48 protein-coding genes and 3 pseudogenes are annotated in these 56189 nt (G+C 71.9%); 25 read left to right on the top strand and 26 right to left on the bottom strand.

Annotated elements, in window-relative coordinates:
* Window positions 1-72 precede the first annotated feature (72 nt).
* Window positions 73-1059 (bottom strand): LacI family DNA-binding transcriptional regulator, encoded by a 987-nt coding sequence (locus ACFWRO_RS31665; RefSeq protein WP_384516351.1) that lies wholly within the window; start codon window positions 1057-1059, stop codon window positions 73-75.
* A gap of 180 nt (window positions 1060-1239) precedes the next feature.
* Between ACFWRO_RS31665 and ACFWRO_RS31660 the strand changes: the two genes are divergently transcribed.
* Window positions 1240-2169 carry an ROK family protein gene (locus ACFWRO_RS31660; protein WP_384516332.1) on the top strand — a complete coding sequence of 310 codons (930 nt, stop codon included), beginning with the start codon at window positions 1240-1242 and terminating at the stop codon, window positions 2167-2169.
* 69 nt (window positions 2170-2238) lie between these two features.
* On the opposite strand, the gene ACFWRO_RS31655 is transcribed toward ACFWRO_RS31660, so the two are convergent.
* Window positions 2239-2457, bottom strand: a complete 219-nt coding sequence (locus ACFWRO_RS31655; RefSeq protein ID WP_384516325.1) for a hypothetical protein — start codon at window positions 2455-2457, stop codon at window positions 2239-2241.
* A gap of 166 nt (window positions 2458-2623) precedes the next feature.
* Here ACFWRO_RS31655 and ACFWRO_RS31650 point away from each other — a divergent pair, with 166 nt between their 5' ends.
* Complete coding sequence (locus ACFWRO_RS31650; RefSeq protein WP_384516323.1) at window positions 2624-3661, top strand: NUDIX domain-containing protein; 1038 nt, start codon at window positions 2624-2626, stop codon at window positions 3659-3661.
* A 20-nt stretch (window positions 3662-3681) separates the two neighbouring features.
* On the opposite strand, the gene ACFWRO_RS31645 is transcribed toward ACFWRO_RS31650, so the two are convergent.
* The gene (locus tag ACFWRO_RS31645) at window positions 3682-4362 is read right to left on the bottom strand and encodes an MBL fold metallo-hydrolase (protein WP_384516348.1); all 681 of its coding nucleotides are present in this window, start codon (window positions 4360-4362) and stop codon (window positions 3682-3684) included.
* Between the two features lie 92 nt (window positions 4363-4454).
* Window positions 4455-5819 carry a dipeptidase gene (locus tag ACFWRO_RS31640; protein ID WP_384516320.1) on the bottom strand — a complete coding sequence of 455 codons (1365 nt, stop codon included), beginning with the start codon at window positions 5817-5819 and terminating at the stop codon, window positions 4455-4457.
* 157 nt (window positions 5820-5976) lie between these two features.
* Between ACFWRO_RS31640 and ACFWRO_RS31635 the strand changes: the two are divergent.
* Window positions 5977-7215: pseudogene (locus ACFWRO_RS31635) on the top strand (geranylgeranyl reductase family protein); the annotation flags it as partial.
* Window positions 7216-7540: 325 nt separating this feature from the next.
* Here the strand turns inward: ACFWRO_RS31635 and ACFWRO_RS31630 are convergent.
* Window positions 7541-8017 (bottom strand): nitroreductase family deazaflavin-dependent oxidoreductase, encoded by a 477-nt coding sequence (locus ACFWRO_RS31630; protein ID WP_384516317.1) that lies wholly within the window; start codon window positions 8015-8017, stop codon window positions 7541-7543.
* Window positions 8018-8178: 161 nt separating this feature from the next.
* On the opposite strand from ACFWRO_RS31630, the gene ACFWRO_RS31625 reads away from it, so the two are divergent.
* From ACFWRO_RS31625 to ACFWRO_RS31605, 5 genes are all read left to right on the top strand, one after another.
* A complete protein-coding gene (locus tag ACFWRO_RS31625; RefSeq protein WP_384516314.1) occupies window positions 8179-8898 on the top strand; it encodes a TetR/AcrR family transcriptional regulator in 720 nt (239 codons plus the stop codon).
* 201 nt (window positions 8899-9099) lie between these two features.
* The gene (locus ACFWRO_RS31620; protein WP_384516311.1) at window positions 9100-9576 is read left to right on the top strand and encodes an SAV_915 family protein; all 477 of its coding nucleotides are present in this window, start codon (window positions 9100-9102) and stop codon (window positions 9574-9576) included.
* A gap of 9 nt (window positions 9577-9585) precedes the next feature.
* On the top strand, window positions 9586-10926 hold the full coding sequence (gene lysA / locus ACFWRO_RS31615; protein ID WP_384516308.1) for a diaminopimelate decarboxylase: 1341 nt from the start codon (window positions 9586-9588) through the stop codon (window positions 10924-10926).
* Between the two features lie 338 nt (window positions 10927-11264).
* Window positions 11265-12503, top strand: coding sequence for a sensor histidine kinase (locus tag ACFWRO_RS31610; protein ID WP_384516305.1), 1239 nt, complete (start codon window positions 11265-11267; stop codon window positions 12501-12503).
* Between the two features lie 41 nt (window positions 12504-12544).
* A complete protein-coding gene (locus ACFWRO_RS31605) occupies window positions 12545-13210 on the top strand; it encodes a response regulator (protein WP_384516345.1) in 666 nt (221 codons plus the stop codon).
* 21 nt (window positions 13211-13231) lie between these two features.
* Here the strand turns inward: ACFWRO_RS31605 and ACFWRO_RS31600 are convergent, their stop codons facing one another.
* Both ACFWRO_RS31600 and ACFWRO_RS31595 read right to left on the bottom strand, forming a co-directional pair.
* Window positions 13232-14002, bottom strand: coding sequence for a maleylpyruvate isomerase family mycothiol-dependent enzyme (locus ACFWRO_RS31600; RefSeq protein ID WP_384516342.1), 771 nt, complete (start codon window positions 14000-14002; stop codon window positions 13232-13234).
* A gap of 61 nt (window positions 14003-14063) precedes the next feature.
* Window positions 14064-15305: an MFS transporter gene (locus ACFWRO_RS31595; protein ID WP_384516302.1), complete on the bottom strand. Its 1242-nt coding sequence runs from the start codon at window positions 15303-15305 to the stop codon at window positions 14064-14066.
* Between the two features lie 279 nt (window positions 15306-15584).
* On the opposite strand from ACFWRO_RS31595, the gene ACFWRO_RS31590 reads away from it, so the two are divergent.
* On the top strand, window positions 15585-16811 hold the full coding sequence (locus tag ACFWRO_RS31590; RefSeq protein WP_384516299.1) for an ROK family protein: 1227 nt from the start codon (window positions 15585-15587) through the stop codon (window positions 16809-16811).
* Between the two features lie 43 nt (window positions 16812-16854).
* Here the strand turns inward: ACFWRO_RS31590 and ACFWRO_RS31585 are convergent, their stop codons facing one another.
* Both ACFWRO_RS31585 and ACFWRO_RS31580 read right to left on the bottom strand, forming a co-directional pair.
* Window positions 16855-17430: a DUF4865 family protein gene (locus ACFWRO_RS31585; RefSeq protein WP_384516296.1), complete on the bottom strand. Its 576-nt coding sequence runs from the start codon at window positions 17428-17430 to the stop codon at window positions 16855-16857.
* A gap of 73 nt (window positions 17431-17503) precedes the next feature.
* Window positions 17504-18091, bottom strand: a complete 588-nt coding sequence (locus ACFWRO_RS31580; RefSeq protein ID WP_384516293.1) for a TetR/AcrR family transcriptional regulator — start codon at window positions 18089-18091, stop codon at window positions 17504-17506.
* A 169-nt stretch (window positions 18092-18260) separates the two neighbouring features.
* Between ACFWRO_RS31580 and ACFWRO_RS31575 the strand changes: the two genes are divergently transcribed.
* The 3 genes from ACFWRO_RS31575 to ACFWRO_RS31565 are packed head-to-tail and all read left to right on the top strand — an operon-like array spanning window position 18261 to window position 21894.
* Window positions 18261-18542: an SHOCT domain-containing protein gene (locus ACFWRO_RS31575; RefSeq protein ID WP_384516290.1), complete on the top strand. Its 282-nt coding sequence runs from the start codon at window positions 18261-18263 to the stop codon at window positions 18540-18542.
* A complete protein-coding gene (locus ACFWRO_RS31570; RefSeq protein ID WP_384516287.1) occupies window positions 18539-19345 on the top strand; it encodes an ABC transporter ATP-binding protein in 807 nt (268 codons plus the stop codon). Before ACFWRO_RS31575 ends, ACFWRO_RS31570 begins: the two co-directional genes overlap by 4 nt.
* Window positions 19342-21894, top strand: a complete 2553-nt coding sequence (locus ACFWRO_RS31565; protein ID WP_384516284.1) for an ABC transporter permease — start codon at window positions 19342-19344, stop codon at window positions 21892-21894. The genes ACFWRO_RS31570 and ACFWRO_RS31565 overlap by 4 nt, the downstream gene beginning before the upstream one ends.
* 130 nt (window positions 21895-22024) lie before the next feature.
* Here ACFWRO_RS31565 and ACFWRO_RS31560 read toward each other — a convergent pair whose 3' ends face one another.
* From ACFWRO_RS31560 to ACFWRO_RS31550, 3 genes are all read right to left on the bottom strand, one after another.
* On the bottom strand, window positions 22025-22624 hold the full coding sequence (locus ACFWRO_RS31560) for an ATP-binding protein (protein ID WP_384516281.1): 600 nt from the start codon (window positions 22622-22624) through the stop codon (window positions 22025-22027).
* A 172-nt stretch (window positions 22625-22796) separates the two neighbouring features.
* Window positions 22797-23114: a hypothetical protein gene (locus tag ACFWRO_RS31555; protein WP_384516279.1), complete on the bottom strand. Its 318-nt coding sequence runs from the start codon at window positions 23112-23114 to the stop codon at window positions 22797-22799.
* A gap of 71 nt (window positions 23115-23185) precedes the next feature.
* Entirely contained in the window at window positions 23186-24295 is a 1110-nt protein-coding gene (locus tag ACFWRO_RS31550; protein ID WP_384516276.1) for a PP2C family protein-serine/threonine phosphatase, read from the bottom strand.
* Between the two features lie 192 nt (window positions 24296-24487).
* On the opposite strand from ACFWRO_RS31550, the gene ACFWRO_RS31545 reads away from it, so the two are divergent.
* The gene (locus tag ACFWRO_RS31545; protein WP_384516273.1) at window positions 24488-25618 is read left to right on the top strand and encodes a PLP-dependent cysteine synthase family protein; all 1131 of its coding nucleotides are present in this window, start codon (window positions 24488-24490) and stop codon (window positions 25616-25618) included.
* On the opposite strand, the gene ACFWRO_RS31540 is transcribed toward ACFWRO_RS31545, so the two are convergent.
* The 3 genes from ACFWRO_RS31540 to ACFWRO_RS31530 form a co-directional block, all read right to left on the bottom strand.
* Window positions 25578-26078, bottom strand: coding sequence for an SRPBCC family protein (locus ACFWRO_RS31540; protein ID WP_384516270.1), 501 nt, complete (start codon window positions 26076-26078; stop codon window positions 25578-25580). The genes ACFWRO_RS31545 and ACFWRO_RS31540 overlap by 41 nt on opposite strands.
* 103 nt (window positions 26079-26181) lie before the next feature.
* Window positions 26182-26613: an SRPBCC family protein gene (locus tag ACFWRO_RS31535; protein WP_384516267.1), complete on the bottom strand. Its 432-nt coding sequence runs from the start codon at window positions 26611-26613 to the stop codon at window positions 26182-26184.
* A complete protein-coding gene (locus ACFWRO_RS31530; RefSeq protein ID WP_384516264.1) occupies window positions 26610-27434 on the bottom strand; it encodes a DeoR/GlpR family DNA-binding transcription regulator in 825 nt (274 codons plus the stop codon). Before ACFWRO_RS31530 ends, ACFWRO_RS31535 begins: the two co-directional genes overlap by 4 nt.
* 183 nt (window positions 27435-27617) lie before the next feature.
* Between ACFWRO_RS31530 and ACFWRO_RS31525 the strand changes: the two genes are divergently transcribed.
* Window positions 27618-30077: a hypothetical protein gene (locus ACFWRO_RS31525; protein ID WP_384516262.1), complete on the top strand. Its 2460-nt coding sequence runs from the start codon at window positions 27618-27620 to the stop codon at window positions 30075-30077.
* On the opposite strand, the gene ACFWRO_RS31520 is transcribed toward ACFWRO_RS31525, so the two are convergent.
* The 6 genes from ACFWRO_RS31520 to ACFWRO_RS31495 all read right to left on the bottom strand — a co-directional run bounded on the left by ACFWRO_RS31520 (window position 30047) and on the right by ACFWRO_RS31495 (window position 36184).
* On the bottom strand, window positions 30047-32479 hold the full coding sequence (locus ACFWRO_RS31520) for a right-handed parallel beta-helix repeat-containing protein (protein WP_384516259.1): 2433 nt from the start codon (window positions 32477-32479) through the stop codon (window positions 30047-30049). The genes ACFWRO_RS31525 and ACFWRO_RS31520 overlap by 31 nt on opposite strands.
* A gap of 82 nt (window positions 32480-32561) precedes the next feature.
* The gene (locus ACFWRO_RS31515) at window positions 32562-33170 is read right to left on the bottom strand and encodes a hypothetical protein (RefSeq protein ID WP_384516257.1); all 609 of its coding nucleotides are present in this window, start codon (window positions 33168-33170) and stop codon (window positions 32562-32564) included.
* Window positions 33171-33256: 86 nt separating this feature from the next.
* Window positions 33257-34081 (bottom strand): MOSC domain-containing protein, encoded by an 825-nt coding sequence (locus ACFWRO_RS31510; protein WP_384516254.1) that lies wholly within the window; start codon window positions 34079-34081, stop codon window positions 33257-33259.
* Between the two features lie 36 nt (window positions 34082-34117).
* A complete protein-coding gene (locus ACFWRO_RS31505; RefSeq protein WP_384516251.1) occupies window positions 34118-34582 on the bottom strand; it encodes a DUF6643 family protein in 465 nt (154 codons plus the stop codon).
* A gap of 252 nt (window positions 34583-34834) precedes the next feature.
* Window positions 34835-35533, bottom strand: a complete 699-nt coding sequence (locus ACFWRO_RS31500; protein ID WP_384516248.1) for an alpha/beta fold hydrolase — start codon at window positions 35531-35533, stop codon at window positions 34835-34837.
* 84 nt (window positions 35534-35617) lie between these two features.
* Window positions 35618-36184, bottom strand: a complete 567-nt coding sequence (locus ACFWRO_RS31495; protein ID WP_384516245.1) for a TetR/AcrR family transcriptional regulator — start codon at window positions 36182-36184, stop codon at window positions 35618-35620.
* Between ACFWRO_RS31495 and ACFWRO_RS31490 the strand changes: the two genes are divergently transcribed.
* The 3 genes from ACFWRO_RS31490 (at window position 36177) to ACFWRO_RS31480 (ending at window position 39156) form a co-directional block, all read left to right on the top strand.
* Complete coding sequence (locus ACFWRO_RS31490; protein ID WP_384516243.1) at window positions 36177-37478, top strand: serine hydrolase domain-containing protein; 1302 nt, start codon at window positions 36177-36179, stop codon at window positions 37476-37478. The two genes, ACFWRO_RS31495 and ACFWRO_RS31490, sit on opposite strands and share 8 nt — an antisense overlap.
* The gene (locus ACFWRO_RS31485) at window positions 37475-37777 is read left to right on the top strand and encodes a hypothetical protein (protein WP_384516241.1); all 303 of its coding nucleotides are present in this window, start codon (window positions 37475-37477) and stop codon (window positions 37775-37777) included. The genes ACFWRO_RS31490 and ACFWRO_RS31485 overlap by 4 nt, the downstream gene beginning before the upstream one ends.
* Before the next feature lie 89 nt (window positions 37778-37866).
* On the top strand, window positions 37867-39156 hold the full coding sequence (locus ACFWRO_RS31480; protein WP_384516338.1) for a TerD family protein: 1290 nt from the start codon (window positions 37867-37869) through the stop codon (window positions 39154-39156).
* A gap of 42 nt (window positions 39157-39198) precedes the next feature.
* On the opposite strand, the gene ACFWRO_RS31475 is transcribed toward ACFWRO_RS31480, so the two are convergent.
* On the bottom strand, window positions 39199-40422 hold the full coding sequence (locus ACFWRO_RS31475; protein WP_384516238.1) for a glycosyltransferase: 1224 nt from the start codon (window positions 40420-40422) through the stop codon (window positions 39199-39201).
* Between the two features lie 58 nt (window positions 40423-40480).
* Here ACFWRO_RS31475 and ACFWRO_RS31470 point away from each other — a divergent pair, with 58 nt between their 5' ends.
* Both ACFWRO_RS31470 and ACFWRO_RS31465 read left to right on the top strand, forming a co-directional pair.
* Window positions 40481-41266, top strand: a complete 786-nt coding sequence (locus ACFWRO_RS31470; protein ID WP_384516235.1) for a glutamate racemase — start codon at window positions 40481-40483, stop codon at window positions 41264-41266.
* 72 nt (window positions 41267-41338) lie between these two features.
* Entirely contained in the window at window positions 41339-41914 is a 576-nt protein-coding gene (locus ACFWRO_RS31465; RefSeq protein WP_384516233.1) for a hypothetical protein, read from the top strand.
* Window positions 41915-41919: 5 nt separating this feature from the next.
* Here ACFWRO_RS31465 and ACFWRO_RS31460 read toward each other — a convergent pair whose 3' ends face one another.
* Window positions 41920-42993, bottom strand: coding sequence for an O-antigen ligase family protein (locus ACFWRO_RS31460; protein ID WP_384516230.1), 1074 nt, complete (start codon window positions 42991-42993; stop codon window positions 41920-41922).
* Between the two features lie 223 nt (window positions 42994-43216).
* Here ACFWRO_RS31460 and lnt point away from each other — a divergent pair, with 223 nt between their 5' ends.
* The 4 genes from lnt to ACFWRO_RS31440 all read left to right on the top strand — a co-directional run bounded on the left by lnt (window position 43217) and on the right by ACFWRO_RS31440 (window position 48330).
* Window positions 43217-44818 (top strand): apolipoprotein N-acyltransferase, encoded by a 1602-nt coding sequence (gene lnt, locus ACFWRO_RS31455; protein ID WP_384516227.1) that lies wholly within the window; start codon window positions 43217-43219, stop codon window positions 44816-44818.
* Between the two features lie 94 nt (window positions 44819-44912).
* Complete coding sequence (locus ACFWRO_RS31450; protein WP_384516225.1) at window positions 44913-45395, top strand: NUDIX domain-containing protein; 483 nt, start codon at window positions 44913-44915, stop codon at window positions 45393-45395.
* Window positions 45396-45450: 55 nt separating this feature from the next.
* Complete coding sequence (locus tag ACFWRO_RS31445) at window positions 45451-46356, top strand: 3-hydroxybutyrate dehydrogenase (protein WP_384516222.1); 906 nt, start codon at window positions 45451-45453, stop codon at window positions 46354-46356.
* 78 nt (window positions 46357-46434) lie between these two features.
* On the top strand, window positions 46435-48330 hold the full coding sequence (locus ACFWRO_RS31440) for a helix-turn-helix domain-containing protein (protein WP_384516220.1): 1896 nt from the start codon (window positions 46435-46437) through the stop codon (window positions 48328-48330).
* Between the two features lie 58 nt (window positions 48331-48388).
* Here ACFWRO_RS31440 and ACFWRO_RS31435 read toward each other — a convergent pair whose 3' ends face one another.
* Entirely contained in the window at window positions 48389-49771 is a 1383-nt protein-coding gene (locus tag ACFWRO_RS31435) for an MFS transporter (RefSeq protein ID WP_384516217.1), read from the bottom strand.
* Window positions 49772-50208: 437 nt separating this feature from the next.
* Here ACFWRO_RS31435 and ACFWRO_RS31430 point away from each other — a divergent pair.
* Both ACFWRO_RS31430 and ACFWRO_RS31425 read left to right on the top strand, forming a co-directional pair.
* Window positions 50209-50657: pseudogene (locus tag ACFWRO_RS31430) on the top strand (IS5 family transposase); the annotation flags it as partial.
* 1871 nt (window positions 50658-52528) lie between these two features.
* A pseudogene (locus tag ACFWRO_RS31425) lies at window positions 52529-52833 on the top strand (transporter); the annotation flags it as partial.
* Window positions 52834-52939: 106 nt separating this feature from the next.
* Here the strand turns inward: ACFWRO_RS31425 and ACFWRO_RS31420 are convergent.
* Together ACFWRO_RS31420 and ACFWRO_RS31415 are read right to left on the bottom strand one after the other, a co-directional pair.
* Entirely contained in the window at window positions 52940-53020 is an 81-nt protein-coding gene (locus tag ACFWRO_RS31420) for an ACT domain-containing protein (RefSeq protein WP_384516335.1), read from the bottom strand.
* A 77-nt stretch (window positions 53021-53097) separates the two neighbouring features.
* Window positions 53098-55959 (bottom strand): hypothetical protein, encoded by a 2862-nt coding sequence (locus ACFWRO_RS31415; protein WP_384516214.1) that lies wholly within the window; start codon window positions 55957-55959, stop codon window positions 53098-53100.
* Between the last annotated feature and the right edge of the window lie 230 nt (window positions 55960-56189).

Here is a 56189-nt window from a genome sequence, read left to right as displayed (position 1 = left end):
GTCCGGTGTTCGGACCGATCGGCGGGGCCCCTGGGCTTTCACGGCTCGCGGCCGACGGGCCCGGCGTTCCGGTTACGCGGTCGCCGGCGGGGCGGTCTCGCCCGAGCCGCGCGGGATCAGCCGGGTGTCCAGGACCACGCGGGCCGGCGGCTCCTCGAAGCCGTCCAGGCGGCGGAAGAGCCGCTCGGCGGCCGTGCGGCCGAGGGCGGCCGCGTCCTGCGCGATCACGGTGATGCCGAGCAGGTCGGCCAGTTCGATGTCGTCGAAGCCCACGAGGGCCACCGGGTGCGCGCGGCCCGCCAGGGCGCGCACCGCCGTGACGGTGACGCGGTTGTTGCCCGCGAAGAGCGCCGTGACCGGCTCCGGGCCCGCGAGCATCGCCGCCAGCGCCTCCCGTACCCGGTCGGGAGCCGTCGTCCCGAGCGACTCCCACGACGGGTCCACCGCGAGCCCGGCGTCCTCCATGGCCGCCCGGTAGCCCCGCAGGCGCTCCGTCGCCGTGTGGATGCGGGGCTGGTCACCGATGAACCCGATCCGGCGGTGCCCGTGGGCGATCAGATGGGCCACCCCGGCCCGCGCGCCCCCGAAGCTGTCCGACATGACCACGTCCGCGTCGATCCCGCCAGCCGGGCGGTCCACGAAGACCGTGGCGACACCGGCCTTGATCTCCGGTTCGAGGTAACGGTGGTCGGAACCGGCCGGGATGACGATCAGTCCGTCGACCCGCCGCGCGCAGAGCGCGAGCGCCAACTCCTGCTCCCGGTCCGGGTCCTCCGCGCTGGAGCCGTTGATGAGCAGCGCCCCGTGGGCTCGGGCGACCTCCTCCACGGCACGGCTGAGCGGACCGTAGAACGGGTCGGCGAGGTCCTCGAGGACCAGACCCACGGAAGCCGTACGGCCCTTGCGCAGCACGCGGGCGCTGTCGTTGCGCCGGAAGCCGAGCGAGTCGATGGCCTCCTGCACGCGGCGCTCGGTGTCCGGGGTGACCCCCGGTTCGCCGTTGACGACGCGGGAGACCGTCTTGAGCCCGACGCCGGCCAGGGCGGCGACGTCCTTCATCGTGGGCCGATTGCCGTAACGGTGCTCGGGGCGGCGGGCGGTGTCGGCCACAGTCTGCGAATCTCCTCGGTCTCGGCTCTGTCTCGTCCGAGCATAGGCCCTGGACAACGTTGTCAGGGCGGGGGAGACTGTACGTCACAGCGATCTACCGCTCTCGTCCTCACTGGAGACACCGCGCACATGCAGACTGACCTCGTTGCCGCCCTCGACTTCGGCGGCACCAAGATCGCCGGTGCGCTGGTCGACGGCGCCGGCGACATTCTCGTACGGGCCCAGCGGCCCACTCCGGCGCAGGAGGACGGCGAGACGGTGATGCGCGCGGTCGAGGCGGTCCTCGCGGACCTGGAGGCCTCGCCCCTGTGGCCTTCCGTGCGCGCGGTCGGCATCGGCAGCGCGGGTCCCGTGGATGCCTCGGCGGGTACGGTCAGCCCGGTCAACGTCCCCGGCTGGCGCGGGTTCCCGCTGGTCGAGCGGGTCGGGAAGGCGACCGGCGGACGGCCCGTCACGCTCGTCGGCGACGGCGTCGCCATGACGGCCGCCGAGCACTGGCGGGGCGCCGCCCGGGGCCACGACAACGCGCTCTGTCTCGTCGTCTCGACGGGCGTCGGCGGCGGTCTGGTGCTCGACGGGCGGGTCCACCCCGGCCCCACCGGCAACGCCGGCCACATCGGTCACATCAGCGTGGACCTGGACGGCGACCTGTGCGCCTGTGGCGGCCGCGGCTGCGTCGAACGGATCGCCAGCGGCCCGCAGATCGCCCGCCGCGCCTTGGAGGGCGGCTGGCGGCCGGGCCCCGACGGCGACACGTCGGCGGCGGCGGTCGCGGCGGCGGCACGGGCCGGCGACCCGGTCGCCGTGGCCTCCTACGAGCGCGCCGCGCGGGCGCTCGCGGCCGGGATCGCGGCGACCGCGACCCTGGTCGAGGTCTCGATAGCTGTCGTGGGCGGGGGCGTCGCGGGCGCCGGGGACGTCCTCTTCGAGCCGCTCCGGCGCAGCCTGCGGGAGTACGCCACGCTCTCGTTCGTCCGTGACCTCACCGTCGCCCCTGCGCTCACCGGAACGGACGCGGGCCTCCTCGGCGCGGCGGCGGCGGCCCGCGCGGACATGTGACGGCGCAGCGCCCCGACGCGCCGTCGGACGCCAGCGGTCAGACGCCAGACCACCGTCAGACCCCGGCCGTCAGACGCCCACCGGCGTCACCGCGTCGCGTCTCCCGGTGTACCGGCCGACCGCCTCCGGCGTCCGCTGTCGTACGACCACCAGGAACGTGTCGGACTCCAGGTCCATCACGACCTCCGCGGGGAGTCCCTCGTCCCGGCGCTCGCTCGCGAACTCCTCGGCGGGCCAACTGCCCCGCGGGCCGCCCGCGGGAAACCTCTGCAATACCGTACGGGTCATCTCCGCACCCCCTTGCCTCGCCGGTCCAACGAGGCCCCGTACCGAAGTGTTACGCATCGGCCCGCACGGACGTTCGCGGGGTGGCCGCGCACCCCGGGTCGTGCCCGGGGTTTCCATGGCAGGGTGTTGCGGGCAAGCCACTTGGGGCTACCGAAGAGGGGGAATCGTGATCGTCTGGATCAACGGTGCGTTCGGCGCGGGCAAGACCAGCACCGCGCGTGAGCTGGTCGATCTGATCCCGAACAGCACGCTGTACGACCCCGAGCTCACCGGCGGCTTCCTGGACCAGCTGCTGCCGCAGAAGCGGCGGGACGAGGTGGGCGACTTCCAGGACCTGCCGATGTGGCGCCGGATGGTGGTCGACACCGCCGCCGCGCTGCTCGCCGAGGTGGGCGGCGTGCTCGTCGTCCCGATGACGCTGATCCGGCAGGAGTACCGGGACGAGATCTTCGGCGGTCTCGCGGCCCGCCGGATCGAGGTGCGGCACGTGGTGCTCGCCCCCGATGAAACGATCCTGCGGGCCCGCGTCGACAGCCGTGCCGCGGGCGAGGACGATCCGGAGGGCGCCGAGCGCGCCCGCCAGTGGTGCCACGCCCGGATCGAGCCCTTCCGCGACGCGCTCGGCTGGCTCACCGCCGATGCCTACACCGTCGACAACTCGCTCCTCACGCCCGCCGAGACCGCCAAGGCCGTCGCCGAGGCCATCCACGCCGGCCTCGCTGCGCCCTGCGGCATCGTCCAGACACCCGAACCCACCGGGGAGACGCTGGCCGCCGGGGTCCTGCTCTTCGACGAGCAGGATCGTTTCCTTCTCGTCGATCCCACCTACAAGCCGGGCTGGGAGTTCCCCGGCGGCGTCGTCGAACCCGGCGAGCCGCCCGCCCGCGCGGGCATGCGCGAGGTGGCCGAGGAGATAGGGATAGAACTCGACGCCGTTCCCCGCCTTTTGCTCGTCGACTGGGAACGCCCCCAGCCCCCCGGCTACGGCGGCCTTCGCCTCCTCTTCGACGGAGGCCGCCTCGCCTCGACGGAGGCGGACCGGCTCCTGCTGCCCGGCGCCGAACTGCGCGGCTGGCGCTTCGTCACCGAGGACGAGGCCGCCGAACTCCTCCCCCCGGTCCGCTACCGACGCCTCCGCTGGGCCCTCCGCGCCCGCGAACGCGGCACGGTCCTCAACCTGGAGGCGGGCGTACCCGTCGGCTGACCATTCGGCCTCCGTGCGAACTAGCCCGCCGCTTCCGCCAGTTGGCGTGCCGTGTCCTGTGTCACCGGGGCGCCGTGGCCGCAGCACAGGAGCGAGGGCTTCAGGTCGGCGAGGCGGCGCATCGACTCCCTCGCCCGGTCGCGGTCCACGTGGAACACGCCGAAGGTCACCCCCTGCACCGAGGCGACCGTGTCACCGGTGAACAGGACGCCGTGTTCCGGCAGATGGACCGCGATCGAACCGGGCGTGTGGCCCGGCGTGTGCACCACGATCGCGCCGTCGCCGAAGTCCAGCTCCTCGCCGTCCTCCAACTCCCGGTCGACCCGGGTGGGCGGCGCCTCCGGGACGGTCAAGCCGTGTTCGTACAGCGGGAGTTCCCAGTCGAGCAGGTCCGGTTCGGGGACCGGGGCCTCGCCCCGGATCACCGGGGCGTCCAGGCGGTGGGCCAGGATCCACGCGCCGAAGCGGTCGGCCAACTCCTGCGCGGAGCCCACGTGGTCGCGGTGGCAGTGGGTGAGCACGATCCGGCGGATACGGGCGGGGTCCAGGCCCACGCCCCGTACCGCCGTCTCGATCTCGTCCGCCGAGCCCACCCAGCCGGCGTCGATCAGGGTCAACTCCTCCCCGTCCCGCCACAGATAGGCCTGGCCGATCGAGAAGTGCAGCATGTGCAGTCGGGGCGTGATCTCGCTCAGTGTCATCGGTTCCATACGGCGAACCTACGGAGCCCCGCGGGTCCGCCGCATCGAACTACGCTTTGGGCGAGCTTCGCCCAACGCTTAACCCGGGCCGCTCAACCCTGCTTCGAGCGGGCGTAGTTCTGCAGGAAGTGCGCCTCCGCCACCGCGAGCCGCTCCAGCTCCTCAGGCGACACCGACTCGTTCACCGCGTGGATCCGCGCCTCCGGCTCGCTCAGGCCGATGAGCAGGATCTCCGCCTCCGGGTAGAGCGAGGCCAGCGTGTTGCAGAGCGGGATCGAGCCGCCCATGCCGGAGGTCTGCATCTCCTGACCGGGGTACGCGACCTTCATCGCCTCCGCCATCGACACGTACGCCGGGCTCGTCACGTCCGCCCGGAACGCCTGGCCCTGACCGACCTGCTCGAACGACACCCGCGCGTTCCACGGCACACGCTTCTCGATGTGCGCGTACAGCAGCTTCGTCGCCTCGGCGGCGTCCTGGCCCGGCGGCACCCGCAGGCTGATCTGCGCCCGCGCCGTCGACGGGATCGACGGCGTCGCACCGGCCACCGGGTGGCAGTCGATACCGATGACGGTGACGGCCGGACGGGCCCACAGACGGTCCGCGACCGTGCCGTCGCCGGGGAGGCCGACGCCCGCCAGGACCTTCGCGTCCGCGCGGAAGTCGTCCTCCGGGTACTGCAGGCCCTCCCACACCGCGTCCGCCGGCAGGCCGTCGATGACCGTCGAACCGTCCTCGGCGCGCAGCGTGTCCAGGACCCGGATCAGCGCGGCCAGCGCGTCGGGCGCCGCGCCGCCGAACATGCCCGAGTGCAGGTTGCCTTCGAGGGTGTCGATCTGGACCCGGATCATCGTCATGCCGCGCAGGGTCGCGGTCACCGTCGGCAGACCGAGCCGGAAGTTGCCCGTGTCGCCGATCACGATCGCGTCCGAGGTCAGCAGCTCGGGGTGCGCCTCGGCGTACCGCTCAAGGCCGCCCGTGCCCTGCTCCTCGGAACCCTCCACGATCATCTTGACCGTGACGGGCACCCCGCCGTTCGCCTTCAGGGCGCGCAGCGCGAGCAGGTGCATGATGAACCCGCCCTTGCAGTCCGCCGCGCCACGCCCGTACCAGCGCCCCTCGCGCTCCGTCAGCTCGAAAGGCGGCGTGACCCACGCCGACTCCTCCAGCTTCGGCTGCACGTCGTAGTGCGCGTAGAGGAGGACGGTCGGCGCGCCGGCCGGGCCGGGCAGCACACCGTAGACCGACTGCGAACCGTCGGGGGTGTCGAGCAGCGCCACATCCACGAAGGACTCGGCGCGCAGCGCGTCGGCCACCCAGTTCGCCGCCCCCTCGCACTCGCTGCGGGGAGCCACCGCCTCGTCCGCCACCGACTCGAATGCCACGAGCTCCGTGAGCTCCGTCTTGGCGCGGGGCATCAGGCCTGCGACGGTCTCGGCGATCGGATTCGCGGTCATGGGCACGCTCCTGGTGGGTGCGACGTTGTGAGGATGTCGCCGTATGTCGGTGGTACGGCGAACGCATTGCCGATCCTACGGCGCGGGCTCCCGAGGGCCGCGCCGTAGGATGCCCCGAGAGCTTGGATCATCGTCGGATCAGGAGCAGAAGCACATCGTGAGCAGCGAGAACGCAGACGCCGAAGAGGTACGCGCGGAAGAGGCGGCGGAAGAGTCGCAGGATGCCGCGACGGTCTGGGACGTGGTCGTGGTCGGGGCCGGTCCCGCCGGCGCTTCGGCGGCGTACGCGGCCGCCGTCGCCGGACGCCGCGTGCTGCTCCTGGAGAAGGCCGAACTGCCCCGGTACAAGACCTGTGGCGGCGGCATCATCGGCCCCTCGCGGGACGCGCTCCCGCCCGGCTTCGAACTGCCCCTGCAGGACCGGGTGCACGCCGTCACCTTCTCCCTGAACGGCCGCTTCGCACGCACGCGCCGCTCGCGCCGCATGCTCTTCGGCCTCATTAACCGGCCCGAGTTCGACGCCGGGCTCGTCGAGCAGGCGCAGAAGGCCGGCGCCGAGCTGCGCACGGGCGTCACCGTCTCCCGGGTCGAGCAGCACGGCCCCGCCGTGCCCGACCGGCGCACGGTCGCCGTCGTCCTCGCGGACGGCGAGACCCTGCTCGCCCGGGCCGTCGTCGGCGCCGACGGCAGCGCGGGCCGGATAGGGGCCCATGTCGGGGTGAAGCTCGACCAGGTGGACCTCGGCCTGGAGGCGGAGATCCCGGTCCCGCCGTCGGTGGCCGAGGACTGGAAGGGGCGGGTCCTCATCGACTGGGGCCCGATGCCCGGCAGCTACGGCTGGGTCTTCCCCAAGGGCGACACGCTCACCGTCGGCGTCATCTCGGCGCGCGGCGAGGGCGCGGCCACCAAGCGGTATCTGGAGGACTTCATCGCCCGCCTCGGGCTCGCGGGCTTCGAGCCGTCCGTCTCCTCCGGGCATCTGACCCGTTGCCGGAGCGACGACTCGCCGCTCTCGCGCGGCCGTGTCCTGGTGTGTGGCGACGCGGCCGGGCTCCTGGAGCCGTGGACGCGGGAGGGCATCTCCTTCGCGCTGCGCTCGGGCCGGCTCGCGGGGGAGTGGGCGGTACGGATCGCCGAGTCGCACGACGCCGTCGACGCGCGCCGCCAGGCGTTGAACTACGCCTTCGCCATCAAGGCGGGGCTTGGCGTGGAGATGGCGGTCGGGCGGCGGATGCTCGCCCTGTTCGAGCGCCGGCCGGGGCTGCTGCACGCCACGCTCACGGGTCTGCGCCCAGCCTGGAACGCGTTCGCGGACATCACCCGGGGCTCCAGCTCGCTGGCCGGCCTCGTCCGCTCGAACGGAGTCGCCCGGCGGGCACTCGACGTCCTCGACCGCCGGATGGCCCCGACGGGCGGGACGACGCTCCGGGGCGTGGCGGCGCAGTCGGAGTCGGCGGAGGCGGGGGCGGGTTCGGACGCGGGGTCGGTTTCGGCATCGGAGTCGGGGTCGGCGTCAGTGTCGGCCGCGGAGTCGGCGTCGGAGACGGCGGCGGTCGAGACCGCGTCCGGTGTGGCGGAGGTTGCGGCTGCTGTTTCGGACGCGCCGGAGTCGGCCGGGCCGGGCGCGGCGGAGCCGACGGACGGGGTGGACGGTGCCGACGGGACGGACGGGACCGACGGGTCGGACGCGTCCGACGGTTCGGGACCCTCGGGTTCCGGGGTCACGCGGTCGGAGTGATCCGGAAGACCGGGTGCTTGGGGGCGATCGCGCGCAGCTCGGCGTCCGTGGAGTCCGGGCCGACCCCGCCGAAGAAGATGCCCACCTCCGCCTTCCAGCGCTTGAGGTAGGCGCGCAGGAGGGCGGGCTTCTCGTCGTCGGTCAGCTCGACGGCGGTGAACGGCTGTACCTGCTTGCCCAGGTGCAGCTCGCCGCCGCCGGCCGCCCGCATGTTGTGGGTCCACTGGACGTGGCCGCGCGGCGCCACGAGGTACTGCGCGCCGTCCAGCGTCAGCAGGTTGACGGGCGTACGGCGCCACTCGCCGCTCTTGCGGCCGCGCACCGCCAGTACGCGGGAGCCCCAGATGCTGAGGCCCCGGCGGGTGAGCCACGCGACGGTCCTGTTCAGGACGTTCACCGTGAACCAGCCGGGCTTCGCGACGTAGGCGCCGGGCTGAGCGGGGCTGGGCTGAGCGGACATGGGTGCCTCCAAGGCGATCGGTGAGCAAGCAAACTGTGAGCACTGCTCTCTCTTGAGATCAGTGTGCATGGATCGGTGCTCCAAAGCAAGAGCAGTGCTCTCGATTCGAGGCGACGCTCTTGCTTTGGAGCAGTGCTCCGAAAGGTGGCACACTGCTCTCCATGACCAGCGTCCAAGGAGCCCGCGCCCGCGCCCGTATCGAGATCACCGCCGCCATCAAGGACGAGGCCCGCACCCAGCTCGCCGCCGAAGGCGCCGCCAAGCTCTCCCTGCGCGCCGTCGCCCGCGAGGTCGGCATGGTGTCGTCCGCGCTCTACCGCTACTTCCCCAGCCGCGACGACCTCCTCACCGCCCTCATCGTCGACGCCTACGACGCGGTCGGCGCCGCCGCCGAGCAGGCCCTCGCCGACTCCCGCTCCGCCACCGCCCCGAAGGACCACCTCGCCCGCTGGACCGCCGTCTGCCGGGCCGTCCGCGCCTGGGCCGTCGCCCACCCCCACGAGTACGCCCTGATCTACGGTTCCCCGGTGCCCGGCTACTCCGCCCCGCAGGACACCATCGAGCCGGCCTCCCGCGTCGCGCTCGTCCTGATCGGCATCGCCCGCGAGGCCTTCACCACCGACGGCATCGCCCCGCCGCCCGTCCCCGCCGCCCTGCGTCCCGAGGCGGAACGGATGGCCGCCGACTTCGCCCGCGATCTGCCGCCCGCCCTCGCCGTCGCCATGGTCACCGCGTGGTCGCAGCTCTTCGGGCTGGTCTCCTTCGAGGTGTTCGGCCAGTTCAACCGGGTCGTCGAGGACCGGGAGACGTTCTTCGCCACGGCCGCCGCCCGCCTCGGCCGCGACATCGGCCTCCTGTCCAAGGCGGAGTCCCGCCCGTAGCCTCGCCCGTAGCCCCGCCCCCGGCTACGAGTCGGCCGGCGCGGCCACCCGTCATGAGCACGTTACGGGTGGCCGCTTCACCGTCAAGTACGCGTCAGCGAACTCTCCGATCGCCCGACCCGCGGGCATAGCGTCACAGGAGCGCGCACGGCCGACCGGGCCGGGCGGCTCTGAGGCACACCATTTCGTGAGGGGAATGCCATGTCCGACACCACGTACGCCGAGGACCCCGAGCCTTCCGAACCCATCCCGGCCGGACCGCTGTTCGTCCCCGTCCGGTCGGGTCCCGCGGGCTGTTCCGCCCGTATCTTCCGCACTCCCCTCGGCCGTCGCACCGCCGTCGGCTTCACCTCCCGGGCCAAGCTCTGCGCCACCCTCGGCGCCGACCACGCCTGCATCAGGCTCTCCGAGCCCGCGCTGCGCGCCCTCACCGCGCCGCTGGGCGTCACCGACCTCACCGTCGACCCCCCGAGCTCCGCGCCCGCCCACACCCCCGCGCCCCAGCCCGCCCCCGCGCAGGCGCACGGACACGCACAGGCACACGGACATGAACATGCGCACGCGCCGACGCAAGCCCCCGGGCAGCCCGCGTGGCGCCGGGACCCCCGGCGCGTCGGCATCCTGCGCGTCGCGATCGCCGGCGCCGTCGTCTCCTGCGTCAACCTGCTGATCGGCTGAGGGAGCGTCATGACCATCTCGCTGGAGAGCCGTTCCGCGGCCGACCACGAGCCCGAGGGCCTGTCGATCTGGCCCCGCTCCACCCGCGCCGAGCGCGGCGGCGACCTGAGCGTCGGCGGTGCCTCGCTCACCGAGACCGCCGAACGATTCGGCACGCCCCTCTACGTCCTGGACGAGCAGGAGGTACGGGACCGCTGCCGCGCGTACCGCACCGCCTTCCCCGGAGCCGACGTCCTCTACGCCGCCAAGGCCTTCCTCTGCCGCGGCCTGATCAACTGGATCCGCGAGGAGGGCCTCGGCCTCGACGTCTGCTCCGCCGGCGAGTTGACCCTCGCGGTCACCAGCGGGTTCCCGCCGGAGCGGATCGTCCTCCACGGCAACGCCAAGAGCCCGGAGGACCTCGCGACGGCCGTCCGCCTCGGCGTCGGACGCGTCGTCCTGGACAGTGCGTCGGAGATCGCGCGCCTCGCCGCCCTCGTCCCCGCGGGCGAGCGGCAGCAGGTCATGGTGCGGGTCGTCCCGGGCGTCGCGGCCGGGGGACACGCCAACATCCGTACGGGTACGGAGGACCAGAAGTTCGGCCTGTCCGTCGCCGACGGATCCGCGCAGCACGCGATCGCCCGGGTGCTCGGCCAGCCGCGTCTCGAACTCGTCGGTCTGCACTGCCACATCGGCTCGCAGATCACCACCGTGCGGCCGTACGTCTCCGCCGTACGCCGCATGATCGGGCTGATGGCCCGGATCAGGGAACAACACGGCCTGGAAATGCCCCAGTTGAACATCGGGGGCGGACACGGCATCGCCTACCGGCCCGGCGAGGAGAGCCTCGACGTGCCTGCCCTCGCGGCGCGGGTCCGCGCCGAACTGGAGGACGGCTGCGGCAAGGCGAAGCTGTCCGTCCCCCGCCTCACGATCGAGCCGGGGCGGGCGATCGTCGGCCCGGCCGGCGTCTGCCTCTACCGGGTCCTCGCCGTCAAGCGCACCGGGACGCAGACCTTCGTCGCCGTCGACGGAGGCATGAGCGACAACCCGAGGCCCGCGCTGTACGGAGTGCGGTACGCGCCCCGGCTCATCGGCCGCCACTCCACGGCCGAGCCCCGCTTCGTCACCGTCGTGGGCCGCCACTGCGAGGCCGGCGACCTCCTCGCCCAGGACGTACCGCTGCCCGGCGACGTCCACCCCGGAGACCTGTTGGCCGTTCCGGTGGCGGGGGCGTACCACCTCTCCATGGCCTCCGGCTACAACCTGGTCGGCCGCCCCCCGGTCGTCGCCGTGGTCGACGGCACCGCGCGGACACTCGTACGCCGGGAGTCCCTGGAGGACATCAGCGTCCGGGACATCGGCGTCTGAGGCGTCTGAGGCGTCTGAGGCGTCTGAGGCGTGCGCAGCTCGTTCGCGGGGAAGAGGAGGCTGTCGGGCCCCGGGAGGTGTCGGCCCGGAGGGTAGTAGCGGCGCCGCCCGTTCCGGTCGGTCACGGCGGTGTACCCGGCGGCATCGAGCAGGAGCAGCATGGTGAAGTAGCGCTTCTCCATGTGCAAGTCCATGTACACGTACTCGTCGCAGCCTGCCGCATCAGCACGTGCGTGCGACGTGCGGTCGGGAAACGGGGACGTACTACGGCGGGAGTACGCCCGATCACCACGCACGGCTGACGCTCCCGCCGCCCGGTCGCGTCTAGCGTGGCGGACATGGACGAACAGCGCAGAGACGGATACGGCGGTCCGCCCTGGGCGCGTGGTGCACAGGGTGGACCGCCCTGGCCGCTGCGCTGGGCCGACCGCGAGCCCGGGGACGGACTGCCCTGGCGGTCCACCCTCCTGCTCGCCGTCTTCGTCATGATCGGCTCGGGCTTCGCGGCCAGGAACCAGCCGGACCGCGAGTCGCTCGACGCCCTCGGCCGCTCGCTGCTCCTCCTCGGCTCCGCGCTGCTCCTGCTGCGGCACCGCTACCCGGTCCCCGTGGTCTTCGGCACCGCCGCCGTCACGCTCGTCTACTTCGGCGCCGGTTACGCGTACGGCCCGGTCTTCCTCCTCGTCGCGGTCGCCTGCTTCGCAGCCGTCGTGCAGGGCCACCGGCGCGCCGCCTGGTGGGCGCTCGGCCTGCTGTGGGCGGGGCACCTGCTCATCGCCCACTGGCTCTACCGCCACCTGCCCCCTGCCGGAGACTCCGCCGCGCCCTGGGGCCAGGAGATCCCCGCCTTCGCCTTCGTCGTCGCGATCCTCGCCGCCTCCGAACTGGTCCGGGTCCGCCGCGAACAGTGGGCCGCCCAGCGGGCCGAACGCGCGGCGGCCGAGCGGCGCCGCGCCGACGAGGAGCGGCTGCGGATCGCCCGCGAGCTGCACGACGTCCTCGCCCACTCGATCTCCGTCATCAACGTCCAGGCCGGCGTCGGCCTCGCGCTCCTCGACACCGACCCCGAGCAGGCCCGCACCGCGCTGACCACCATCAAGGCCGCGAGCAAGGAGGCGCTCGGGGAGGTCCGCCAGGTCCTCGACACGCTGCGCGCCCCCGGCGAGGCCCCGCGCACTCCCGCGCCCGGCCTCGACCGCCTCCCGGAGCTGGTCGAACAGGCGGCGTCCGCGGGGCTCACCGTACGGACGTCGACCGAGGGGGAGCCCGTGCCGCTCCCGCCGGGCACGGACCTGGCGGCCTTCCGGATCGTCCAGGAGGCCCTGACCAACGTGGTCCGCCACTCCGGGTCCCGTACCGCGCGCGTCGTGATCGGCTACGGGCCCGGCCGTGTGGAGCTCCGCGTGGACGACGACGGTCCCGCGACCGGCGGCGACGCGGGCGGCAGCGGCAACGGACTCGCCGGGATGCGGGAGCGTGCCACCGCGCTCGGTGGCACGATCGAGGCGGGCACCCGCCCCGACGGCGGCTTCCGGGTGCGCGCCGTCCTTCCCGTCCGCCCGAAGGAGACGCCGTGACAGGAGACGCCGTGAGCGGGTCAGCCGTCGACGGAGACGCCGTGATCCGTGTGCTGCTCGCCGACGACCAGTCGCTCGTACGGGCGGGCTTCCGCGCGCTCCTGGACGCCCAGCCCGACATCGAGGTGGCGGGCGAGGCGGCCGACGGCGAGGAGGCGGCGGTCAAGGCCCGCGAACTGCGCCCGGACGTCGTCCTCATGGACATCCGGATGCCGCGCCTCGACGGCCTCGCCGCCACGCGTGCGATCACCGCCGACCCCGGGCTCGGCGCGGTGAAGGTGGTCATGCTGACCACGTTCGAGCTCGACGAGTACGTCTTCGAGGCGATCCGCTCCGGCGCCTCCGGCTTCCTCGTCAAGGACACCGAACCGGAGGAGCTGGTCCGGGCCGTGCGCGCCGTCGTCCACGGCGACGCGCTCCTCTCGCCGGGCGTGACACGACGGCTCATCGAGGAGTTCGCGGCCCGCTCGAAGCCCCCGGCCGCCGTGAGCGGCCTCGACGAACTGACCGAGCGGGAACGGGAGGTGATGGCCCTGGTCGGCATCGGCCTGTCGAACGAGGAGATCGCCCGGCGCCTGGTCGTCAGCCCCCTGACCGCCAAGACGCACGTGAGCCGCACCATGGTGAAGCTCGGCGCCCGCGACCGCGCCCAACTGGTCGTCCTCGCCTACGAGTCGGGCCTGGTCCGCCCGGGCTGGCTGGGCTGATTCGCCTTATTCGTCGGACGCTTACGACCAGACGACCGCCGACGTCTCCCGCCAGAGCCGGGCGAGGGACGCGTCGCCCGCCACGGTCACCGCGCTGTCGGGCAGCCGGTTCCAGAGCGTGAGGTAGAGGCGGTCGGCGGGACCGCTCAGCTCGCAGTCGGCGGCCGGCTCGGAATCCAGGACATCCCCGCCGTCCCCGCCGCGTTCCGCGCGAGGTGCCTCCGGTGACAGCCGTACGGTCCACACATCACCGGTGTCCGTGGCGCGGACCCGCAGGACGCGCGGCTCCGGCGTCCGGACCCGGCTGCGCTCGCGGGCGTGGAAGGAGCACAGCAGTTCGTCGATACCGTCCGCCGCGAGGGCGGGGTCCACGGGTCCGGCGCCGAGCGCGGGCAGCGCGGACTCGGCGTCCACGCGGTGGACCGTCGTCTCGTGCGCCTGGCGCCGCGCCCAGAAGGCGAGCGGGGACGCGCCGGGCAGGAACGTCCAGCACGCCAGGGACGTGGGCGCCGCGCGCAGGGCGTTCACCAGTCGCGCGTGGCCCGTGCGGAAGTGGTCGAGCAGTTCGTCGCCGTCGAGGTCGGGCTCGGCATCGGCGGGGCGGTAGGAGGTGTGTCCTTCGGCGACGAAGCCCGTCGCCCAGCGGTGCACCATCGCCGTGTGGCGCAGGAGGTCCCGTACCCGCCAGCCGGGGCAGGCCGGCACATCGGCGTCCGGGCCGACCGTCGCGGCGGCGTCCGCGAGGGTCTTGCCCGCCGTGTCGAGGGCCGCGATGTGCTCGTCCACCGTCATGGTCCGCATACGGCGGATTCTGCCAGGGCGGGTCCGGCGGCGGGCTCGGAGCCGGGATCGCTCAACCTGCCGTGGGGGCCTGCGCGTTCCGGGCCGCGTAGCCGATGACGGCGGCTCCCGCCGCGAGGACGGCGACGGTGGTCAGGGCGAGGGGCAGGGAGAACCAGTCGGCGAGGAACCCGATGGAGGGCGGGCCGAGCAGCATGCCGCCGTAACCGAGGGTGGAGGCGGTGGCCACCCCGCTCGGACCGGCGAGCGCGCCCGCCCGTGCCACGGCGACGGGGAAGATGTTCGCCAGACCGAGGCCGGTCACGGCGAAGCCGAGCAGGGCGACCCAGACGCTGGGCGCGAGCGCGCCGAGCAGCATCCCCGCGGCCGCCGTCGCCCCGCCCGCCACGAGGGTGCGGGTCTGGCCGAGCCGTTCGAGGAGCGCGGTGCCGGAAAGCCGGCCGATGGTCATCGTGAGCGCGAAGAGGGAGTAGCCGGCGGCGGCGAGGCCGGGGTGCGCCTGGAGGTCCTGCTCCAGGTGGAGGGCGCCCCAGTCGGCCAGGGCGCCTTCGCCGTACGCGGTGCAGAGCGCGATGACCCCGAAGACGACGACGAGCCCACGCGTACCGGCCTTTCCGCGCGTACCCGCCTTTCGGCGTGGCCGGGCGCCGCTCGCGGCCGGGGTGGCCTCCGGCGGCGCGGGGGAGGGCTCTCGGAGCAGTACGGGACCGGCGGCAGCCGTCAAGAGCAGGCCGACGACCGTCAGGCCGAGGAGGTGCGCCGTGGGCGACACGCTCCCGGCGACGAGCCCGCCGAGCCCCGCGCCGAGCATCCCGCCGAGGCTGAACGCCGCGTGGAAGGAGGGCATCACGGGGCGGCGCAGCGCGGCCACCAGGTCGACGGCGGCGCTGTTCATGGCCACGTTGATGCCACCGTACGCCGCGCCGAAGACCAGCAGAACGAGGCCCAGGGCGAGCGGGGAGTGAGTGAGGGCGGGCAGCGCGATGGAGAGCGAGAGCAGCACCGCGGTGGCGACGGTGACGGCGTGGCTGCCGTGGCGCCGGCAGAGCCGGCCGGTGAGGGTCATGGTGACCACGGCGCCGGCCGACACCCCGAGCAGCGCGAGCCCGAGGTCGCTGGCGGAGGCGCCGGTCTGCTGCTTGATGGCGGGGATCCGGACCACCCAGCCGGCGAACAGGAAGCCGTCGAGGGCGAAGAAGAGGGTCAGGGCGGAGCGGAGGCGGGACAGGGAGGGGGCGGTGTCTCCGCCAGGGCCCCCCGGTACGGCCGTCCGTACTTTGTTTAGTAGCGGCACAAACTCAGGATAGGGGCGAGGCGGCACGGATTTCAACCGCGGACCCGCTCGAAGCTCCGGCCCCGGCCCGCGCAGGCCCGCTCGAGGCCCCGGTTCCCGGCTCGCGTGGACGGTGCGGTCCGGGAGCGCGTGGACGGTGTGGTCCCCCCGCCCGGGGCGCCCGGTGCGGTCCCGCCCAGGCATCCGGTGCGGTCCCACCCGGGCCGTCCGCCCGCGCTACCTCCCCGCATCCGGCCCGCGCAGACCGCGCCCCGGCCCGATCATGGGAGACTCGCCCCCATGAACGGCAAGGCGACCACGACCAAAACACGGCTGGACAGGGGGCGCGGCGCGCTCGGGCCCGCGCTGGAACTGGTGCACACGGGCCGAGCGCCGACCCGTGCCGTGCTCACCGCCGAACTGGGCGTCACCCGCGCCACGGCCGGCGCCGTCGCCGCCGAACTCGAAGCCCTCGGCCTGATCCGCGTCGACTCCAACCCCGGCGCCGCCGCAGGCTCCCAGGGCCGCCCCTCGCACCGGCTCGCCGTCGACGAGAAGGGCCCCGTCGCCCTCGCCGCCCAGGTCCACGCCGACGGCTTCCGTGCCGCGCTCGTCGGCCTCGGCGGCACGATCGTCGCCACCGCGCCCGGCTGCGTCACCGTCTCCGCCGACCCCGCCCAGGTCCTCGGCGAGGTCGTGGACGCCGGCGCCGCCCTGCTCCGCGCGAGTGGCCGGCGCTGTGTGGGGGCCGGGCTCGCCGCCCCGTCGGCGGTCGCCGAACCCGAGGGCACCGCCCTCAACCCGCTCCACCTGGCCTGGCCGGCCGGTGCGCCGGTACGGGAGATCTTCGCCGAACGCGTCCGCGCCGCGGGCATCGAGGGCCCTGCCTTCACCGGCAACGACGTCAACCTCGCCGCCCTCGCCGAACACCGGCACGGCGCCGGCCGGGGAGCCAAGGACCTGCTCTGCGTGGCCACCGGTCACCGGGGCGTCGGCGGCGCGCTCGTCCTCGACGGCCGCCTGCACACGGGTAGTTCGGGCCTCGCCCTGGAGGTCGGGCACCTCACGGTCAACCCGGAGGGGCGCCCGTGCCACTGCGGAAGCCGGGGCTGCCTCGACGTCGAGACCGACCCGCTCGCCTTCCTCACGGTCGCGGGCCGCGACCCGGGCCCGGAGGTGTCGCTGCTGCAACAGGCCCGCGACCTGCTCCGTACCAGCCCGGACGAGCCGGGGGTGCGGGCCGCCACCGAGGAGCTGATCGACCGGCTCGGCCTCGGTCTCGCGGGCCTGGTGAACATCCTCAACCCGGACCGGATCATCCTCGGCGGGCTCCATCGCGAACTGCTCGACGCCAACCCCGACCGGCTCCGCGCGGTCGTCGCGGACCGCAGCCTGTGGGGCCGCAGCGGCGGGGTGCCGATCCTCGCGTGCACGCTCGACCACAACAGCCTGGTGGGCGCGGCGGAGCTGGCCTGGCAGCCGGTCCTGGACGACCCGCTGGCGGCCCTGGGCCGCGCGGCGGCCTGACGTCTCGACGTCAACGCTGCGCCGAGCGGTCCGTCCGTTCCGGTCAGTCGGCCGGCAAGTCCCGCTCCGGCGCGGACAGATGGAGCACCTGGAAGCGCTCGCCCGCCTCCGCGGGGATCTTCGCGCCCTCCGCCCACAGGGTGAAGGACAGCAGCTCCCAGTGCCGGGGATCGATCGCGAGCGCGCTCGCGACGACGCCGTCGCGCCAGGATTCCGCCCCGTGCTCCATGAGCGCCTCCGACACCGCGTGGCCCGGCGGGATGTCCTCCGGCACCGGGGACTTCCGCCGAGTCGCGGTCGTCGCCGCGGCGGTGGCCTCCGGACCCTCCTCGTACGCGAGGCCCGTCCAGTGCTGCACCACCGGCCGGCCGAAGTCGTTGACGATCCCCCGGAAACCGGGGCCCCAGAGGAAGGAGTTCATGCCTTCCGGGGTGTTCCAGAGGTAGAACGGGGCGTACTGATCGACCGGCGACCCGTCCGCGCGCTCCCGCATCAGGTACGCCTTGAGGCCGAGCCCGGGGAAGTCGTCGAGCAGGTGCCCCTTCGTCGCGACCCGCCTGCGGATGATCTCCATGTCGTAGTCGGCGGGAAGGGTGATCTCGTACTGCATGGCGTGCATCGGGAGGTCTCCGCTTCTGGTGAGGGTGCGCAGGTGGGAGGTGGTCAGCCGGAGGTGCTCAGCTGGGGGGTGCTCAGGCGGTACGGGACGACAGCCGGCCGAGCAGGCCGAGCAGGCCGCGCACGGCGGTGTCGAAGGCGGCGGGGGAGCCCGAGGCGCGGGCCAGGACGTAGCCGCCCTGCACGGTCGCCACGATCGTGGCCGCCAGCTCGGCCGGATCCAGCGGGCCCGCCAACTCGCCGCTGTCCAGGCCCTCCTGGACGACGGACGCGAGCCGGCCGCGCAGCCAGTTCAGGGTCTCGTCGACCGGCGCGCGCAGTTCCTCGCTCGCCATCACGTCCGGGTCCATCGTCAGCCGGCCGATCGGGCAGCCGCGCAACACGTCCCGCTCGCGCAGCAGATACGCCTCCACGCGCGCGTGCGCCGATCCTCCGCCGCTCAGGGACGCCTCGGCCACGGCCCGCATCTCCTCCGCCGTGCGGCGGATCGCGGCGAGCGCCAGATCCGGCTTCCCGGCGAAGTGGTGGTACATACTGCCCTGCCCCGCCCCGGCGGCCTGCTGGATCGCCTTGGGGCTCGTCCCCACGTAGCCGCGCTCCCAGAGCAGCTCGCGGGTGGCCTCGATCAGTCGCTCGGACGTCGTCATGAGGCGAGTGTACATACCAGTAGGTACAGAGGCCGTTTCTCCTGGTCCTGCTCCCGCTCTCGGGCTCCGTACTCCCCACGGCGTACGGGCGAAGCCGCTGGCCGTACGACGACCCGCACCCCCTTCGCGAGCGAGGCTCGAAGCATCCGCACACGCGACACACACGCACGAGGAGCTGAGCCTCATGAACACCCTCGCCTACGCGGGTCCCGGCCCCTGGGTCCTGTTCTTCCCCCTCGTCTGGGCGGCCGTGATCCTCACCGTCGTCACCGTGCTGCGCCGCACCGGATGGCGCGGCAGGCGCGGCTCCGGCCCGCGGCCCGCCTACGACGAGCAGTCGCCGATCGCGCTGCTCGGCCACCGGTTCGCGGCCGGCGAGATCGACGAGGACGAGTACTGGCGGCGACTGACGGTCCTGGAGGAGCAGTTCGGCCGCACGGCGGGGCCCAAGGGGCGTGCGCGATGACGAGCACCGCCCCCGGCACCGTCCCGCGCACCGCCCGCGCCACCGCCCGGGTCGTGGACGCCGTCAAGGTCTACGGCGGCGGAGACACCGAGGTCAGGGCCCTGGACGGGGTGAGCGTCGACTTCCCGGCCGGCCGCTTCACCGCGATCATGGGCCCTTCGGGGTCCGGCAAGTCCACGCTCATGCACTGCGCCGCCGGCCTCGACACCCTCACCTCCGGGTCCGCGATCATCGGCGGCACGGACCTCTCCACCCTCGACGACCGGCGGCTCACCCTGCTGCGCCGCGAGCGGATCGGGTTCGTCTTCCAGGCGTACAACCTGCTGCCCACCCTGACCGTCGCCGAGAACATCACCCTGCCTCTGGACCTCGCCGGAACCGTCCCCGACCGGGCCTGGCTGGACGCTCTCGTCGACACCGTCGGCCTCCGCGACCGGCTCCACCACCGGCCGAGCCAGCTCTCCGGCGGCCAGCAGCAGCGGGTCGCCGTCGCCAGGGCCTTCGCGGGCACCCCGGACGTCGTCTTCGCCGACGAGCCGACCGGCAACCTCGACTCGCGCTCCGGCGAGGGGGTGCTGCGGCTGCTCGGCAGGACCGTCCGGCAGACCGGCCGTACGGTCGTCATGGTCACCCACGACCCGGTGGCCGCCGCCCACGCCGACGAGGTGGTCTTCCTCGCCGACGGGCGGCTCGTCGACCGGATGGCCGAACCGACCGCCGAACGCGTCCTCGACCGCATGAAGGCCTTCGACGGCGGCTCGCGGACCCCGGACGTGGAGCAACGAGGGCCGGTGCCGTCATGAACGCCTCCCTGAGACTCAGCCTGTCCGCGCTCCGCGCCCACAAGCGGCGCTTCGTCGGCACCCTCACCGCGATCCTGCTCGGGGTCGCCTTCCTCACCGGCACCCTCGTCATGGGGGACACCCTGCGCACGAGCTTCGACTCGCTCTTCGGCAACGCCACCAGCGGCACGGACGCCGTGGTCCGCAGTACGAGCGTGGTCACCGTCGAGGGGGAGGGCCAGGGGACCCGCGACTCCGTCCCGGCCTCCCTCGCCGACCAGGTCGCCCAGGTGCCCGGCGTCGCCGCGGCCGTCCCCCGGGTCGAGGGCGCCGGACAGCTCATCGGCGCCGACGGCAAGCCCATCGGCGGCCAGGGCCCGCCCACCCTCGCCGGCAACTGGATCGAGGACACCGCACTCAACCCGTACGCCCTGGCCGAAGGCCGCGCGCCCGAGCGGTCCGGTGAGGTCGTCGTGAACCGGGGCGCCGCGGAGACCGGCGACCTGGCCGTCGGCGACACCACCGTGCTGCGTACGCCTGACCCGGTGAAGGTCACCGTCGTGGGCCTGGCCACCTTCGGTGGCGAGGACGGCATGGCCCAGGTCACGTACACCGGCATGACCCGCGCCGACGCCGAGAAGTACCTGACGCCGAAGCCGGGCGACGCGTCGAGCATCCTCGTCCGGGCGGGCCCGGGCACCTCGCAGCCGGAACTCGTCGCCGCACTCGCCCCCGTACTCCCCACAGGCGTCGAGGCCATCACCGGAGAGCAGTCGGCGCAGGAGAACACCGACATGATCTCCGGTCAGTTCCTCACCCTCTTCACCACGTTCCTGCTGGTCTTCAGCGGGGTGGCGCTGCTCGTCTCCGTTTTCTCCATCCACAACACCTTCGCCATCGTGGTCGCCCAGCGGACCCGCGAGAACGCGCTCCTGCGCGCCCTCGGCGCCTCCCGCCGTCAGATCGTCGGCTCGACGCTCGTCGAGGCCGTGGCCGTGGGCCTGGTCGCGTCCGCGGTGGGGCTCCTCGGTGGCATCGGCGTGGCGGCCGGGCTCCAGGCGCTCTTCCCGGCGATCGGCTTCCCCTTCCCCGAAGGGGAACTGGTGATCAGCGGCCTGTCCATGGCGCTGCCCTTCGCCGTCGGCCTCCTGGTCTGCGTCGGCTCCGCCCTGCTGCCCGCCGTGAAGGCCGGGCGGACCGCGCCGCTGGCCGCCCTTCGCGAGACCGCCGTGGACGACTCGGGCGCCTCACGCGCGCGTGCCCTGGCCGGTACGGGTCTGCTGCTCGCCGCCGTCGCCGTGGTGCTCACCGGGGTCCTCGCGACGCCGTCGCTGTGGCTCGCCTCGGCGGGGGCCGTGCTGGCGCTCGCCTCGTTCGTCGTCCTCGGCCCGGTGGCCTCCTCGTTCGCCGTACGGATCCTCGGCGGGCCGCTGCGCGGCGCCAACCGGGGGCTCGCTCGGCGCAACGCCCTGCGCAGCCCGAAGCGGACCGCCGCGACCGCCACCGCGCTGATGATCGGCGTCGCCGTCGTCTCGCTCTTCACGGTCTTCGGCGCCTCGCTGAAGGCGACCATGGACCAGACGGTCTCGCGGTCGTTCGCCGGTGACGTGGCCGTCAGCACCCCGGCGTTCGGGGCAGGAGGCAGCGGGCTCAGCCCGCGGCTCGCCCCGGCGCTCGCGGAGCTGCCCGAGGTGGAGACCGCCGTCGGCCTCGGCCAGGGGGTCGCGGAGATCGACGGCGAGGGCCGGGCCCTGACCGTCACCGACCCGGCCGCGCTCGCCCGCGCCTTCGACCTCGGCGACGTCCGGGGCTCGCTGGACGGGCTCGGCGCCGACGGCATCGCCGTCGCCGACACGGAGGCCGACAAGTCCGGCCTGAAGCCGGGCAGTACGACCGAACTCGCCTTCACCGACGGCAGCCGGCGCACCTTCACCGTCAAGGCCGTCTACGAACAGTCCGAACTGGCCGGGGACTACGTCGTCACCCGCGAAGCTTGGGCCCCGCACCGCGCCCAGGACTCCGACCGGCTCGTCGCCGTCGGCTTCGCGGACGGCGTCTCGGCGGCGGTGGGCAAGGCGGCGGTGGCGGACGTCGCCGCCGACTACGGCAACCCGGAGGTGCAGACGCGCGAGGAGTACGCCGAGTCCTCGGCGGGCGGCATCGACATGATGCTCACGCTCGTCTACGCCCTGCTCGCCCTCGCCGTCCTCATCGCCCTGCTGGGGATCGCCAACACGCTGACTCTCGCGATCCATGAGCGCACCCGTGAACTCGGGCTGCTGCGCGCCGTCGGCCAGACCCGGTCCCAGCTCAAGGCCATGGTCCGCTGGGAGTCCGTCCTCGTCGCGGCCTTCGGCACGTTCGGAGGCGTGGTGCTCGGAGGCTTCCTCGGCTGGGTCCTGGTCAAGGCGTCCGACGGGGCGAGCGACAGCGCGTTCGCCTTCGCCGTCCCACCGCTCCAGCTCGCGATCGTCGCTCTGGTCGGCCTCGCGGCGGGCGCGGTCGCGGCCTGGCGGCCGGCCCGGCGGGCCGCCCGCCTGGACGTGCTGCGGGCGATCGCGACGGAGTGACGGGGGAGGTCGGACATCGGATGAGGCCGGATATTGGATATCGGATCATGGATATTGGATCCAACGTCCATGATCCGATATCCAATATCCAATGTCCGACCTCCGATATCCCATGCGCCGCCTCGCCCGCTCAGCCCGCCAGGGCGGAGCGGGCGACCGTCGGGGCGTGGGCCGGCTCCTTGGGCGAGCCGAAGGGGACGCCCTCCAGGCTCGTTCCGTGGGCGCCGTGGAAGCGGGTGAGGCCGGCGAAGGGGCCGTCGGTGGTCGCGCCGTACACGGCGTGCGCGCGGGACGGGGCGGCCACGGCGGGGGTGGGTGCGGGAAGGGTGAACCAGATGACCTTCCCGGCGTCGTGCGGACGGATGCCCCAGCTCTCGCTGACGGCCTCGATGATGGCCAGACCGCGGCCCGAGGTGGCCCACTCGTCCACGTCGTCGGGGTGTACGAAACCGGTTCGGCCCTCGACGTCCGGTATGCGCGGATCGTGGTCGTGGACCGAGACGGTGAGGCGACCGAGCAGCAGCTCGATCTCGACCGTGCACATCTTGTCCGGCTGTGCGTGCCGGTGAACATTGGTCAGGAGCTCGGTGACACCGAGCGCCGCATGGTCGATCAAGGCATCGAGATGCCAGTGGCGCAAGTGCGCCGAAACGATTCTGCGGACCTGACCGATCCGCGACGGCAGGGCCTGGAGCTCCACCGTGCAGTGCCTGCTTGGCTCGCTGATCACGGCTGCGACTCCCCGAAGTTGAGGTCCGGAAGAAGACGAAGATTCGGATCTGTCATGCGTACGGCAGGGCGGCGGGCTGGATCACAGCGTCACCGCCGGTAAACCCTCGGTGAGGTGGTTCCAGGGTGAACCAGTGGTGAGTGGCCCGCAACTCGCGGCGACCTCGCGCAGGTCAACGGTCCTTGGTGGCCCGCTTCAGGGCGTCGAGGAAGCCCCCGGGCCCGGACGTCCTGTCCTTCGGCCCGCGCGCGGGCCCGTCCATGGTCAGGCGGTAGCGCGTGCCGTTCACCGTCGCAACCGTCTCGTCCGGCTTCGCGAACCAGGGCCGACCGGCCCGTACGGAGGTCACGGGGGCGCTGTCGATCTCGCGGCCGTAACTGGTCAGCAGGGACAGCCGGCCGTCCTCGATCCGGACCTCGCCCGCCCGCGTCAACGAGCGCGGCCACCGCTCGATCCGTACGCCCTTGGCCGTGAACTGCGGCTCCGCCATCTCGCTCCGCCCCCTTCGCACCGGTTGCTCCGTCCAGTGTGCCGGGCGGGCGGCGACCGCACCAGACCCGCTCAAGGGGACTCCCCGCCTCCGGGGTCACCCAGGCGTACGGCGAGGGCGGCGATGTCGTCGTCGAGGCGACCTCTGCTGTAGCGGAGGAGGTCGCTGTGGAGCGCCGTCAGCAGTTCGCGCGGCGGCGTCGGAGGCTGTCGACGCATCCAGGCCGCCAGCGGGAAGAACTCACCGTTGCGGGCACGCGTCTCGGCGACCCCGTCGGTGTAGAGGAGCAGGAGGTCGCCGGGGGTGAACTCGAAGGTGTCGACGGTGTAGTGATCCCCGATCAGCCCCGCGAGGCTGAGCAGGGGCGAGGGGGTGGCGGGTTCGAGGAGACGGAGTTCCTGACGGTTCATGAGCAGGGGCGGAGGGTGTCCGCAGTTGAGGATGTCGATGCGTCTGCCCTCGCGCGGGATCTCGACGAGCAGGGCGGTGGCGAATCGCTCCATCGGCCCCTCGGGAGGGAAGGCGGCGTTGTAGCGGGTGCTGCTGGCGTCCAGCCTGCGGGCGACGTCGACCATGTCGGGCTCGCCGTAGGCCGCCTCCCGGAAGGCGTTGACGATCGCCGCGGCCGCCCCCACCGCGGGCAGGCCCTTGCCCCGCACGTCACCGATGAGCAGCCTGACCCCGAAGGGCGTGTCGACCACCTCGTAGAAGTCCCCGCCGATGCGGGCCTCCGCCGCGGCCGCGAGGTACAGCGACTCGATCTCGACGTTCCGGAAGCGGCGCGGCATCGGGCTCAGCACCACCTGCTGCGCCGCGTCGGCGACGAGCCTCACCTGGAAGAGGGTGCGCTCCCGCTGGAGCCGGACGTGGCTTCCGTACGCGGCGGCCACGGTGACCGCGATGATCCCGGCGGCCGTCCACCACGTTCCCAGGTCGGGGAAGACGAGGCTGAGGCCGATCATCAGGAGGAGGCAGACCGTCCCGAGCAGGACGGTGGGGAGGACCGGCCACATGGAGGCGGCGAGCGCCGGTGCCGCGGGCAGCAGGCGGCTGAAGGCCATCTCCGGCGGAGTGGCGTAGGCCAGGCTGGCGATCACGATGGTCAGGATGACCGGCGACAGCCGTACAAGCCTCCCCCGGCCGTAGCGCCGAGGGAGCCGCGGCCGTGCAGACTCGATCACGTACCCCAGGATATCCGGGCAAAGAGGGCATAGCGCTCTGGCGGACGGAGCGGGGTGCCCGCCCCTCCCGGCGAGGGCGCTCAGGGCCCCTCCCAAGGGACGCCTATGGACCCCCAAAGCGATCGTTTGTGCAGGTGAGCGAGTTATCGTCGGCAGTGGGGGACCTGCTGGGCCGGACGAGGAGAAGGACGTATGAGCACCACGGAGAACACGGCGCGAGCCGCGGTCGCGACCGTCGACGTCGACCGGAGCGACCCGGCGTACCGCGCGTGGCTGAAGGAGGCGGTCCGCAAGGTGCAGGCCGACGCCAACCGCTCGGCCGACACCCACCTGCTGCGTTTCCCGCTTCCCGAATCCTGGGGGATCGACCTGTACCTGAAGGACGAGTCGACCCACCCCACCGGCAGCCTGAAGCACCGCCTGGCCCGCTCGCTCTTCCTCTACGGCCTCTGCAACGGCTGGATCCGGCCGGGCAAGCCCGTGATCGAGGCCTCCAGCGGTTCGACGGCCGTCTCCGAGGCGTACTTCGCCAAGCTCATCGGCGTGCCGTTCATCGCCGTGATGCCGCGGACCACGAGCGCCGAGAAGTGCCGGCTGATCGAGTTCCACGGCGGGCAGTGTCACTTCGTCGACGACTCCGGCGCGATCTACGAGGAGTCCGCGGCCCTCGCCGAGCGGACCGGCGGGCGCTACATGGACCAGTTCACCTACGCCGAGCGGGCCACCGACTGGCGCGGCAACAACAACATCGCCGAATCGATGTACCAGCAGCTGAGGCTGGAGCGGTACCCCGAGCCCGCGTGGATCGTGGCCACCGCCGGTACCGGCGGCACGTCCGCGACGATCGCCCGTTACGTCCACTACATGCAGCACGACACCCGTATCTGCGTCGCCGACCCGGAGAACTCCTGCTTCTTCGACGGCTGGACGAACAACGATCCCGAAGCCACCGCCGACTGCGGCTCGCGCATCGAGGGCATCGGCCGGCCCCGGATGGAGCCCAGCTTCGTGCCCGGCGCCATCGACCGCATGATGAAGGTCCCGGACGCCGCGAGCGTGGCCGCCGTCCGCGCGCTGGAGGGCGCGATCGGCCGCAAGGCGGGCGGTTCCACCGGTACGGGCCTGTGGAGCGCACTGAAGATCGTCGCCGAGATGGTCGAACAGGGCCGTACCGGCAGCGTCGTGACCCTGCTCTGCGACCCGGGCGACCGCTACCTGGACAAGTACTACTCCGACGCCTGGCTGGCGGAGCAGGGCCTCGACATCGCGCCCTACGCCGCCGCTATCGACCGCTTCCTGGCGACGGGTGTCTGGCCGGAGTGAGCCGCCGGTCGAGCCGGCGCATCGCGTCCCGGAAGGACTTGCCCACGCCCGGCCTGGCGAGGCGCACCGCGAGCCGGCACGGCGTGCCGCCGTCGACCGCCATCGTCCAGCTGACCCGGGTCCCCGCTCCCGCGGGGGACAGGGCCCAGTCCTCGACGAGGGCGCTCACGCCCGGCGCGTTGGTGGCGTCGACGCGGTACGCGTAGCGGGTGTCCGGGTCGTGGGCGAGGATCGTCTCCTGGAACACGACCCCACCGCGCAGCCTGACCGTGCGTCCCGCGCCCTCGGCGGTCGGGGTCGCGGAGGTGACCGCCGTGAACCACGAGGGCATGGAGCCCAGTTCCACGGCCAGTGAACGGAACACGGCCGAGGGCGGAGCCGCCAACTCGGCGGAGAACACCAGTCGTACGGGTGCGCTCGCGGCGAAGTCGAGCTCCACGAGCCTGAGTCGGCGATTCATGGACCGTCCCTCCCGAGGCGGGATCCGAGGCACCGCCCACCCTAGTTGACGATCCGTCAGTTGCCCAGAAGCGGGGCAGGCCGCAGGTCGCACACAGGAGGCGTCAGAGCAGCCCGTCCATCACCCTGCCGAACAACGTCCGCCCGGCCAGGGCCAGTACGGGATCCAGCGCGCCCGGCACCCCGCGCAGCCGCAGCTCCTCCACCCACACCGCGCGGGCGCCGCCACCCTCCGCCGCGTACACCTCGATCACGGCGTGGCCGAGCACCACCCGGCCACGCTTCTCCAGCCGGCACCGCCCCGGCCGCCCCGGCGCGGGCGGCTCCCAGACGACCACCTCCATGGGGTCGTCGAAGGCGAACCGCCCGATCCCGGTACGGGCCACGAACCGGCTCCCCACCCGCGTCGGCCCGGTCGAGAGCGTCCGGGACCGGGTGAGCGGCACCAGACGGCCGTGCGCGGCGAAATCGGTCAGCCGCCGCCACACCTCCTCGACCGGCAGCCCCGAGAGGCGCTCGACGCGGAAGAGGCTCACTCCTCCTCGCCCGCCACCACCAGGCCCGGCAGGTGCTCCGCCATCTCCGCACGGGTCTCCGGGGAGACGCCCCCGTCCGTCACCACGGTGTCCACCTCGTCGAGACGGCCGAACGAACCGAGCCCCACCGTGCCCCACTTGGTGTGGTCCGCGACCACCACCACGCGGCGCGCCGAGCGCATCAGCCGCCGGTTCGTCTCCGCCTCCGCCAGGTTCGGCGTCGAAAGACCCGCCTCCACCGAGATGCCGTGCACCCCGAGGAACAGCACGTCGAAGTGGAGCGCGCCGATCGCCTGGTCGGCCACCGGCCCCACCAGGGCGTCCGACGGCGTACGCACCCCGCCCGTGAGGACCACCGTGGCCGCCGCCCGCCGCCCCTCGCGCGCCGGGGCACCCTGCTGGGCCGCGTGGAAGACGTCGGCGACCCGCACCGAGTTGGTCACCACCGTCAGATCCGGGACGTCCAGGAGATGCCCGGCAAGCGCGAACGTCGTCGTACCGCCGGACAGCGCGATCGCCGATCCCGGCGCCACCATCCGCGCCGCCGCCCGCGCGATCTCCTCCTTCGCGCCCAGTTCGAGCGCGGACTTGGCCTCGAAACCCGGCTCGTGCGAACTCGTCTCGGCCACCGGCACCGCGCCGCCGTGCACCTTGGCGACGACACCCTGGCGGGCAAGGACGTCCAGGTCCCGGCGGATCGTCATGTCCGAGACGTTGAGCCGCCGCGTCAGCTCATTGACCCGTACACCGCCGCGCCGCCGTACCTCGTCCAGAATGAGGGCGCGCCGCTGCTCCGCGAGGAGATTCTGATGGTCGCTCACCACCGGGGCCGGTCCTTCCGAAGGGAACTGGGGGATGGAGCGCGGATTCCGTGAGAGCACCTGCACCGGCGCACGGACTTCCGCGATCCTGATTGCCTAGCTGTCTGCCTGCACTGCCCAGCTGCACTGCCGAGCTGTTCTGCCTGCCGACGAATCCTCCCACCCAGAGAGTGAGGCACCTAAGTGACCCCTGCCTCTCGCGCCCCCAAGAGCGGCGGCGCGGCGCTCGAACTCCTCGTCCACGGCGTCGGCGGAGCCACCCCGCAGGCCATGCTGGGCGATCCACGCACCGTACGGATCACCGGCGACACCACCGCCGCCATGCACCGGCGCGCCGACGACGCCGACGCGGAGGACCATCCCGAGCGGTACGCCGACGGGCCCGTCCCGGAGGCGTACGTCTGGTCCAACCTCACCTCGGGCAACGGCGCCCGCGCCCTGTGGCTGCTGCTCCTGCCGTTCATGGTCGCCAACCTGGCCCACTGGATGCGGCCGCCGGCCAAGGGACACCCGAGGCTGGTCCGGCTGTACGGAACGCTGGTGCGCCTGGTGGCCCTCACCCTGACCGTGCTGCTCACGGCGGCCGCCTGCGAGGTCGCGCTCGACCTCACGGTCTGGCAGTGCGCGGGATCGGCCGTCTGCGCGGAGGACCGCTCGTGGCTCGGCTTCCTCTCCGCCGAGCGCGGCGGCTGGTGGTCCCAGCCGGGCCGCCGGCTCGCGCTCGCCGCCGTGGTCCCGGCCGCGCTCGTCGGGCTGCTCTGGTACCTCTCCAACCGCACCTGGAGCGCGTACGAGGCCCAGCGCCCGCCCACCGGCTACGACGAGGACACGCCCCCGGAACCCGTTGCGGACGACCCCGCCGTCGAAACCGCCGTCGAAACCGCCGTCGAAACCGTCGTCGAAGCCGCGGCAGAGGTCCGGCCCGCCCTCGGCCGCCCCGGGTTCTGGTACGGCCGGCGGCTCGTCGCACGGCTGCGGGCCGCGCACACCGCCGCCGGGTTCCTGACCGTCGCCGCCGCCCTCACCGGAGCCGCCGCCCGCCACGACCGGGAGGCCACGAGCGCCCTGCTCGACGTCCTCGCCCGCTCGCTCCAGTCGGCCTACATCGTCCTCGGCGCCGTCGTCCTCTGGGTCGTCTGCCGCCGGGGCCGCAGCGAGAAGCGCCTCGACCTCCGCCTCGAACGGGCCCTCGTCTCCTGGCTGCCCGCCGGTTCCCTGATCCTCCTCGCCCTCGCCGCCCTGCACACCGGCTGGTCCCGCCCCGAGTGGCGCTCCGCCGGAACGCTCCCCGGCGACGCGACCTTCGGCGTCCTGACCCTCGCCCAGGGCGCGCTCGTCGTCGCCCTCGGCGCGGTCGCCGTGCTGCTCCACCGCCCCGGCCAGGACGCCCGCACCGCGCTCCACGGCCTCGGCGGCCCCGCCGTCGCGATGCTCGCCTGCGCGCTGGCCGGGGTGATGTCCGGCGGCGTCGCCCAGCGCGTGGCCGACTGGCTGGACGGGCCCGGGACGCCCGGGATGGGCGGGGGCTCCGCCATCGCCCCGCCCGTGCTGCTCAGCTGGCAGGCGTCCGTCATCCCGGTCCTGCTCCTGCTGCTGCTCGTCCCGGCGGTCGTCCTCGGCGTACGGACCGCCCGCGCCGCTCGCGGGCTCGGAGCCGTCGTGGAGGCCGACTACCGTACGGAGGACCCGGATCCGGTCCGTACGGGACGGATCGCCGCCGCCCGCGCGACCGCGTCCCTCACCGACGCCGCCCCCACCCTCGTCGGCACCGTCTCGGCCGCCACCCTGCTGCTCGGCGCCGGTTCCGTGGCGGGCGCCTGGGCCAGCGAAAACGTCCCCGGCCGCGCTTTCGACGGCGCCCACCCGGCGATCGCGTCCGTCGCCGCCACCGCCCAGTCCCTCGGCTCCTGGATGATCGGCTTCGGCTTCCTCCTCTTCGTCACCTGGGGCCGCCGCGCCTACAAGGACGCCTCCGCCCGCCGGACGATCGGCATCCTCTGGGACGTCGGCACGTTCTGGCCGCGCGCCGCGCACCCCTTCGCCCCGCCCTGCTACGCCGAGCGGGCCGTGCCCGACCTCACCTGGCGCATGAGCTCCTGGACCCGGCACACCGGCGGCAGGCTCGTCATCTCCGGCCACTCCCAAGGCAGCGTGCTCGCCGCGGCCGCCGTCTGGCAGCTGCCGCCCGCGACCCGCCGACGCGTCGCGCTGCTCACCTACGGATCCCCGCTGGAACGGCTCTACGGGCGCTGGTTCCCGGCCTACTTCGGCCCCGGGCCGCTGCGCGCCCTGTACGGAACGCTCCACTGCTGGAGCAATCTGCACCGGCCCACCGACCCCATAGGCGGGCCCGTCCGGGTACCCGCCGTCGGCGACAAGCCGGCCGTGGACCGCGCCCCGCTGCTCGACCCGGTCGTCTACGGCCGAACCCCCGAACACCCGCTGCCCGAACCGATCCTGGGCCACTCCGACTACCAGGCGGACCCGGCGTTCGCCGCCGAACGGTCCGTACTCCTGGACCGGTTGCCGCCCACACTGCCCCGCCCGCGCGAAGCCGAAGCCGATATCGATGCCGATGTGGATGCCGACTGCGGCGCCGACAGGCCCACGGATCAGGGCAGTTCGGGCAGATCCTCCGGGTAGAGCAGCGTCAGGTCGTCCGTGCTCGTGTCGGCGAGCACGGCGACCCGGCCCGCGTGCCGCTCCACCATCGACTCGAACGTCTGCCGGGCCGTACGGCCGTTGCCGAACGCGGGGCCCTTGGGAAGCTCGGTGAAGTACTTCCGCAGCGCCTCGTCCGTGCCTTCGGCCAGCCGGTACTCGTGCTCCTCCGCCTGCTGCTCCACGATCCGCAGCAGCTCGTCCGGCACGTAGTCGCTGAAGCTGATGGTCCGTGAGAAACGGGACGCCACGCCGGGGTTGACCGTCAGGAAGCGTTCCATCTCGTGCGTGTACCCGGCGACGATCACCACCACCGCGTCCCGGTGGTCCTCCATCAGCTTCACCAGCGTGTCGATCGCCTCGCGCCCGAAGTCGCGCCCCGAGTCCTCCGGCGACAGCGCGTACGCCTCGTCGACGAACAGCACCCCGCCGCGTGCCCGGTCGAACGCCTCCTGGGTACGGATCGCCGTCGAGCCGATGTGCTCGCCGACCAGGTCGACCCGGGAGACCTCGACCAGATGGCCGCGCTCCAGGACGCCGAGCGAGGCGAGGATCTCGCCGTACAGCCGGGCCACCGTCGTCTTGCCCGTGCCCGGGTTGCCGGTGAAGACCAGATGGCGGCGGACCGATGCCGCCTTGAGGCCCGCCTCCTGCCGCCTGCGGCCCACCTCGATCATGTTGGTCAGCGTCCGCACCTCGAGCTTCACGCTCTCCAGGCCCACGAGCGCGTCGAGTTCACCGAGGACGTCCTGCGAGGAGCGCGCCGCCACCACGGCCTCGGACGAGGGCGAGGGCTCGGGAACGGACGCGGGGGCGACGGGGGAGCGCGGCGCGGGAACCGTACCGAGCAGCCCTGCCGTCGCCGTGGCCGACGCCGTGAGGACCGTCCCGGGTTCGGCGCCGGGGGCACTGCGCACCCCGCTCTCGTCGCTCGTGCAGTCCTCCACGACCGGCCCGTCCTCGGGGAACTCGTAACCGCCGCGCGCGCACCGCTCCGTACGGCACTTGCGCAGGGTGGTCCGGCAGCCGTCCATCACGTGGAAGCCGTACCCGCCGCTGCCGGTCACCCGGCAGCCGTGGAAGGATCCACGTCCCTCCGCGGAGACGTAGAACCCGGCCTCGGCGGGCGAGGTGACCGTGCACCGCTCGATCGTCGGGTCGGCGCCCTTGGTGACGATCACCCCGGTCTGCACGGCGTCGATGGTGCACCCGGCGAGCGTGCCGCCGCTGCCGTGGTCCCGGAACCAGGCGCCGGTGGACGCCTCCCGGATCCGGCAGTCGTCGAGCTGCGCGGTCGCCCCGTCGCTGACCGACACCGCAGTGTTCCGCACCTGGGACAGGTCGCTGTCGACGACGTCCACCCGCGAGCCCCGGTCGAGCACGAACAGCGCGTCCGGCACGTCGTGCACCCGGCACGCGTCGAGGACGGCGGTCGCCCCGTCACTGACCCACACCGCCGGGTAGTCGCCCGTACTGTCGTGGATCTCGCACTGGTTGGCGTCCACCCGGGTGCCCGGGTCCCACACCGAGAGGCCGTTGCGGCCGAAGCGGCGCACGGTCGAGCGGGTCAGCGTCAGCACCGAACGGGACCGCAGGTCCACCGCGTTCTCGGGGATGTCGTGGATGTCGCAGTCGGAGAGCGTGAGCGCCGCGTCCGTGTCGAGGGTGATGCCGTCGGCCGAGGTGCGGTGCACGGAGGAGTCCGTGAGATGCGCGGTGGCGCGGGCCGCGATGTGCAGACCGGCGCCCTTGATCTCGTACACCTCGCAGCCGACGCCCTCCAGGCCGCTGCCCTCGCCGGTGACGCTGATCCCGGCGCCTGAGGCGTGATGGACCCGGCAGCGCTCCAGACGCGGATGTGCGCCGCCGCGCACCGAGACCCCCGACTGGCCTGCCGCGACGATCTCGCACTCCTCGAACACCCCGCCCGCGCCGTCGAGTACGGCGATGCCGACGCCCGCCGGATTGTCGACGGTGATCCGGCGAACCGTGGGGCGTGCCGCGCCGCGCACCTCGAGGCCGGCCGCAGAACGCGTCACGATCCGCAGATCGAGCAGCTCGGGGGTGCCGTCCTCGACGAGCAGGGCGGGCGCGGCCGAGTCCTGCCCCTCCACGTGCAGGTCCTGCACGGTCGCCGACGCCCGTATGGTCAGGGGTACGCCGTCCACGGGCGCGATCCGGACCGAGCCGACCCCGCCTTCGGGGCCGCGCAGGGTGATGGCGCGCTGGATGACGAGGTTCTCCCGGTAGGTGCCGGGGGCGACGGTGAGGACGTCGCCGTCCCCGGCGGCCTCCAGAGCCGCGGCGAGGGAGGCGTACTCACCCGTGCGGCGCCGCCACCGCGATGTGCCGGTGTGCGTCACCTGGACCGTGCCCTGTGCCATGGGTGTGCTCTGCCCCCGCCTCATGCGTCGCCGCTGATCCGATGCCCCACCGTAGCGCGCGCGAGGGCACCGGGTTGACGTGTCAGCTGCCCGCGTCCGTACGGCCCCAGTCGGGACCGGCCCTGGCCCACGCGCGGTCGAGTCGCCGGTACCGCCGGTGTACGAGCCGACGTACGACCAGTCTTCGGGCGGCCTCCACGAAGACGCCCGCCATGATCGCCGTGAGGAGCCCGACGACGATCGCGTGCGCGTGGGCGGTCTCGGCGCGCATCGGGGCGGACACCGGGCGCCCGGTGCGGTCGGTCCACAGCCGGAAGGTGTCGCCCGGGTCGGAGAACTCCCGCCGGGGGGCCACCGTGCCCGTACGGTCCGTGCCGTCCGGGGCGGTCCAGCGCGCGACGACGGCCCGGCGGGCAGGCTGCTCTCCGGCGGAGTCGGGGCTCTGCAGGCCGGGGGCGGGGGCGTCGGAGAGCCGGACCACGCGGGCGGTCGTGGGGAGCCGCTGGAGGCTCTGGGTCCGTACCGCGTGCTGGAGGGAGGCGTCGGTCCGCTGGCCGGCGATCCAGCCGGTCGCGGGGACGGCGAGCGCGAGCAGCACGATCGCCGTGAGGGCGACCCACGCTTCGATCAGGTCCGTGGTCCGGCGCAGGGGATTGTGCCGCCAGCGCCAGACTCCAGTGGCTGCGCGCACGCTCAGACCCCCTCGTCGTCAGTGGTCCTTCCAACGAATCTGCCCCGGGGGCGGGTTCCCCGCCTCTCGGGACCGGGGGCCAGGAATCAGTCGAGGATCTTGATCTCGTCGCCGACGCGGATGGTGCCGGGGTGCTCCGGGACCAGGTTCTGGCCGAAGATCAGCCGTGAGCCCTGCTTGCGGTGCCGGGCCAGGGTGCGCAGGGGTTCCTTGCCGCGCGCCGCCGTGAGCTGGTCGGTCGTGGTCACGACGCACCGGCCGCAGGGTTTGGCCACCCGGAAGGTGACCTCGCCGATGGCGAGCCGGGTCCAGCCGTCCTCGGCCCAGGGCGCGGTCCCCTCGACGACGACGTTCGGCCGGAACCGGTTCATCGGCAGCGGGCCCTCGTGGGGGTGGTCGCCCTGGGCGATCAGCGCGTTGAGGGCGGCGAGGGAGGAGGCGGTGGTGACCAGGAGGGGATAGCCGTCCGCGAAACTGACCGTCTCGCCCGGCAGCGCGTACTCCGGATCGATGGGTCGCCGACGCGCCGGGTCGTCCATGTGGACGAGCCGGGACTCCACCCCGAGGAAGTCGCTCAACCAGGCGTCGGCGGCCGGGCCGGCCGGGACCGCCTCCACGGGGGTGTCGAAGACCTCCACCCGGATCGTGGACGACGGCCGCGGTTCCTCGACCGGCAGCGTCGGGTGGCCGGCGGCGGACAGCCTGATGCCGCCGCCCGGCAGCGGTTCGGCCGAGGCCAACGCCATCCGCGGATGACGGCGTTGGGTCACGACCGTGCCCGACGCGTCCACCACGGCCCAACGGCGGTCACCGGCCAGTCCCCATGGCTGGACCTCCGCCTCGGCGAGAGCGTGTCCGCGCAGAGCCTTGACCGGGTGGACATGGACGGAGCGCAGGCGAGGAATCGACATGCCGTCATCCTGCCAGCCGCTCGGCGTCCGGGTCGGTCAGTACCCCTGGCCCTGGTACGGGCGCTGGTACGGGTCCTGGTACTGCGCGGGGGCCGGGGCCGGCCTCGCGGCGGCCGGACGCATCGCCTCGTAGCCGTTGGGCGCCGGGCGCTGCATCTGCGGCTGCTGCTGCGGGCCCGGGTAGCCGCGGGCGGGCTGCTGCGGGATGTACGGCGCCGGGGCGTGCTGCAGCGGCACGGGGGCCATCTGCTGCGCGGCCTGCGGGTAGCCGTACGAACCGCCCCCGTACGACGGGGCGGGGCTGGGCGCCGCCGGGAGGGCGGGCAGCGCCGAGGGCAACGCCGGCAGGTAGCTGTTGCCGGTGTCGTACGCGGAAGGCACTCGGATCGGGGCGATCTGAGGCGTGCCCCGCTCCGCGACCAGGGAGTCGTAGATGGGGGTGTCGGGGAACGACGGCGCGGTGTAGTAACCGCCTCCGTAGGTGGAGCGGGGGGAGGTCATGGCCATAAGTTAAGCCCACGATGTGCTGGTTGGGGAGCCCCATTCTTAGGGTCATCCGTTTTACGCTGGTTTTGTCCACCTGACCTGCCAAAACAACGTTAAAGACCCCGTTAACTCCGGGGGCTTTTCCGCTGGAGCGCGCATGGTTGACGAGAGTGGAGGGCGGCGGTGTCGAGCGCCGGAAACTCACGACAATCGCCGGATTACCGACAGTAATCACGGCGCCCGTGCGGCCGCGGGTTCGGGCCGTGCTCAACCGTCCGACTCGCCGGCGCGGGCGAGGGCGATCCGCGCGAGGAGGGCGGCGAGTTCCGCCGGCTTCGACAGGAAGGGCGAGTGGCCGCTCGCGATCCGGTGGACCGCCCCGGACCGTGCCGCAAGCGCCTGCTGGGTCGGCGCGGGCAGGGCCTGGTCGTCCTCGCAGAGGATGTACGTCGACGGTACGGTGTGCCACCCGGCCGCGGTCAGGGCGTCGCTGTTGGCCTTCGCGCTCTGTGGCACCAGCCGCTCGACGGCCGCCTCGGCGTCGGCCGCGGGTACGTCGCCGTAGAACAGCGCGACGGGATTTTCGGGTACGGCGTCGAGACCGTCCTGCGAGGGTGGTACCGGCTCGGCGAGAAACCCCAAGAGGCTTTCATCGACATCGAGTTGGAACGCCGCCAGAAAGACGATGTGCGAGACGTTCCGCGCCTCGGCGACGGCTTGGCTGACCGGTATGCCGCCGTACGAGTGGGCGACGACCACGACGGGTCCGTCGATGTTCTCCAACTCGCGCAGTATCGCCCGCGCGTCGTCCTGCATGTCGGCCCGCGAACCGGCGCTCGGCAGGTCGATCGCCCGGGTCGGCCACCCGTCAGCCTCTAGTACCGGCGTCACCTTCTCCCAGCACCATGCGCCGTGCCATGACCCGTGGACCAGGAGCAGCGTCGGACGTAAGGCCGTGTCGGTCATCGGTATTCACTTTCTGGTCGGTCGACGTAGGTATTGAGGGAACCCTCGCAGGAGAACCCGGCGGGGGTTCCCTTGTACTGCGGATCACTCGTACTGGCGGCACTGTCCGGGGAACACGGCCTGGACCCGTGTCGAGACGAGCTCCAGTGCCGTGCGGGCCGCGGTGTCGTCGGGCTCGGGGCCGAGCTGGAGGGCCAGCCCCTCGACCAGGCCGTGCAGTTGGAGTGCCGCGAGGGCGGGGTCGCTGTCGACCGGGACCTCGCCGCACTCGTTCCCGTTGTGGACGGCCCTGGCGAGCATCGAGCGGATGAGCCGGCCCGTCTCGGCGTGCGCCTGGGCGAGGCGGGGGTTGTCGACGGTGCGCCCGACGAAGGCAAGGGTCACCCGGTGCGCCGAGCGGCGGTGCGCGTCCACGGGCAGCCACTGGGCGAGTCCCTCGACGGCGACGCCGCGGATCGGCAACTGCTGGATCCTGGACCGCTCTTCGAGTGCCGAGACGCGATCGAGGATCTTCTGGACGACCCGCTCGTGGGTGAACAGCAGCATCTCGTCCTTGGTCGAGAAGTAGTGCTGCACATGGCCGACCGAGACCCCTGCCGCTTCCGCGGTACGGGCGACGGTGACCCGGTCGAGCCCCTGCTCGGTGATCAACTGCTGGACCGCGTCGGCGACCTGGATGCGCCTGGACGGGCCGGTGCGGACGTACCTCCTCTGGTTCCGGCTCGCCGACCGGGAAAGGTCCGACCGCATCACGGTCCGGCACCTGCTCACCAACACCAGCGGCATTCCCACCTCGGCCACCTTCGTCATCGGGGACCGCTACGACAACGCTCCCGGCGCCCTGGCCGACGCGGTCCGCGACCTCGCGGAGATCGCTCCCGCCGCCGGGCCCGGCGAGTCCTACGCCTACTCCAGCGCGGGCTACGCCGTCCTCGGCGCGATGCTCGAGGAGATCTCCGGGCAGCCGTTCGGCACGTACCTGCGGGAGAACGTCCTCGACCCGCTCGGCATGGAGCACGCCGTCGCCACCGACCGGGACTTCGCACGGGAACGACCGGCGCTGGGCCACCGTTTCCTCTACGGCGACCCGGCGCCGTTCGACGCGCCCTACGACACCGCGGGCGCCCCCGGCGCCCATCTTGGCGGCAGCGTGCGGGACTTGGGACAGCTCGTCCGCGCGGAGCTGGGCGGCGGCATGCTGGACGGGCGCCGCGTCCTCTCGGCCGAGGGGATCGCCGAGACCCAGCGCGGCCATGTCGACAGTGACCGCGACCGGTTCGGCCTCGGCTGGTCGGTCGGCACCCTCGACGGCACCGGCGAGCGCATGGTCTGGAAGTCCGGATCGCTGCCCGGCCACGACGCCATGATCGTCATGCTGCCCGACAGCGACCGGGCCGTGATCGTCCTGCAGAACGCCTTCCAGCTGCTGCGGGCCCAGGAGTTCCACCACGCCGCGCTCGGGGCCGCCCGCATCCTGTCCGGCGCCGATCCCGGCCGGACGGCGACCGACCCGCTCGCCTCGGTCCTGCCCTGGGGGACGGCCGCCCTCGCCGGGGTACTGACGCTGTGCGTGGCGGCACCGCTCCTGCGCCTCCTGCCGGCGCGGCGAGCGGCGGCCCGCGCCCGCTCCCGGCGCCGGATCGTCCTGAACACCCTCGCGGCGGTCGCCGCGTCGCTGACGCTCGCGGCTCTGCTGTGGTGGGTGCTCCCCTCCGCCCTCGGCGGCACGATCGAGTCGGCTCTGCTGTGGCTGCCCGACGCGGGATGGGGCGCGGTGGGGGTCGTGGCGCTCGCGCTGCTGCTCGCGGCGGAACGTACGGCACTCGCCGTGTGGGACCTGGGCCGCACCCGTCCGGGGGCAGGCGGGGGCTCGGACGGCCTCCTCTGGTTGCCGCCTCCGGGCACGTGTCCAACGGTGGGGGAGGACGAAAGGAGTCCCACATGAGAGTCATGCTGAAGGCCCACATCGACACGGCCGCGGGCAACGAGGGAATCAAGACCGGTGTCCTGCCGCAGACCGTCAAGGGCCTGATGGAATCCCTCAAGCCGGAAGCCGCCTACTTCGGTGTGGACGAGGGCGTACGAACCTGCTGGATGGTCTTCGACCTCCAGGACAGCTCGCGGATGCCGCCCCTGCTGGAGGACCTCTTCATGCAGTTCAACGCGGAGGTCTCGGTGGTTCCGGTGATGAACGCCGAGGACCTGGCCAAGGGCCTGTCGGAGATGAAGGCGACCCGCGGCTGACAGGCCTTCCAAGTGGAGTGTGTCCGGTATTGGATGGGCGTGACGAAGTCCTGATACGCGGAGTGAGGGTGGGGGAGCAGAGCATGCTCATGCTTAAAGGGGCCAACATTCCGGTGTCGGCGCGCGGTGTCCGCGTGGAGTTGGGCTGGCGCACGGGTGCCGGAGTGCCGGACGTCGACGCCTCCGCGCTGCTCCTGGTATCCGGAAGAGTGCGCTCCGACGCCGACTTCGTCTTCTACAACCAGCCGGCGCACGCCTCGGGTGCGGTACGGCACGAGGGCAAGTCCGGTCCCGACGGCACCGGCGGGCCCGTCACCGACGTCCTCGCCGTCGACCTGGCGGGCGTGGAGCCTGAGGTCGAGCAGATAGTCCTCGCCGCGTCGGCCGACGGCGGCGACTTCGGGCACGTGCCGGGGCTCTGCATCCGCGTGATCGACGCCGACGGCGGGGCGGAACTGGCCCGTTACGAGAGCACGGACGCGACCGTCGAGACCGCGTTCGTCCTCGGAGACCTCTACCGGCGCAACGGCGGCTGGAAGTTCCGGGCGGTGGGCCAGGGTTACGAGTCCGGTCTCGCCGGCCTCGCCACGGACTACGGCATCACGGTCGACGAGCCGGCCGCGCAAGAGCCCGTCGTCGCGCGGCCCGCCGTCGCGGAGCCGGCCGCGGCCGTCGCCCCCGCGCCGCCGGTACAGCCCGTAGGGCCCGTGCGGCCCGTGCGGCTCACCAAGGTCACGCTCACGAAGGAATCCCCGACGATCTCCCTCACCAAGGACGTCGGCGCGACCGGCGGCGTGATGCGGGTGAACCTCAACTGGACCACCCGGACCGGGAAGACGGACGACACCCGGGCCGGCCGCTGGGCCCTGGGCCGCCCCCGAAAAGCCCCCGGCCACGCGGCAGCCGCACTCGACCTCGACCTCTGCGTCCTCTACGAACTCACCGACGGCTCGAAGGGGGTGGTGCAGGCGCTCCAGGGCTTCGGCTCGCTGCACGAACCGCCGTACATCCAGCTCGACGCGGACGACCGCACCGGCGCCCGCGCCGAGGGCGAGAACCTCACCATCAACCTGGACCACGCCGACGCGTTCCGCCGGCTCCTCGTGTTCGTCGTCATCTACGAAGGCGCGAGCGACTTCGGGGACCTGAACGCGACGGTGACCCTCCAGTCGCGGGGCGCCGCGCCGATCGAGTTCGCCCTCGACGAGTGCACCGTGCCGGCCCGTACCTGCGCGCTCGCGCTCCTCACCCAGGAGGACGGCGACCTGCTCGTACGGCGAGAAGCCCAGTTTCTGGTCAACAGGCCGGGGATCTCCATGCAGCAGACCGCCGACGAGGCGTACGGCTGGGGCCTCAACTGGACCCCCGCCGTCAAGTGAGTCACCGGTCGGGCGGTTAGAGATCCCGGGCCGGCACCTGAGTCACCGGTCGGGCGCCGCCTCGGGGCGGGAGTAGGTCCGTCCCTTCCAGGCGGCGCCCCGGCCCCGGTAGTGCTGCACGGCCGAGTCGACCGTCATGAGGAGGTAGAGCAGCGCGGTGAAGGGGAGGGTGGGCGCGAGCCAGAGGGGCTGCCGGTAGTAGCGGAGCATCGGGACGTACGTCCCCGCCATCACCGCCCACGCGAGCCCGCCCGCCCAGCCGGCCACCGCGTCCCCGCCGAACAGCCCGGCCGCCAGGGCCACCGGCGGGGCGAGGTAGACGACGGCGAGCCCGGCGACCGTCCCGGCCAGGACGAGGGGGTTGTGCCGGAGCTGGGCGTACGCGCTGCGCGAGACCATCCGCCACAGGTCGCCGAGGTGCGGGTACGGGCGGACGGAGTCCACGCGGTCCGCGAGGCCCAGCCAGATCCGCCCGCCGACCCGCCGCACGGCCCGGGCGAGCGACACGTCGTCGATCACCGCCTGCCGGATCGACTCCGGCACGCCCGCCCGCTCGGCCGTCTCCGTCCGCAGCAGCACACAGCCCCCGGCGGCGGCGGTCGCCAGGGGGCGACGGCGCCGGTTGATCCAGCGGAAGGGATAGAGCTGGGCGAAGAAGTAGACGAAGGCCGGCACCACCAGCCGCTCCCAGCCGCTCGCGACCCGCAGCCGCGCCATCTGCGACACCAGGTCGAGATCGCTCCCGACCGCCGAGGCCACGAGCAGCCGGAGGCTGTCCGGCTCGTGCGCGATGTCGGCGTCGGTCAGGAGGAGGAACTCGGGGCCGGAGCCGTGTCCGGTGCCACGCGCGCGTGCCAGGGCGATGCCGTGGCGGAGGGCCCACAGCTTGCCCGTCCACCCTGGCTCGGGCTCGCCCGGGGACGTGACCGTCAGCGGCAGCCCGCCGTACCGCGCGGCCAGTTCGCCGGCCAGCTTCCCGGTGCCGTCCGTACTGCCGTCGTCGACCAGCACGATCTCCGCCTCGCCCGGATAGTCCTGGACGAGCAGCGACGGCAGGCTCAGGGGCAGCACCTCGGCCTCGTCCCGTGCCGGTACGACGACGGCGACCCGCGGCCAGGTCCCCGGTTCCGGCTCCACGCGCGCGTGGCCGGTCGGCCGACGCTTGATCGGCAGGCGTTGATCGGTACGCCAGAAGAACCCCTGACCAAGGAGCAGCCACACCCAGGCGGCCAGCGAACCCACGGCGATCCAGGCAACCACGCTCATTTGCCGCAGTCTGCCCCAGATCGGCGGTGGCGCAAGGGTGGTCGGCTAGGGTGACCGGGTGAAGATCGCGCTCATGGACTCCGGAATCGGCCTGCTCCCGGCGGCAGCCGAGGTTCGCCGACTGCGGCCGGACGCGGATCTGGTCCTCTCCAGCGACCCCGACGGCATGCCGTGGGGCCCCCGTACACCCGAGGACCTCACCGAGCGAGCCCTGGCCGTCGCCCGGGCCGCCGCCGCGCTCGAGCCGGACGCGCTGATCGTCGGCTGCAACACCGCCACCGTGCACGCCCTGCCCGCGCTGCGCGCCGCGCTGGAACCCCGTATCCCGGTCATCGGTACTGTCCCGGCGATCAAGCCCGCCGCCTCGGGCGGCGGGAAGGTCGCCATCTGGGCCACGCCGGCCACCACCGGCAGCCCGTACCAGCGCGGACTGATCCGGGACTTCGCCGACGGCGCCGAGGTCACCGAGGTGCCCTGCCCCGGGCTCGCCGACGCGGTGGAGCACGCGGACGCCGACGCGGTGGAGCGGGCCGTGGCCGCCGCCGCGGAGCTCACCCCGCGCGATGTGCGGGCCCTCGTCCTCGGCTGCACGCACTACGAACTGGTCGCCGAACGGATCCGCGCGGCCGTGCAGTCCGCCGACCTCCCGCCGGTGGTTTTCCACGGCTCCGCCGGGGCAGTCGCAGCTCAGGCGCTGCGCCGCATCGGTGCCGAGCCCGCGCCCGCCGCGAACCCGACCGGGGGCCTGACGGTCCTGCTCAGCGGCCGGACCGGCGAGCTGACGCCCGCCGCCCTCGGGTACGCCGAGGGCCGACTGCTGCGGGCCGCGGCCGCCGCGCACTGACGCCGCGCGGGCGCCGTCGCACACGCGCCGGAAGAAGCGCCGTACGAGCGGAACGTGAGTAGGCTGCGACGCATGAGGGACCATTCCCGTCACCCCCGCCGTCCCCGTCCCCCGGACACGGGCGCTCCGCTGCCCGAGGTGTGGACGGGCCGCGCCACCAACCGCATGCAGTGGGTCGCGGCCGTCGCCGGTGCGGGCTGCATGGCCCTCGGCATCACCCTTGCGGTCGAGTCGCCGTGGACGTCCGGCATCGCGCCGCTCCTGATGGCCGTGATCGGCTGCGTGGCGGCCGGCCTCCTCGTGCTGTTCGGCACGCTCGCCTTCGTCCACGTCGAGGTGAAGATCGACGACCGGGCCATGGAGGTCCGCTGTGGCCACATCGGCGTACCCCGCTGCCGGATCCTGCTGTCGCAGGTGGAGGGCGCCGAGTACGTCCCGAAGGTCACCGCGCACGAGTGGGGCGGCTGGGGCTACCGCTGGCGCCCCGAGAAGGGCAAGGCGGTCATCGTCCGCCGGGGCGAGGCGCTGCTGCTGCGGCTCAAGGACGGCCGTACGTTCACGGTCACCGTCGACGACGCCGAGTCGGGCGTACGCGTGATCCTCGACCGGCTCCGTCCCGCCACCCCGACGGCGCCGCCGGGCGCCTGACCGGCTCAGTCCGCCGGGTGCGTACTCCCGCCACCGCCCGCACCCGTACCCACTCCCGCTCCCGCGCCGCCCGCCGTCGCCAGGCCCGCGAGGAGGCCCGCGCAGGCGGTCACCGGGGTGAAGCTCAGGGCGTTGCCGACCGTCGCCAGGGCGGCCAGCGCCGTCAGGGACGCGCCCGCCGTGAGCACCACCGCCGTCGGGCGGGGCGAGGACCGCAGGCCCCACAGCAGCCAGCCGTACGCCGCTCCCAGCAACACCACCCCCGGAACACCCTGCTCCGCCGCCTGCTGGAGCGCCGCCGAGTGCGGCTTGCCGTCCGCCGCGAAGGTCTCCCGGGCCGTCGGGCTCAAGGCTCCGAACCGGTCGGGACCGACCCCGAGCACCGGGTTCTCCTTCGCAAGGGCGACCGCGTCCTGCCACAGCAGCACCCGGTGCCCGGTCAGCTGGCCCTCCAGGGAGGCCGCGAGCCCCTCCGGAAGCCGCTCCTCCGAAACGGCCCACGAGGCGCCGACCACCAGACCCGTGGCCAGGGCGAGCCCCGCGAGGCCGAGCAGCCGGCGCCGCATCCGTACCGCTGCCAGCGAGCAGAGCAGGACCCCGGCCGACGCGACGAACCCCGCGACAGAGCCCAGGACGAGCGCCGCTCCAGCCACAGTCAGGGCGAGGGCGCGCAGCAGCAGCCTGCCGGGCCGCGAACCGGCCGCCGAGGCCGCGCAGCAGGCCGCTCCGGCGGCGAGGACGAGCAGCGCGGCCGCCGCGCCCGTATGACCGGTCGGTACGGAGCCGACGGGGGTGGCTCCCGGTACTCCGGGCCCGGAGGCGAGCGCCAGGCCGAGCGCGGCCAGGGCCGCCACGACGGCGGCGGCCACCGGGAGCAGCGAGCCGGCGATCCGGCCGCAGGCGTACCCGGCGGTGAGCGCGAGCACGGCGAGGAGGACGCCCTCGGGACGCGCCTCCCGTCCGGCCGCGCTGACGAGCGACCACAGGACGCAGGCGCCGAGCACGAGCACCCCGGCCACGTCCGCGCCCCGGCCGTCGCGCTCGCGCACGACGACCACCCGCGCCGCAGATGCAGCCATCCCCGTGACCCCCGCTCCGTCTGGCCGACACCGTAACGGCGCGGCCGGGTTTTTGGGAGCGGATGCGCAGAAACGTTGTGGCAGGAGTGAAGGAAGAGTGACGACGCTCCGCCGCGCCGCGCACCGCCCGTCAGCGACCACGCCCGCGACCGAGCCCGCGAACACCAGGACCGGCCGGGGTCGCCCTGCTCGGGGCACAGGTGCGCGCCGTAGACTCCGCAACGTGAGCACCACCATCACCCCCGTCGACCCCTCCGGCCCCGCCGCCGCACCCGAGCCCGGTCCGGCCGGACTTCGGCGACTCGTACGGCCCGGCACGGCCGTGCTGTCCGGGGCGCTGCTCTTCCTGAGCTTCCCGCCCCGCCCGCTGTGGTGGCTCGCGCTGCCGGCGTTCGCGCTGCTCGGCTGGACCCTGCGCGGCCGCCGGCTGCGCGCCGGCTTCGGCCTCGGCTACCTCGCCGGTCTCGGGTTCCTGCTCCCACTGCTGATCTGGACCGGATCCGAGGTCGGCCAGTTCCCGTGGATCGCGCTGTCGGCCGTCGAGGCGCTCTTCGTCGCCGGCGCGGGCCTCGGCATCGCCGCCGTCTCCCGGCTCCCCGCCTGGCCGGTCTTCGCCGCGGCGGTGTGGATCCTCGCCGAGGCAGCACGCGCGCGTGTCCCGTTCGGCGGCTTCCCCTGGGGCAAGATCGCCTTCGGCCAGGCGGACGGCTTCTTCCTGCCGCTCGCGGCCGTCGGCGGCACCCCGGTGCTCGGCTTCGCCGTCGCCCTCTGCGGCTTCGGCCTGTACGAGGTGATCCGCCAGGTCCGTGCCTACCGCGCCACCGGCACCGTCCCGCGCGGCCCGCTCGCGGCCGCCGCCCTCACCGTCCTGGTCCCGGTCACCGGCGCCCTCGCCGCCCTCCCGCTGGTCGACGACCGCGCCGAGGACGGCACGGCGACCGTCGCCGCCGTGCAGGGAAACGTTCCGCGCCTCGGACTCGACTTCAACTCCCAGCGGCGCGCGGTCCTCGACAACCACGTGGCGCGCACCGAGGAACTGGCCGAGGCGGTGGCCCGCAAGGAGGAGCCGCAGCCCGACTTCGTCCTCTGGCCGGAGAACTCCTCCGACATCGACCCGTACGCCAACCCCGACGCGGCGGACGCCATCGACCGGGCCGTCAAGAAGATCGGCGTGCCGACCGTGATCGGCGCCGTCGTCGCCCCGCCCACGGGCAAGCTGCGCAACACGCTCATCGAGTGGGACCCGCAGAAGGGCCCCGTCACCACCTACGACAAGCGCCACGTCCAGCCGTTCGGCGAGTACATCCCGATGCGGTCCTTCGTCCGCATCTTCAACAGCAACGTGGACCGGGTCAGCCGCGACTTCGGCCCCGGCGACAAGATCGGCGTCTTCGACCTCGCCGGCACCAAGGTCGGCCTCGCCACCTGCTACGAAGCCGCCTTCGACTGGGCCGTGCGCGACACCGTCACCCACGGCGCGCAGCTCATCTCGGTGCCGAGCAACAACGCGACCTTCGGCCGCAGCGAGATGACGTACCAGCAGCTCGCCATGTCCCGGGTCCGGGCGGTCGAGCACAGCCGCGCCGTCGTCGTACCGGTCACCAGCGGCGTCAGCGCCATCATCGCGCCGGACGGCCGGATCGTGGAGCAGACGAAGATGTTCACCCCGGACGTCCTGGTCGAGAAGGTGCCGCTGCGCTCCTCGCTCACCCCGGCGACCCGTATGGGCACGCTGCCCGAGGCGCTCCTGGTGGCGGTGGCCGCCGCCGGACTGGGCTGGTCGGTGCTGCGTTCCGTACGGGCGCGCCGGAGCCGCGCGGCCTGAGCCTCCGGTACGGCGGCGGCGTCGCGGTCCGGGGTGCGCGATCCCCGGGTGCTTGATCCCCGAGGGCTTGATCCACGGGGCTTAGGGTCGAGTCATGGGTACACCTGACTTCATCCGCGAGATCCGGGCCAGCGCCGGCCACCAGCTGCTCTTCCTGCCGGGCGTGAGCGCCGTCGTCTTCGACGACCGGGGCCGGGTGCTGCTGGGCCGACGGGCCGACAACGGCCTCTGGGCCATCGTCGGCGGCATCGTCGAACCCGGGGAGCAGCCGGCCGCCTGCGCGGTCCGCGAGGTGTACGAGGAGACCGCCGTGCGCTGCGAGGCGGAGCGGGTCGTGATCGTGCAGACCCTGCGCAAGCCGATCGTCTACCCGAACGGCGACACCTGCCAGTTCATGGACGTCACCTTCCGCTGCCGCGCGGTCGGCGGCGAGGCCCGGGTCAACGACGAGGAGTCGACGGAGGTCGGCTGGTTCGACGTGGACGACCTGCCGCAGATGAAGCGGTTCTCGCACTTCCGGATCGAGCAGGCGCTCCTCGACGAACCCACATGGTTCGACCCCATGCCGAGCAGCTGAAGTATGGCTTCAGCACACATCGGTTGAGGGTGGGGCGCTTCATACAGTGCGGAGCATGAGCGCCCCCACCACATCCGGTCCCGTACCAGCGCACGTACCGGCACCAGCCGCCCAGGACCCCGCCGCCTCCCAGGGACGCGCGGTCGGGCTCGCTGCCGGACCTGCCGGGCCCGCTGCTGTCCCCGCGCCCGGCTCCGTCCTGCTCGACCTCGCCGGCCGCACCGCGCTCGTCACCGGCGCGGCCGGCGGCATCGGCCGGGCCTGCGCGCTCCGCCTGGCCGCGGCGGGGGCCACGGTCAGAGCCGTCGACCGGGCCGCCGACGGCCTTGCGGCGCTCGCGGAGGCGGCGGACGGGCTGCCGGGCGCCGTCCAGCCGCAGACCCTGGACCTGACCGACCTGGACGCCGCCGAGCAGTCGGCGGCGGGCGCTGACATCCTCGTCAACAACGCCGGACTGCAGCTCGTGCGCCCCATCGAGGAGTTCCCGCCGGACGTCTTCCACACGGTCCTGACCGTGATGCTGGAGGCGCCCTTCCGGCTGATCAGGGGCGCCCTGCCGCACATGTACGAGCAGGGCTGGGGGCGCATCGTCAACATCTCCTCCGTCCACGGTCTGCGGGCCTCGGCCTTCAAGTCCGCCTATGTGGCCGCCAAACACGGTCTGGAGGGCCTCTCCAAGACCGCCGCCCTCGAAGGGGCTCCGCACGGCGTCACCTCCAACTGCGTCAACCCCGGCTATGTGCGCACGCCCCTGGTCGAGCGGCAGATCGCCGACCAGGCCGCTGCCCACGGCATCCCTCCCGAGCGGGTCCTGACCGAGGTCCTCCTCAAGGACTCGGCGCTCAAGCGGCTCATCGAGCCGGAGGACGTCGCGGAGGCGGTGCTCTACCTCTGCGCACCGCAGGCCTCGTTCATCACCGGTGCCTCCCTGACCCTCGACGGTGGCTGGACCGCGCACTGACGGTTGTCCACAACCGCGCACCGACAGCTTTTCCACAGGGCTGGTGCTCCGACCCGTACGGCAGGTATCCCTGTGTCCATGTCGCAAGAACCGGTCTCCTACCTGGAGCTCCTCGCCCGAGGCGCCGCGGCGGAGGCGTACGACCGGCCCGTGCTGCTCGCCCGTGCGAGCGGCGCGGGCCCCGAGGCGTTGGCCGAGCTCGAGCGGGCCAAGCAGCTCGCGCTGCGCGTCCGGGCCGAGCTGGAGGGGAGACGGCGCCGGGAGGCGGAGCTCTCCGCGCTCTTCGAGACCGCCCACGACCTCGCCGGACTGCGCGACCTGGACGCGGTGCTCCGCGCCATCGTCCAGCGCGCCCGCTCCCTGCTCGGCACCGAGGTCGCCTACCTCAGCCTCAACGACCCGGCCGCGGGCGACACGTACATGCGCGTCACCGAGGGCTCGGTCTCGGCGCACTTCCAGCAGCTCAGGCTCGGCATGGGGGAGGGCCTCGGCGGCCTCGTCGCCCAGACCGCCCTGCCGTACGTGACCGAGAACTACTTCGACGACGCCCGATTCCAGCACACCCGCACCATCGACTCGGCCGTCGGCGACGAGGGGCTCGTCGCCATCCTCGGCGTCCCGCTGACCCTGGGCAGCCAGGTCATCGGCGTGCTCTTCGCTGCGGACCGGCGCGCCCGGGTCTTCGGCCGGGAGCAGGTCGCGCTGCTCGGCTCGTTCGCCGCGCACGCGGCCGTGGCCATCGACACCGCCAATCTGCTCGCCGAGACCCGTTCGGCCCTGGCCGAGCTGGAGCGGGCCAACGACATCATCCGCGAGCACAGCGGCGTCATCGAGCGGGCTTCCGAGGTCCACGACCGGCTCACCGAACTGGTGCTGCGCGGCGGCGGGGTCCATGACGTGGCCGCCGCGGTCTCCGAGGTCCTCGGGGGCCGGGTCGAGTTCATCGAGCAGGGCCGCGGCGCGGGCCCCGCCCGGCTCGCCGACGGCCACGCCCTGCGCGAGGGCGACACCTGGGTGGCCGCCGTCGCGGCCGGCGGCGAGTGCCTCGGCGCCCTCGTCCTGCACGGCCAGCCCGACCTCGACCCCGTCGACCAGCGCACCCTGGAGCGGGCCGCGTTGGTGACCTCCCTGCTGCTGCTCGCCCGCCGCTCGGCCGGAGAGGCCGAACAGCGGGTACGGGGCGAACTGCTCGACGACCTCCTCGACGCCCCCGACCGCGACCGCCGTCTGCTGCGCGAGCGCGCCGCCCGGCTCCGCACGGACGTCGACGCGCCTCACGTGGTGCTCGCCGCCCGGATCGACCGCGCGGGAGCCGGGGGCGAGGCCGAGGGCGGCGTAAGGGAGAGCGCGGACCGGCAGCGCCTCTGGTCGGCCGCCTCACATCTGGCCGCCACCCGGCAGGGCCTGGCCTCCGCGCGCGACGGCGGGACGGTCCTGCTGCTCCCGCTCGGCCCCGGCGAGGACGCCGCCGACCTGGCCCGGCAGACCGCCAAGCAGCTCGGCGGCGCCCTGCGCGAACCGGTCACGGTGGGCGCCTCGTCGCCCGTCCCCTCACCCCTGGCCGCCCCCGGCCAGGTCGCCTCCGCGTACGAGGAGGCCCGCCGCTGCCTGGACGCCCTGCGCCTGCTGCACCGCTCGGGTGAGGGCGCGGCGGCCGAGGACCTGGGCTTCCTCGGACTCCTGCTCGCCGACACGCGGGACATCGAGGGCTTCGTCGACCGCACGATCGGCCAGGTCATCGCGTACGACCTGCGAAGAGGGACGGACCTGGTGCGCACGATGGACGCGTACTTCGCGAGCGGGATGAGCCCGGCGCGTACGAAGGACGACCTGCACGTCCATGTGAACACGGTGGCCCAGCGGGTCGAACGCATCGGCCGCCTCCTCGGTCCCGACTGGCAGTCCCCGGCCCGCGCCCTGGAGATCCAACTGGCCCTGCGCCTGCACGCGATGTCGGCGGCGGTCACCCGCTGAGCACACGAGAAGGCGCCGGTCCCCAGAAGGGGGAACCGGCGCCTTTCTCAGTGGGCGATCAGGCGTCGGCGCGAACGGCGGCGGCCGTGGCGGTGGTGTCGGCGGGGGCGTCCTCCGCGACTTCCGACAGGTCGCGGTTGCGGGTCTCCTTGGCGCAGGCGATCGCGACGACCGTGAGGAGCGCGGCGGCGATCACGTACAGGGAGATCGGGGTCGAGGAGCCGTAGTCGTTGAGCAGCGCCGTCGCGATCAGCGGCGCGGGGGCGCCGGCGGCGACCGAGGAGAACTGGGCGCCGATGGAGGCACCGGAGTAGCGCATCCGGGTCGCGAACATCTCGGAGAAGAACGCGGCCTGCGGCGCGTACATCGCCCCGTGCAGGATCAGTCCCACGGTGACGGCGAGCAGCAGAGCACCGAAGGTCCCCCGGTCGATCAGCATGAAGAAGGGGAACATCCAGGCGCCGACACCGACCGCGCCGATCAGATAGACCGGCCGCCGGCCGATCCGGTCCGACAGCGCGCCCCAGGCGGGGATGACGGCGAAGTGGACGGCGGAGGCGATGAGGACGGTGTTGAGCGCGGTCTGCTTGGAGAGGCCCACCTGGGTGGTCGCGTAGACGAGGATGAACGCGGTGATCACGTAGTAGGAGATGTTCTCCGCCATGCGGGCGCCCATCGCGATCAGCACGTCCCGCCAGTGGTGCTTGAGGACGGCGACCAGCGGCATCTTCTCGACCTGTGCGGCGGCGGCCTTGCGCTCCTCGGAGGCGGCGAGCGCGGCCTTGAAGACGGGCGACTCGTCGACGGAGAGCCGGATCCACAGACCCACGATCACGAGCACACCCGAGAGCAGGAAGGGTATGCGCCAGCCCCATGACAGGAACGCGGAGTCGGAGAGCAGCGCGGTGAGCGCGGAGAGCACGCCGGTCGCGAGCAACTGCCCGGCGGGCGCCCCCGTCTGGGGCCACGAGGCCCAGAACCCGCGCCGCTTCGCGTCCCCGTGCTCGGAGACGAGCAGCACGGCCCCGCCCCACTCGCCGCCGAGGGCGAACCCCTGCACGAGCCGCAGCGCGGTGAGCAGCAGGGGCGCGGCGGACCCGACGGTCGCGTGCGTGGGCAGCAGCCCGATCGCGAAGGTGGCCCCACCCATCAGGAGCAGGCTGAGCACCAGCAGCTTCTTGCGCCCGAGCCGGTCACCGTAGTGCCCGAACACCAGCGCACCGATCGGCCGGGCGGCGAAGCCGACGGCGTAGGTGAGGAAGGAGAGGAGGGTGCCGACGAGCGGGTCGGAGTCGGGGAAGAAGAGCTTGTTGAAGACCAGCGCGGCGGCCGAACCGTAGAGAAAGAAGTCGTACCACTCGATGGTGGTGCCGATGAGACTCGCGGCGACGATGCGCTTGAGGTTGGAGGGGGCGGGTGGAGCGGTCGCGGGGGAGGACATCGGCACCACTTCCTGGCGTGTGACGGGGACGTTTGCGTGTCGCCACACCGTAGAAACACGCAGGTCAGTGGCGTATGTGGTGGGACACCATAGTTCCAGGTGTAGGAGTGCGCGCGCCCACCATGGAGCCGGTACCGGGGTCTTCGGCGGAGCCTCAACGAGGCCACGAAGTACGCTGTCCGAGTTGCGCTATTCGCGCATGATTTGAATGCGCCGTGCTGACTCCCGTGCTGGTTTCGTGCTGACTAAAAGCCCACGTCGTCACCCCTTCTCACCGCTCCCGTGCTGACTTGGTGCTGACTACGCTGCGTTGAAGTCCGGCATCTGCGGCAGATCCTGCGCGGCCCAGTGCGGAAGGGTGACCGCCGTGATGGATGGCAAGCGGGTGTTCCGCAGAAGAGAGCCTTCCTTGGAACTCCTAACGAAATGATCTTCGGGGCCCCAAGACAGGACGAAGCCCTGTCGACCGAGGCAGGACGGGCTGGCAAGCACCATCTGATCACCGACGCCACCGGCATCCCGCTCGCCGTCACGTTGACCGGCGGCAACCGCAATGACGTCACCCAGCTCATCCCGCTCCTGGAGGCGGTGCCGCCCGTGCGGGGCAAGCGCGGCCGCCCACGGCGGCGCCCCGACGTCGTCCGCGCTGATCGCGGATACGACCACGACAGGTACCGCCGCCTGGTCTGGGGACTGGGAGTGAAACCGCTGGTCGCCCGCCTGGGTACCGAGCGGATCCGGACTGGGCACTCAACGCTGGGTTGTCGAGCACGCTTTCGCCTATCTGCACTGGTTCCGGCGCCTGCGGATCCGTTGGGAGATCCGCGACGACATTCACGAAGCGTTCCTCACCCTCGGATGCGCACTGATCTGCTGGCGGCGCCTGAACACGCCCGGCCGCACGGAGGCCGAGGCGACTACGGCTGGCGCGAGCAGCCATGGCGACGTCGATACCATCGACAGCAACCACCTGCTGACCAGGGTCGTGCGCAAGTCCGGCCACCGGACCCTTCGCGTCGCACTCGTCGTGGAACATGCGGACCGAGACCAGATTCACGAGCTTCCGCACGGCAAGGTCGTTGACGTCGGCTTGCCCCACGAGTGGCTCCAGGGGGGTCGGCTCGTACGCATGCGTGCTCGACTGATGGACGTCACGGAGCGGACCGTCGGCCACCAACCCGATAACCTGCGCACAGCGACTACTGACGCTGGCGGCTACCGCAAAGCAACCGGTGTCCATGCTTCAAGGGGCCTTCGCATACCGCTCTTCGTGCCTCGGCCGGACGAGGCGAACAGAGGCCGAGGAGCCGCGACCATCCGTGCAGAGATGCGCCGCCGTCAGGAACGCCACCAGCGTGGCGTCCCTGACGGCACCTGCACGGACTTCATGGAGAGGGGAGCCAGGCCAGGGCTGCGACTACCTGTGCCTCCACGCCAGTGACGAGCGGCGAGCGGTTGTCGAGCAGTTCGTCCAGGCGGCCCTCCCGGAACGCGGCCAGGGTGGTCTGGGTGTCCAGCCCACCCCAAAACCGGAAGACAGTCGGCACTCTGAGTACCTCACCGAAGACTCGGCTACTTCATCGGCAATGCCAGCCGCAGCGCCACGAGGGTTTGCTGTCGCTGCCAGGTCGGCGACAGTTGGGGAATACGCAATGAACCCGCCGCGTACGGAGAGGGGGTTGCTGTCCGCATCGCAGGCTGTGACCGCTTGCAACCTCTCGACTCCGCAGGACTGATCCCCTGGCGCGCCTCCCGAAGCAACCAAACGAAAACAAGCATGCAGCCAGGTAAACCCGCAGCTCAGCAAGTGTCGACCCCGTACCCGCGGGGATGCTCCGGCGTCGAAGAACCCGTTCGAGGCCGGGCGTCGGTCGACCCCGTACCCGCGGGGATGCTCCGCGAGGAAGGGACGCGCACAGCGCCGCGCCGATGTCGACCCCGTACCCGCGGGGATGCTCCTGCCACCAAGGTCGCCGGCATCGTCTACGTCAGGTCGACCCCGTAATCGCGGGGATGCTCCGAGTGGAGAGGTCGACGGCGAAGGGCTTCTGGGGTCGACCCCGCACCCGCGGGGATGCTCCGAGCGGCGGCGGCAAGATCCAGTACGGCTGCCCGTCGACCCCGCACCCGCGGGGATGTTCCGTCAACAGGCTGGGCTGTGGGCGGTACTTGGAGGTTGTCCCTGCGCCCCCGGGGATGCTCCGGTCCGTGAGGACGGCCGGGACTCGTACGGAGGCTTGTCGCCACGCGACGGCGGCCACGCGTACCCCACGCGGCTCAAAGATCATCTACGGGACAGCTCTTGGGCGTGAGCGTGACGCTGCCTGGACAGGGGCCCACCTTCGAATCCCGCTGCTGGAGGTTCACGTCATTTCGATGACGCAGCATGTCGAGTGCGTCGCGATCCTTGAGCCTGCCGAGAAGGGCCGCTGACCTATGTGTTTGTCGAGTGTGCATTATGGGCGCTACGTGCGTTACGGGCGATATCTTGACGCATGTCTGACGCGCGCTCGGGTCTTGTGCTGACGTGCCGTCAGCAACAGAAAGCCGCCCCTCCAACCGAGATGACATCTTGGTTGGAGGGGCGGCTTTCTGTTGTGCGTGCCCCCAGAGCGTCATCCCTCTCGCTTCTCCAGGCGACATCGGTGGTCGAACACGCTCCGTAGTTGGATGCACGGTGGGGAAATATGCCTGCGGCGCTACGCGTTGGGGGCTTTCACGGAGAGGGGAGGTGTCGGAGCAGCGTTGTTCCAGACCATGCAGCGGGGTGTGAGCGAGCTCGCACCCCGGCTTGCTGCGGCCGAAGCGGACGTGCAGCGCCTTGTCGAAGCAAACATGGAGGCGCTGTTGGGGGGCCGATTCTTGGCATCCGAGCACGCTACGGGACCTGTCCACGCTGGCCGAATCGACTCGCTGGGGCTCGACGCGACGGGGCTCCCGTTGTGGTCGAGTACAAGCGCGGAACGGATCCGGGCGTGATCAACCAGGGGCTCTTCTACCTGAGCTGGCTCGTGGACCATCGCAGTGAGTTCGAGCACCTGGTCCGCGACAAGCTCGGGGCGGAGAGAGGCGCTGCCCTCGGACTGCAATCCGGCCATCCAGGCCAGTGACACCGAACTCGACTAGCTAGCTAGTGGGTCGCTCTTTGCGCCGGCGCTCTAAGAACTGCTAGGTGAACACGTACTCCGCTTCGTCAAGCCAGGGACTCATGGACGCGAGCAGCTTTCGCCGGTCCTTTTCGCCTGCCATGTGGCCTCCTTGGGGCATCCCGAGTCACGGCGCCGGCACGAGGCACGCCATGACCGTCCCGGCCCGCGGAACGAGACTCAGACGACCTCGGTGAGCGTGAAGTCATCCACAAGCCCAGAGGATTTACCCGGATCACCATGGACCTGAATTCTAATAGCGGACTCCGTTGCCCTGAATCTGTATTCGATCTGCTGCCAGCCGCCAATTCCTGAAACCTTCACCATGGGGGCTAGAGGTGTATTATTTGAGCTGCTCGTGCAGCCGATCTTGAGGTATTTACCTGACCACGGCCATGCCCACACGCGCAGCACGTATTCCCTGCCCGCTGTGAGGTCGGTGACTCTTCTCGACAGCCGGGTGGGGATATTGGCGAACATGAACTCCGCGCAGCGTTCGCCAGAGTGCTTCATCTTGTCGGTCAGATATACATGCCATTTGGTGTATGCCCAGTCGCCTGCCCATTCCTGCTCAAATCCAGCGTTGTCCAAGTGGATCTCGCGATATCCGGCTATCGCCGGAATGGAGGGGGAGAAGGCTATTGCTGATATTGGGAGGGGCTGGCCTGCCGCGATCACGTCCACGTGACGAAGGAGCTGGTTTTCGACGGATTTGACGACAGAGTGATGGATGGATCTTGCCTCACCATCCGAATAGTAGGACTCCTGGGGGTTGTGGCCTAGTGAGGTCATATGGTTGGCAAGGCGCCATTTTGCAAGATACCCAGGATTCAGCTTTTCGACCCACTTTTCCCATGCGCTGCACTGGATGATAATCGCCTGACGTGCAATCTGCTGGCTCTTGACCTGCCACTCCTTGTCTAGTTCGTTAAGTCTTTCTTGGCGTTCTCTTCCAGCGGGATAATTGTCCATAATCTTTTGCTGTAGTGGCGTGGTGATGAGTGCCTGGGCGGCCTCCAGTCTGTCGTTGATTACCTTGAGGAACAGATCGCGTACTTTGTCCATGAAATCGTAGGGGTGGTCGAGCGTGTCGAAAAGGATGGTGTCGAGCAGGACTGCCAGTCCTGGCAGTGCAAAAACAGATCCAGTCACGAGGACGGTGGCGGCTCCTGCCCCCATTGCCATCATGCCGATGACGAGGATGTCGCCTCCGAGGGCTGTGACGTCCAGGGCGACCCCAGTTGTGTCGACATTCTCTGCCGTCAGCTTACGAGCCAGTGAATAAGCGTTGGCGGCGAGCGAAATCCCAACACCTGTATATGCAATCTTTCGGAGTACTGGTTCGCCGGCCTCCATTGCTACTGCGATTCTGTCTGACATGATCGGCATGATTACTGCGCTTCCGTGCGCGGCCGTCTCGATGTCGGTGAGGGTATCGCTTTGAGGGTCCAGGAACTGGATGAGCGTTCCCGCCCCGGCGACAACGGCGGATCCGCCGGAAAGTGCCTGTCCCAGTTTTCCGGCCTTGCCTGGCGCTTGCGCCAACAAGTCGGCTTTTGGGGCAGTCGACCTGGTGATGCTCACCACGTTGGAGCTGGAGGTGGCACTTTGTCTCTGGGGTGGAGCAGGAGTTATCTGGCTCGCATTCTGCTCCTGAAGCCGTTGGGTCTCCCGTCCCATGACGACTTCGGTGACGACCTGTAGGTTTTGACGGTCCTTTCTTTCCTGCCAGCCCGGGATCTGAAATCGATAGAGATATCCATCTGCCGGGAACCACGCGTCGATCAGGGTGGCACCTGATTCCTTCATGACGAGTCTTGCTTCGTCGAACAGGCCGTTCGGTTCGCATCCTGTGATGACGGATGAAGGGTCCGACTGCTCTGTATATGGCAGGGTGCAGGGCCACAAGCACCGCACCGTGGCGGTTCCGCTGCTGATCTCCATGGTGGGGAACCATGAAGTCTCCCTGCGCTCCTTACCTGATGCGTCCCTGACGGGTGTATCGATACTACTGATGGTTGTCCGAGTCCCAGAGCTGCTCTGAATCAGCTGCGTCCAACTTCCTCCAATGCCGCCGGGAGAACTTGCTCTCGGCGGTAGTTCGTCGACCATTTCGGAGATAAGGAACCTGGGGTCTAGCACCTTGAACCGGTCCGGTCTCGGCACTGGTTCGAGATAGACCACAGATGCGGCGGGAATGATTTTCTGGGCGCCAGAGTTGATTATTGTGGAATTTGAGGGGTAGGTCTTTTCCAAAAGGGCTCCGCCTGACGTGAATGTTCCTTCCCGATTCATGGTGCGGACTCGGATATCATACGGGCCCACCACGTCCACTTTGAAGTTTTCCTTGTCGGGCTGCAGTGAGTATTTCACGATCTGTGACGGAGGGGCGCACACTTTCCGTGGATGGCCCCCGCGGTCTCTTGTCGGCGATCCGGAGGCATCGAAGACGTCCCGGTATTCCATCCGGATATCCTCCAGTGCGTACGTCATAGGATCTTGCGGGGGACGCGACGTCAGGTAGGCCTGGTGTTGACTCTGGTTTTCCAAATCCTTGGGAGGTCTGGGAATTCGATTGACGGGAAGGAATTTTCTCGCCGGGATGGGAATGACCTTCGGGGCGCTCTGAGGTATTTTTGCCTTGAAGCGGAACCCGACCGCTGGATCAGTGTACGGACCTTCCAGAAAATATCGCGTCTTTATTCCCATGGTTACGTCGCAGAGGAAGAACTCCCTCCCGGACTTGGTGTGGGCCCACAGTTCTCCTTCTGTGTACTCCCCGACTTTCGGCACTGTTAGTTCAATTCTGAGTCCGTAGTTTTTCTCCGGGTCCTTGTACTCGGCTGTGTAGCCCCCTTCTGCTCCCACGGGAGGAATAGGGGTATAGGTGTCTTGTGTGCCGACTGGTGCTTCCAGGGACAGGCCGATGTCCAGGACATCCCTCCATGTTTTGCGGTCGCCGCGCCCCCATGCTTCCCAGAGAGCCTGCTTCATCCGGGTTGAGGCAGCAGGGTTGTACGGGCCCGTTGAGGTTTTTTTCATGGGCAAGGGGTAATCGCGCAAGAGCCGGGTGGAGAATTCGGACGCATAACGCGGGTAAGGTCCATCGATGGCATGGGTCTGCGGGAATGTGGGTCCTTCCCTTCTTATGGCCGGCACTCCTTCTGTCGTCCCGCTCTGGGGGGTGGCTGTGGGTGGTGTGGGGGGTGTGGTGTGTCGTTTTCCTCTTCGTTTGGTGGGTTGGGGTGGTGTGGTGTTGGTGGGGGGGTTGG

The sequence above is a fragment of the Streptomyces sp. NPDC058579 genome (assembly GCF_042718575.1).
Classification (GTDB): domain Bacteria; phylum Actinomycetota; class Actinomycetes; order Streptomycetales; family Streptomycetaceae; genus Streptomyces.
Note: the sequence above shows the minus strand (reverse complement) of the source record. Positions and strands in the feature narration are given on the sequence as shown.

Bases quoted from the DNA above. Each gene is read 5' to 3' on its own strand.
- ACFWRO_RS31600 (WP_384516342.1), bottom strand. From the start codon at position 14,002: ATGACGGTGGACGAGCACATCGCGGCCCTCGACACGGCGGGCAAGACC.
- ACFWRO_RS31480 (WP_384516338.1), top strand. From the start codon at position 37,867: ATGCTTAAAGGGGCCAACATTCCGGTGTCGGCGCGCGGTGTCCGCGTG.
- ACFWRO_RS31555 (WP_384516279.1), bottom strand. From the start codon at position 23,114: ATGGCGGAGCCGCAGTTCACGGCCAAGGGCGTACGGATCGAGCGGTGG.
- ACFWRO_RS31510 (WP_384516254.1), bottom strand. From the start codon at position 34,081: ATGTCGATTCCTCGCCTGCGCTCCGTCCATGTCCACCCGGTCAAGGCT.
- ACFWRO_RS31655 (WP_384516325.1), bottom strand. From the start codon at position 2,457: ATGACCCGTACGGTATTGCAGAGGTTTCCCGCGGGCGGCCCGCGGGGC.
- ACFWRO_RS31640 (WP_384516320.1), bottom strand. From the start codon at position 5,819: ATGACCGCGAATCCGATCGCCGAGACCGTCGCAGGCCTGATGCCCCGC.
- ACFWRO_RS31625 (WP_384516314.1), top strand. From the start codon at position 8,179: ATGACCAGCGTCCAAGGAGCCCGCGCCCGCGCCCGTATCGAGATCACC.
- ACFWRO_RS31585 (WP_384516296.1), bottom strand. From the start codon at position 17,430: ATGCACGCCATGCAGTACGAGATCACCCTTCCCGCCGACTACGACATG.
- ACFWRO_RS31540 (WP_384516270.1), bottom strand. From the start codon at position 26,078: ATGAATCGCCGACTCAGGCTCGTGGAGCTCGACTTCGCCGCGAGCGCA.
- ACFWRO_RS31475 (WP_384516238.1), bottom strand. From the start codon at position 40,422: ATGAGCGTGGTTGCCTGGATCGCCGTGGGTTCGCTGGCCGCCTGGGTG.
- ACFWRO_RS31645 (WP_384516348.1), bottom strand. From the start codon at position 4,362: ATGACACTGAGCGAGATCACGCCCCGACTGCACATGCTGCACTTCTCG.
- ACFWRO_RS31465 (WP_384516233.1), top strand. From the start codon at position 41,339: ATGAGGGACCATTCCCGTCACCCCCGCCGTCCCCGTCCCCCGGACACG.
- ACFWRO_RS31440 (WP_384516220.1), top strand. From the start codon at position 46,435: ATGTCGCAAGAACCGGTCTCCTACCTGGAGCTCCTCGCCCGAGGCGCC.
- ACFWRO_RS31460 (WP_384516230.1), bottom strand. From the start codon at position 42,993: ATGGCTGCATCTGCGGCGCGGGTGGTCGTCGTGCGCGAGCGCGACGGC.
- ACFWRO_RS31450 (WP_384516225.1), top strand. From the start codon at position 44,913: ATGGGTACACCTGACTTCATCCGCGAGATCCGGGCCAGCGCCGGCCAC.
- ACFWRO_RS31445 (WP_384516222.1), top strand. From the start codon at position 45,451: ATGAGCGCCCCCACCACATCCGGTCCCGTACCAGCGCACGTACCGGCA.
- ACFWRO_RS31665 (WP_384516351.1), bottom strand. From the start codon at position 1,059: ATGAAGGACGTCGCCGCCCTGGCCGGCGTCGGGCTCAAGACGGTCTCC.
- ACFWRO_RS31520 (WP_384516259.1), bottom strand. From the start codon at position 32,479: ATGGCACAGGGCACGGTCCAGGTGACGCACACCGGCACATCGCGGTGG.
- ACFWRO_RS31590 (WP_384516299.1), top strand. From the start codon at position 15,585: ATGAACGGCAAGGCGACCACGACCAAAACACGGCTGGACAGGGGGCGC.
- ACFWRO_RS31570 (WP_384516287.1), top strand. From the start codon at position 18,539: ATGACGAGCACCGCCCCCGGCACCGTCCCGCGCACCGCCCGCGCCACC.
- ACFWRO_RS31500 (WP_384516248.1), bottom strand. From the start codon at position 35,533: ATGACCGACACGGCCTTACGTCCGACGCTGCTCCTGGTCCACGGGTCA.
- ACFWRO_RS31415 (WP_384516214.1), bottom strand. From the start codon at position 55,959: ATGAAAAAAACCTCAACGGGCCCGTACAACCCTGCTGCCTCAACCCGG.
- ACFWRO_RS31565 (WP_384516284.1), top strand. From the start codon at position 19,342: ATGAACGCCTCCCTGAGACTCAGCCTGTCCGCGCTCCGCGCCCACAAG.
- ACFWRO_RS31420 (WP_384516335.1), bottom strand. From the start codon at position 53,020: ATGGCAGGCGAAAAGGACCGGCGAAAGCTGCTCGCGTCCATGAGTCCC.
- ACFWRO_RS31630 (WP_384516317.1), bottom strand. From the start codon at position 8,017: ATGTCCGCTCAGCCCAGCCCCGCTCAGCCCGGCGCCTACGTCGCGAAG.
- ACFWRO_RS31580 (WP_384516293.1), bottom strand. From the start codon at position 18,091: ATGTACACTCGCCTCATGACGACGTCCGAGCGACTGATCGAGGCCACC.
- ACFWRO_RS31485 (WP_384516241.1), top strand. From the start codon at position 37,475: ATGAGAGTCATGCTGAAGGCCCACATCGACACGGCCGCGGGCAACGAG.
- ACFWRO_RS31505 (WP_384516251.1), bottom strand. From the start codon at position 34,582: ATGACCTCCCCCCGCTCCACCTACGGAGGCGGTTACTACACCGCGCCG.
- ACFWRO_RS31575 (WP_384516290.1), top strand. From the start codon at position 18,261: ATGAACACCCTCGCCTACGCGGGTCCCGGCCCCTGGGTCCTGTTCTTC.
- ACFWRO_RS31545 (WP_384516273.1), top strand. From the start codon at position 24,488: ATGAGCACCACGGAGAACACGGCGCGAGCCGCGGTCGCGACCGTCGAC.
- ACFWRO_RS31435 (WP_384516217.1), bottom strand. From the start codon at position 49,771: ATGTCCTCCCCCGCGACCGCTCCACCCGCCCCCTCCAACCTCAAGCGC.
- ACFWRO_RS31610 (WP_384516305.1), top strand. From the start codon at position 11,265: ATGGACGAACAGCGCAGAGACGGATACGGCGGTCCGCCCTGGGCGCGT.
- lysA (WP_384516308.1), top strand. From the start codon at position 9,586: ATGACCATCTCGCTGGAGAGCCGTTCCGCGGCCGACCACGAGCCCGAG.
- ACFWRO_RS31660 (WP_384516332.1), top strand. From the start codon at position 1,240: ATGCAGACTGACCTCGTTGCCGCCCTCGACTTCGGCGGCACCAAGATC.
- ACFWRO_RS31620 (WP_384516311.1), top strand. From the start codon at position 9,100: ATGTCCGACACCACGTACGCCGAGGACCCCGAGCCTTCCGAACCCATC.